Consider the following 49,511-nt stretch of genomic DNA (forward strand, 5'->3'; position numbering starts at 1 on the left):
CCGATCCCCCACCCACCCCGGCCCGCGTCCTTCAGCCCGTCCGGCGTTTGAGGACGAGGCCGTTCAGGCCGATCGGGGGTCTGGGGGCGGAGCCCCCAGGTTGAGGATGGGACGGGTAGGGGCGGCGGGGGCGAGAACCCCCGGTGCCCGCCCCCGCCCACGGCTCACTTCACCGGAAACGCCACGTCACACACCGCGTCCTGCGGCCCCGCCGCATCCCAGTCCGCGAAGTACACCTCCCGGCAGGGACCGTCGTACGACAGCCCCCGCTCCCCGATCCACGCCTCGACCGCCTCGAACGCGGCGATGATCTGCGGATGAGCCACCTGCGCCTTGGTGATCCGCGCGTACGCGAGCCGCCGCGCCGGCTCCACCCGCACCCCGATCCCCGACGCCCGCCCCCGCTTCTCGGCCCACGCCCGCGCAGCCTCCTCGTCGGCGACCGGCACGCACGACTCGGCGGGCCCGTCGCTCTCCATGCTGACCTCGGCGTAATAGACGACGAAGGGCGAGCCGGTCGTCCCGCCGCACTCCCGCGCCCCGTCCTCCAGTCGCCCCAGCGAGGCCGGAATCCAGACCGGCAGCTCATCCGCCAGCGTGTGCCGCTTCTCCGTCAGCACCACCCGCTCCGGCACATCCACCGTCTCGACCACGAACTTCCCGTACATGTCGGTATTCCTCCCTGACAGCCGTCCACGGAGGTACTCGGCGAGCGTCCGCTGCGAAGCGAACCGGGCCTCGGCATCCGCCCAGTACGTGGCGAGGAGCACCGCGCCCTGCGCCGCCCCGGCCTCCACCACCTCGGCGATCCGCGCGAGCGGCATGTCGAGCTGCCGCAGCAGCGCGACCAGGCGGGCGCGCTCGACCTGGTCGGCGCGGTAGTAGCGGTATCCGCTGACCTCGTCGACGTGGGCCGGAGCGAGCAGTCCGAGCCGGTCGTACAGCCGAAGCGCCTTCGGCGAGAGCCGCGCGCGGGCGGCGAACGCGCCGATCGTGAGCAGTTCCTGTTGCACGAGCCCATCCTCCGTCACCGGGAGCCTTCGGCCCGGTGACAAAGGACGCTGCTCCCTGCCCCAGGGGCAAGGTCAACCAACCGCTCTCAAGAGCGGGAACCCGCAGTTACGCGAGCGCCTTCTCCACCGCCGCCACGACCTCCGCCGACTCCGGCTCGGTCTGCGGCGAGAACCGCGCCACGACGTCTCCACCCGGCCCGATCAGGAACTTCTCGAAGTTCCAGCGGATGTCTCCGCTGTGGCCCTCGCCGTCGGCGGTGTCCACAAGACGCTGGTACAGCTCGTGCCGCGCGTCCCCGTTGACGTCGACCTTCTCGGTCATCGGGAAGGTGACGCCGTAGGTCGCGGAGCAGAACTCGGCGATCTCCTCGGAGGTGCCGGGCTCCTGCCCCATGAACTGGTTGCAGGGCACACCGAGCACGGTGAAGCCCTGCCCCGCGTACTGCTCGTGCAGCCGCTCCAGCCCCGCGTACTGCGGGGTCAGCCCGCACTTGGAGGCCACGTTCACGACGAGCACGGTCTTGCCGCGGTACTGCCCGAGGTCCGCGGAGCCGCCCTGGAGGGAATCGATCTGGACGTCGAGCACGGAACTGCTTGAACTGTCAGTAGTCATAAACGGATGCTAACTCCGCTTGATGTCGCCCCGGCCGCCGCCCGTCGTCCGCCCCGCATCCGCTCAGCGTCCGCCCGGCCGGGTCCCGCTCCGCTCGGTAAGGTCGCGAACGTGACCACAGCGAACACGATCAAGGGCATCTACGAGGTACTCGACGACCGCTTCGTCACCGGCCGCTGCACGAACGGCGACGGCAGGCTGGAGGTCCTCCACGACGGCTCCCGCTGGGCCGAGGGCCCGCTGTACGTGCCCGCCTGGCGCCAGCTGATCTGGAGCGACATCCCCAACGACCGCATCCTGCGCTGGGACGAGCCCACCGGCACGGTCGGCGTCCTGCGCACCCCCGCGGGCAACAGCAACGGCAACACCCTGGACCGCGAGGGCCGCCTGATCAGCTGTGAGCAGGGCAACCGCCGGGTGACCCGGACGGAGCACGACGGATCGGTCACGGTGCTCGCCGACCGTTACGACGGCAAGCGGCTCAACAGCCCGAACGACGCGGTCGTACGGTCGGACGGTTCGGTCTGGTTCTCCGACCCGGACTTCGGGATCCTGAGCGACTACGAGGGCCACCGGGCCGAGTCGGAGATCGGCGCGTGCCACGTCTACCGCCTGGACCCGGGGACCGGCGAGGTACGGCTCGCCGCGGACGGCTTCGACGGGCCGAACGGCCTCGTCTTCTCGCCCGACGAACGGCAGCTGTACGTCTCCGACTCCCGCGCCGCCCGCATCCGGGTCTTCGACGTCCGCGACGACGGCACCCTCACGAACGGGAAAACGTTCGCGGAAGCAAAGAGTGGTGTCCACTTCGACAACATCCGCTTCGACGACGAGGGCAGGCTGTGGGCGGCCGCCCTGGACGACGGGGTGCACTGCTACGACCCCGACGGCACCCTCATCGGCCGGCTCCTGGTCCCCGAGAGGGTCTCCAACATCACCTTCGGCGGCTCCAAGAACAACCGCCTCTTCATCACGGCGTCCACGTCCTTGTACTCGCTGATGATGTCGGTGACCGGCGCCCCCCGCATCCAGCGGCACCGGTAGATCGGCACACCGCCGCCCCGCGGCACTCGCTCCGTCCGTCCTCCACCCGTCCTACTCCCGCTGGGCCTTCACGAGTACCTCCCCGGCGGGCGTACGGGAGTACAGCACCGACCGCCCGGCCCGCCCCCTTTGCACCAGCCGCGCGTCCAGCAGCACCTTCAGATGGCGTCCGACCGAGCCGAGACCCTGCCCGGTCAGGGCCACCAACTGGGTCGTGCTCATGGGGGAGTCGAGGAGGACGAGGACCCCGGCGCGGGCGGGTCCGAGCAGCGCGCCCAGACTCTCCGGCACGACCTCGGGACCGGTGTCGGCGAGCACGCCCGAGCAGGGGTAGACGACGGCGTACCGGTCCGGCTCCTCCCATGACACCCAGCCGTGCCGCTGCGGTGTGATCGGTACGAACACCAGCTCGGCGCCGGAGATCTCGCGTGGCGGGTACTCGTGGAGATTGACCTGCAGCCGGTTGTCGCCGAGCCAGCGCGTACCCGGCCGCAGCGCGTCGAGGGCCGCCGCCCAGCCGCCCTGGCTCAACTGCGCGGTCCGGGCGACGACATCGGCCTCCAGGACGCGCCGCCGCCGGTCCCAGTAGGGGCGTACGGCCTCGGTCCAGACGTGGGTGAGCAGGTCCGCGGCGCGCTCCGGGAGGTCGTCGCGGTGCAGGGCGGCGGGCAGCGGCCCTGCAAGGGAGACGCCGAGATGGGCCCGCGCGTCCGCGGCCGACGCCTCCCGCACCCGGGCGACCTCCTCCTCGAAGTCGGCCTCGCCGCGCGGCGTCGGTGTCAGGAAGTCGGCGATCCAGTTCCGCCCGAGCCCGGACCGTATGAGCAGCGCGGTGACGGGGTCACCGGACAGCCGTCTTCTGTACGCGGGCAGATGGGCGTCGAGCCAGGCCCGCTCCCCAGGGTGCGCTGCGGTCCCCGCGTGCAGCAGCTCGACGGCGGCGAAGGTCTCGGCGAGCGGGGAGAGCACGAAACGGGTGCGGGCGAGGGTGTCGGCGTTGATCTGCCACCAGCCCATCCGCATCTCCCGCCGCTTCTCTCTCGCCGTCCATGGCCCTGTGTGGTTTCGCTCCTGCGCGAAACAATAACGACCACGCCGGGCGCCATCCGAGACTCCGCGCATGCGCAGCTACTCCGACCTTTTCCGCACCCGGGAGTTCACCCCTCTCTTCCTGTCCTCCGCGCTCAACTCGGCGGCCTCGACGATCGGCGGCCTGGCCGTCGGGACGCTGGTGTACAGGGCGACGGACTCGCCACTGCTGTCGGCGGTGAGCATGTTCGGGCCGCAGCTCGCCCAGGTGGTCGGCGCGACCACCCTGCTGTCGGCGGCGGACCGGCTGGCGCCGCGCGCCACGATGACGGGCATCGCCCTGTCCTTCGCCGTCGGTACGGCGGTGGTGGCGACGCCGGGGCTTCCGGTCCGGGCGCTGTTCCTCCTGATCTTCGTCCTGGGGCTGGTCTCGTCCCTCGGCGGCGGTGTCCGCTGGGGTCTGCTGAACGAGATCCTGCCCAAGGACGGCTATCTGCTGGGCCGTTCGGTCTTCAACATGGCGAACGGCCTCACCCAGATCACGGGTTACGCGACGGGCGGCGTCCTGGTGGCGGTGCTCTCGCCGAGGATCACACTGGCGGGCGCGGCGGCCCTGTATCTCGCGGCGGCGCTGGTCACCCGCCTCGGCATGACCCGGCGGGCGCCGAGGGCCACCGGCCGCCCCTCGATCGCGCAGACCTGGCGCACCAACGCGCTGCTGTGGTCCTCGCCCCCGCGCCGGACGACGTATCTGCTCCTGTGGATCCCGAACGGTCTGATCGTCGGCTGCGAGTCCCTGTACGTGTCGTACGCCCCGGACCGGGCGGGTCTGCTCTTCGCCTTCGCGGCGTTCGGCATGTTCGTCGGCGATGTGACGACGGGCCGTTTCATCCCGCCCGCGGTCCGCGGCCGCCTGGGCATCCCGTTCCTGCTGCTCCTGGCGACGCCCTACCTGCTGTTCGCGCTGCGGCCGGGGGTGGCGGTGGCGGCGGGCGCGGTCGCCCTCGCCTCGGTCGGCTTCGGAGCGAGTCTGATCCAGCAGGAACGCCTGATGGCCCTGACCCCGGACGAGCTGAGCGGGCACGCCCTGGGACTGCACTCCTCGGGCATGCTCACGATGCAGGGGGTGAGCGCGACACTGGCGGGAACGGTCGCCCAACTCACCTCGCCCGGAACGGCGATGACGGTGATGGCGATCACATCGGTCGCGGCGACGCTGCTGATCTCGGGCCCCCGCCAACGCCCGGAAGTATCCACACCACAACAGAAGCAACCAGAAGTGAACTCCCTCTGAACCCCAAAAGGTTGTGCGACGGCAGCCACAACTCCCCCTCGGAGGACGTCGTCGAACGGGGTGACCACACGCGCACAGACATACACACAGACATACGCGCGGACCTCATCGGCCCCCAGGGCCCCGTTGGGCCCATCGGGCCCCGTGGAGGAGAACCGACCATGTTCAGTCGCCGCATCACCGCTCTGCCGAGGGCGCTGGCGCTCGCCACCGCCGCCGTGGCCGTAACCGTCGCCGCCCCCGCGGCACACGCCGCGCCCGCCAAGAGCGCGGCCGCGGTCGTCGTCGGCCAGAAGCTGTACTACACGGCGGCCGCCGGTCAGACGAACCATCTGTCCATCTCCTGGGCGCTCGGCGCGACCGACCCGGATTCCCAGCTGAGCGACTTCATCTACACCTTCGACGACACCGTCAAGATCTCCCTGGGCGCGGGCTGCGTCCGCCCGGCCGGCGGCGACGACACCAAGGCGGTCTGCACGGTGACCGAGCCCAACACCTCGGCGTCCGACCTCGACTCCCTGATCGTCGACCTCGGAGACGGCAACGACACCGCGACGACCAGCAACACCAGCGGCGGGTACACGAGGATCTACGGCGGGCCGGGCAACGACACCCTGACCGGCCACGGCGTCGACGTCCTCTACGGCCAGGGCGGCAACGACCGGCTCTCCGGCGGCGGCGGGGTCTACGACGAGGGCGCGAACGGCGGCGCGGGCAACGACACCCTCGTCAACTGCAGCGCCGAGTGCCATGGCGGCGCGGGCGACGACAGCCTGTCGGGGACGAGCGGCGACAACTCCCTGTTCGGCGACGACGGCAACGACAAGCTGTACGGCAACGCGGGCCGCGACCTCCTCCAGGGCGGCCGCGGCAACGACACCCTGTACGGCGGCGCGGGCGACGACAAGCTGTACGGCAACAGCGGCGACGACGTCCTGCACGGAGGCGCCGGCAAGGACTTCCTGTCCGGCGGTGCCGGCCGCAACAAGACGTACCAGAACTGACCCGTTCGCGGGGTGGTCGGGCGGGCGTGAGGAACGCCGGCCCGACAGGCTCTCGGTCTCCCCCGGGGCCGAGAGCCTGATCGTCCCGCTGAGGTCAGGCCTTGCCCGTCCCGGACCCCTCGACGGCGCGCAGGGCCTCGATGACGCTGGCCACATGAGCGCGGGCGGCCGCCTCGGCGCGCTGCGGATCACGCGCGGCGATGGCCTCGACGAGGGCGAGGTGTTCGCCCAGGGAGACCTGGGGGCGCCCGGACTGCAGGGCCAGCCGGAACTGGTGGCGGACGATCTGCGCGTTCAGGCGGGTGAGGAGTTCGGCGGCGGTGTCCTGGCCGGAGATGTCCCTGACGAAGTCGTGCAGTTGGCGGTTGAGGTCGGAGTACTTCAGGGGCTCGGCGGCCTGGACGGCGGCGCGCAACTGCTCCCCGAGCGCGAGGAGTTGTGTGCTCTGCGCATCGGTGACCCGTTCGGCGGCCTTGGCCGCGCACAGCCCTTCGAGCACCATGCGGCACTCGTAGATCTCCACCGCCTCGCTCACGGACACGGTACGGACCCGGGCACCGCGGTTGCGGATCCGCTCCACGAGACCGTCGGCGGCGAGATCGACCAGCGCGGCCCGCACACTGGCCCGCGTGACATCGAACTGCTCGGCCAACTCGGCCTCGACCAGGCGCTGTCCCGGCACCATGTCACCGGCGAGGATGGCCCTGCGCAGCGCGACGAGGGCCTGCTCCTTGGCCGCGGCGCCGCTGCCTTTGGCACTGCCGGTAGCTGGGGACACGTACGTACTCCTTCGGTCTCGAACTCCTGGAGCGCCTCGGGCTTCCTCGAGCTCTCCGCTCTCCTGGGAGATGGTTACCGACCGTAGGATGGGTACACAAAATCGTCAACAATCTGGCCCCGGCAGTTGGGATCCGGGCCTGGTGGCTGCTGGCATTCTGGGGGTGTGGTCGTGGAGCGGATGCGGATCCGCCGGGGAGGGGAGCGTGCCATGGGCGGGGCGGAGCGGGATCGGGTCGGTACGGGGCCGATGGGTCCCGAGCGGATGATCGCGGAGGCGCGGAAGGCGTTCTTCGTGATGTTCGGGTTCCTCGCGCTCGTCTGGCTGGCGCAGCTCGCGAACTTCGCCGACCACTACGCACTCTCGCGGGACTACGGAGTGGTGTCCGGCGACATCGGCACGCTGCCCAACATCCTCACCGCACCCTTCCTGCACTGGAACTGGGCACACATCGAGAGCAACTCGGGACCGCTGTTCGTCTTCGGATTCCTGGCCGCCTACCGAGGAGTGGTCCGCTTCCTCGGGCTGAGCCTGCTCATCGTGGTGACCAGCGGTCTCACGGTCTGGTTCCTCGAGCAGGGCAACGTGGACACGGTCGGCGCCAGCGGCCTGATCTTCGGGTACTTCGGCTATGTCGTGGTACGCGGGCTCTTCGACCGGCACCTGATCGACACGCTGATCGGTGTCGTCATGGCGGCCTCCTTCGCCTACATGCTCACCGTGGCGGTGCCCGGGACGCCGGGGGTGAGCTGGCTGGGACACCTCGGCGGCCTGGTCGGCGGCCTGGTCGGGGCCTGGCTCTTCCGGGACCGACGCCCCCGGCCCGCCAAGGACACCCACTCCGGCGGCGGCACCGGCCCGACCACCCGCGGCGCCCTTCAGCCCCGCGCCGACAACCCGCGCGCCGACCTCCACAAGGAACTCGGCGACCTGGGCCTGCTCTAGGCCCTGTCGTCAAATTCCCGGCGCAGAGCCCCGCCCTCGCCTGTCTGTCTGCCCGCTGATCCGCGAGACACACATCCGTGGGCCTCGGCGGCGCCGTCATCCACCCTGAAGCGCACAAATCCGGCAACCTTGTCATTTGGCCGTCGGGCACGTGATCGGGGGCTTCTGCGGCCTGTCCGCAAAAGAAGGACGACCCTGGAACGGGGGACGCATGACCCAGGCGGATGATCGCAGGGGACTGGCCGGCGTGGCCACGAGACAGGGGCTCGAGGCGGCGGTCGTGGAGGAGGCGCCGTTGCCGCAGGCGGCCCCCGCGCCACGGGTGATCCCGGTCAGGCCGGGCGCCCGCAAGGACCGGCTCGCCGCGTTGGACGGGCTGCGATTCCTGGCGGCGCTGTCGGTGGTCCTCTTCCACTTCGTCGGCCAGACCCCCGGGGCGATGGTCGTCGTCTGGGGTCTCCCGTACCGGAGCACCTTCCCGGAGGCGCACGGCTACTTCGCCTTCGGACGGCTCGGCGTCGACCTGTTCTTCCTGATCAGCGGCTTTGTCATCTGCATGAGCGCATGGGGGCGCACCCCGCGTGACTTCTTCATCTCACGCGTCACCCGTCTCTACCCGATGTACTGGATCGCGATCGTGGTGTCGGCGTGCGTCATCTACTTCGCCGACACCCCGTTCGGGCACCCCAACCCGCGGGCGCTGTTCGCGAACTTCACGATGTTGCAGACTCCGCTCGGTGTGGCCAACCTGGATCCGGTCTACTGGACGCTCTGGCCGGAACTCTGCTTCTACCTCACGTTCGCGGTCGTGGTGTGGAAGGGCCTCACCCACCAGCGGGTGGTGATCTTCTGTGGGTTGTGGACGGTCGCCGCGGTGCTGGCGCCCAGCGCTCACATCCCGCTGCTCACGCTGATCGTGAACCCGACGTCCGCCCCGTACTTCATCGCGGGCATGGCCTTCTACCTCATGCACCGCTACCGGCCGACGCCGCTGCTGTGGGGGATCGTCGCCATGTCGTGGCTGCTGGCGCTGCACTTCCTGCTGGCGCCCCACGGCGGCCGCGTCAACTGGGCCACCTGGTCGCCGTGGCGCGGCTGGCTGATCCTCGTGACCACGGTGTTCTTCCTGCTGATGGGCGCCATCGCGCTCGGCGGGACCCGCCGGATCCGCTGGCGCGGGCTGACCGTCGCGGGCGCGATGACCTTCCCGCTGTACCTGTTGCACGACACGATCGGAATGACCGTCACCCACCACTACGGCCACCGGATCGACCCCTCGGCGCTGGTCGTGGCCACGGTGACCGCTTTGATCGTCCTGTCGTACCTCGTGCACCGCTTCGTCGAGCGCCCGATCGCGCTGGCCATGCGGCGCTCGCTGAACACCGCCGCGTTCGGCCCGCAGCCGCCGACGCCGCGCTCTTGACGGGTAGAGTTCGTCTCTTCGCCGGGTCCCCCCTGGTGGAGTCCCCGCGGTAGGTCGTGCCATGGCCGTTTCTCCTGACCTCGATCCGTACGCACGGTGGCGGCACGCGCTCGCCGAGGTCGACCGGGTCTTCGCGTCACCTCCCGGACTCGACAGCCCGGTGGACGGCTGCACTTACTGCACTCCGGAGTCGGAGCTGCGCATTCTCGGTGGCGATCCCGCCGACGTATCGGACGATCTCCTCGGACACTTCATGCGTGAGGTCGCCAGCCACTGGGACGCGGACCAGTACGTCGTCCTGTGGCGTCGTCTCATGCCGCGTGCGCTGCGCTGTTGGGGGCCGGAGGGCCACGGCACCGATCCGTCCGCGGAAATCGGCCATCTCGGCCGGGACGGGGCCGGGTTCGTCGACTGGCCGGCGCCCGAACGTGCCGTGGTGGAGGAGGCCTTCCGCGCGCTGTTGGCCATGGCTCTGGTCGACGGTCGGTCTCCCTCGGACATCTCCGACCTCTTGGTGGGAATCGCACAGGCGACGGGCGAACTGGAGCCGTGGCTGGAGCACATGGCCGAGCTCTCCGGTTCCGAGGCGGACGCCGGGCTCGTCCGCCTCGGCCTCGACTGGGCGACCGAACTCCTCTGGGAGGAGTTCCGGTTCACGTGGTGGTACGACGGCGACCCCCAGGTGATCGCCGCCTGGCTGCCCATCCAGCGAGGCCGCATCGCCGCCTTCGCCACGCGGCATCCGCGCTGCAAGACCGCGGCGGACGCGTTGATCGCGCTCGACCGACTCGAAGCCGGTGACCACAGCCCGTGGCTGTACCCGTACGGCATGAAGGAGCTCCTCAGGCAGGCCCCATGAGCAGCCTGTGAGAGCCGTACGGGCGTCGGCTTCGTCCGCGCGCCACGAATGTGCTGGCCAGGCAGGAAGTTCGCACCGGAGGTGCTGTTTGGGTAAAGGGTTCGGCATCGACAGTTCAATGGTCTTGTCCTGTGCATGTCTCACTCGATGAGATGCACGGAGACCACTCCGTGCAACTCAGGACCACCCAGGGGGATTCATGTACATATCCCGTACCGGGCGCGGTGTCGCGGCTTCCACGGCCGCCACCGCCGCCCTCGCCGTCGCCGCGCTGGCGACCGCTCCGCTGGCCGGCGTCACCACCGCCGCACCCGCCGCCGTACCGCACACCAAGGCTGTCCCGGCCATCGCCGGGCACACCCTGGTCCGCGACGTGGCGAGCCCGCTCTCCAGTGAGCAGTGCCAGGCCAAGTGGCACATCGCCTGTTACAACCCGCTCCAGTACCGCACCGCGTACGACCTCAACGCGCTGTACCGGAAGGGCATCACGGGCAAGGGGCGCACCATCGTCATCGTCGACTCGTTCGGCTCCCCGACGATCCAGCACGACCTCGACGTCTACAGCAAGCAGTTCGGTCTGCGCAGCACCAAGGTCAACGTGGTCAAGTGGGGCAAGGTCCCCGTGTTCGACCCCAAGAACTCGGACATGACCGGCTGGGCCGGCGAGACCACCCTCGACGTCGAGATGGCCCACGCCGTGGCGCCCGACGCCAAGATTGTCCTGGTGGAGACGGCGGTCGCCGAGACCGAGGGCGTCACCGGTCTGCCGGAGATGATGGACGCCGAGAAGCACATGATCGACCACGGCGTCGGCGACGTCATCAGCCAGAGCTTCGGCGCCACCGAGGACACCTTCCCCGGTTTCGACAAGGGCGACTTCTCCAGCATCAAGAAGCTGCGCTACGCCTTCCAGGACGCGAACCGCAAGCACGTGACCGTCCTCGCCTCCTCCGGCGACGGTGGCGCCACCGACCTGAAGGCGGACGGCAAGACCTACTACAACAAGCGCGTCAACTCCTGGCCCTCGTCGGACCCGTTGGTCACCTCCATCGGCGGCACCCAGCTCCACCTGGACGACAAGGGCCGGCGCGTCAAGCCCGACAGCGTCTACAACGACTACGGCTCGGGCGGCGGCGGTCAGTCCCACGTCTTCACCCGCCCGGCCTTCCAGAACGGTGTGAAGAACGTCGTCGGCGCCCGCCGCGGCACCCCGGACGTGTCGCTGGCCGCCGCGGTCAACGGCGGCGCCTGGATCTACTCCAGCTACGACCCGACCGCCATCGGCTGGGACGTCACCGGCGGCACCAGCGAGGCCAGCCCGCTCTTCTCGGGCATCATCGCCCTCGCCGACCAGGCGGCCGGCCACCGGGTGGGCAACATCAACGAGGCGCTGTACGCCCTCTCCCAGCGCGCCGCCCACCACGACAAGAGCACCGGCATCGTCGACGTGAACGACGGCACGAACAACAGCTACGAAGGCGTCACCGGCTACAAGGCCGTCAACGGCTACGACATGGCCACCGGCGTCGGCACCGTCGACGCCCTCCGCTTCGTGCCCGCCCTCGCCCGGGCGAGCCACCGCGGCTGAGTTGCCCCTGAGAATTGCCCCTGAGACGGCCCGGGTTCCACACCCGGGCCGTCCGTCTTTTCATCTGTAGAAATTAAGTCGGTGGATTCAGGCTGAGAGGATCGAAATACTCGAAATTGGCGGCAGACTGATTCATGCCCGCTTGCACATATCTTCCTTCGGAATACCGCCATCTTCCTCGATTAGCGTGTCGGGCAAAACGGCCATGGTCGCCCTTGTTACTGTGCGGACCCCAAGGGCTTTCCATACAAGGGATACAGACCATGCACGATTATTCTCGTCGCGGCCTGCTCAAAGCGACGGCGGCTGCAGGCGCAGGCGCGGTGGTTCTCCCGGGCATCGCGGCCGCGGAAGCCCCGGGCGCGAGCGCCGCGACCGAAGGGGCCGAAGGCGCGAAATGCAGGCCGGCGACTCTGACCGGCCGCATCGTCCGTCCCGAGAACCCCGGGTACGCGAGTGCGAGCCTGGGTTGGGACGAGTACTTCGCTCACTATCCGCTGGTCATCGTCTTCGCCCAGAACACCCAGGACGTGGTCAACGCCCTGACGTGGGCGCGGCAGAATGACGTCGCGCTGCGGGTGCGGAGCGGCCGCCACAGCCTCGAGGGCTGGTCGAACGTGGACAGCGGCATCGTGATCGACGTCAGCGAGTTGAAGTCGGTCCACATCGACACCGCCTCCCGTATCGCGACGGTGGGGGCCGGGCTCAACCAGTTGGAGGCCGTGACCGCGCTCGCGAAGAAGGACCTCGCGGTGACGACGGGGACAGAGGGCAGCGTGGGCCTGTCCGGTGCGACGCTCGGCGGCGGTTTCGGCTTCCTCACCCGCTACCTCGGCATGGCCTGCGACAGCCTTGTGGGGGCCGAGGTCGTCGTCGCGTCGGGCGCCGAGTGCGCCAAGGTGGTCAAGGCGGACCTGAACAACAACCCGGACCTGCTCTGGGCGCTGCGCGGGGCGGGGAACGGCAACTTCGGGATCGTCACGTCACTCACCTACAAAGCGGCTCCGCTGAAGAGCGTCACTTATGTGCAGGCGACGTGGGAGGGAATCGGGGACCTGCACGGGGTCTTCGACGCATGGCAGCGCACGGCACCGACCGCCGACAACCGCCTCGGAACCCAGGTCGAGATCCACAGAAACCAGATCCTGCTGTTCGCGGTCCTCGCTGAAGGATCGCCGGAAGAGGCGAACGAGTTGCTGGCCCCGATTCTGTCGGTCGGCGATCCCCAGGTCTCGGTGCAGGTGGGTAACTGGGGCGACGTGTACGCGGGATTCCAGATTCCGACCGCGGACGAGCCCGCGAACTGGAAGTTCTTCTCGCAGTTCACCAGAAAGCCGTTCCCGAAGGAAGCGATCAGCCTGATCGCCTCATTTATGCAGGACGCCCCCACGGATGACAGCAACTTCTTCACCCAGGCCTTCGGCGGGGCGGTCAGGAAGAGCCCCCGCGGCGGCACCGCGTTCCCGCATCGCGACGCGCTCTTCTACTCCGAACCCGGCGCCGGCTGGGGGACTCGGACAGGACAACCAGGCGTCTGCGACCCTCTCACCCCGCAGGCCCAGGCCTGGATCGCCGCGTTCAGCCAGGCACTGCGGCCCTACGTGAACGGCGCCTACGTCAACGTGCCGAACGTCGGAATGCAGGACTGGGAGACCGCCTACTGGGGATCCAACTTCGACCGGCTGCGCAAGACCAAGGCGAAGTACGACCCCCGCAACGTCTTCCAGTACGAGCAGAGCATCCCGCCCGCGTTCTGCTGACCGGAACAACGGAATGGGCCGGCCCCGGAGGAAACCCCCCTGAGCCGGCCCTTCTCGCCGTCGACGGACGCGGTGCTCGCGCCCGAGGCCGGCCGGTTCGCGCCGGCCGCGCGAGCCGGGTTCCAGCGCCTGGGGACTGCCCTGGCAGGCGTCCCGAACGCCGAGGACGACGAGCCCCGCTTCCTGGTGGACGTCACGGTTCCGCAGGGTGCCCTGTCCGAACGACGCAAGGCCGGACTGGTCGAGGAAGCCACCAGGACCGTGCTGGAGGCCGCCGGGCTGCGACAACTGCGGCCGCGGACCGACCGCGCACTGCACGGCCGTACCGCACATGGCCATGTACGGTGCACCGATCGGCGGCAGCATCGGCCTGTACGTGTGCGACATCGCTTCCGCCGTTGCGGGGCTCCCCGAGCCGTGGAGGGACGGGTCGGCGCGCCACAGCTCCAAAATGCCGACGGAGTGTCGTCGTGCCAGGCTGAGAGGGATCACGCCGCTCCGGGAGTTCGGCTGACCGGATGGCACTGCCACCCAAGGAGGCCGACATGGCCGGTGACGCTGCCCGATCGGGAACGGCCCATGCCAACCCGCGCCCGTGGCATGCGCCCACATCGACCACCACCGTCTTCGCAGCTGCGCTGATGATCTTCGGTGGTGCGATGGCGATCTTCGAAGGAATCGCGGCCATCTCCAAGGACAGCCTGTTCATCGCGACGCGTCACTACGCGTTCGAGTTCAGTCTGGCGGGCTGGGGCTGGGTGCACCTCATTCTGGGCATCGTCATCGTCCTCGCGGGCTGCGCCGTGCTCAGCGGAGCGCTGTGGGCGCGCTTCTTCGGTGTATCCGTGGCAGGGCTCGGCGCGATCGCCAACTTCCTGTGGGTGCCGTATTACCCCCTGTGGGCCCTGACGTTGGTCGCCGTCAACGTCTTCATCGTCTGGGCTCTGTGCACGGGTATGCACAGAGAGGCCGACGAAGGACGGAAGGCCTGAGCAGGTCCAGCGGGGCCGCCCGCCCCCGGGGGCGTGGGGAGACCGTGAGCCACGGCCTGGCGAGATCTCCAGGAATGGCGGGCTCCCCGGTCATGAAGTAGTGGCGCCTGCGGCAAGCCGTCATTGCGCCGGCCAGGTCCCCCTGCCTGCCCACCGCCCGGGCGTACGTCACCGGTGTCCGCCGCCCTTACCGCCGTAGACCCGGGAGATCGCAGACATCGACGGCGTCACCGCACCGCGTGTCATCCGGATGCCGCAACGGAAACCGCATCACCCGTCCGGCCGACCCGGCGTGCCGTCGCCAGCCGCTCCGGGAAGCCTAGGATCCGCCACTAGAGAAAGAGACGTCGCCTACCCCTGTCCGGCAACGGCGGGTCCATCTCATGACTGGAGGAGACGGGATGCTGCACCGCGCCGGCAGGACCTCCTGGAAGCGCTTCGCCGGCATTCTCGTCCCGAGTGCTGTGGCCGCCGCGGCCCTCGGTATCGGCATGGCGCAAGGAGCACTGGCCGCGTCGTTCCTCATCTCCGGCCAGAAGTTCCAGGTGGCCCTGGACACTCTGGACGTCCATGGTCTGAGCATCTACGGCATGGTGGACGTGAGCAGGAAGGGCACCCTGGTGCCGGTCGTGGTCACCGGGGCCGGCCGTGCGGAGATCAGCGGGCTGTGCCAGTCCGTGGTGGTCCCGATCCCGGTCCTGGGCCCGTACACACTGAGGGTCACCGGCGGCGAACGCAGACGGGTCGAGGCGAAGAACTTGTTCCTCGACGCGACATCCCTGTCGAGCAGCCAGGCGAATTTCGACGACCTCGACATCGGTGTGGCGGCGGGAGCGGTCAGCAAGGGCCCGATCAGCCGGGAGGACAGGAAGTCTCGGTTCTTCGATCCCAACGGCTTCGCTCAGCAGGCGGATTCGGCCTTCCTGCGCGACGTGCACTTCACCACGGTCGCGGTCTCGGCCGCCACGTTCAACGTTCCGGACCTCGATGTGCGGCTCAGGCAAGGCCACCACGAGTGCTTCTGAACCGTCGGCACGAAACACGCACCCTTCGCGCCCGCTCGTCGCACACTCCCGCCCGCCGAACATCATGGAAAGACCACGTGTTCTTCGAACGATTCGGCAGACGCAGGAACTTGCGCGTCGCCGCCACCGACGCCCGACGAGGATTCAGGACCTGGCGGGACGCACGTCCCTTCTGGGCAGGACTGTTCACCTTCGCAGCGGGCCTGCCGATTCTCTACTTTCCGTACGCGCACCTGAACTTCGGCGCCATCCCACTGGCACTGTCGACCTCGGCCGGCGCGGGGTCGCTGATCATCGGGGTTCTGCTCGTGGCCCTGGCCATCTCCCTCTGGTTCCACCAGCAGGTGCGCGTATTCGCAGGGATCACGGTCATTCTGCTTGCCCTCATCTCGTTTCCCGTCGCCAATTTCGGGGGCCTCCTCATCGGGCTGGTCTCCGGCCTGATCGGCGGATCCCTGGCCTGTGCCTGGATTCCTCCGACGGGCGCCGCCGATTCGCAGCCCGCGGCGAACCGTGCATCAACCCCCAGCCCCGCGGGTGAGGACCACGGTGGCAAGTGACGCCCTGACCGGCTGTGCGGCGAGCGGGCCGGAGTCCGATACCTGTCATCTGCGCAGTGCGGTGGAGAGCCGCTCGGCCGGCCAACTGCTGCGGCCCCTCGCCTGCGCGCTGGCGGTGGCCGCCCTGTCCCTGGTCCTACAGCTCGCCACACCGGCGGCCTCGAAGGCGTTGTTCGCCCCTGGCGGCATCCACACGTCCAAGGCACCCGCAGGTGCCGGCCCGCCGGTCGCCCGACTGCCGGACCGTCCGGCGAACGTCCCCTGGGTGCTGCGTGCGGACAGACTCGTGCTCCACGGCAGTGCCTTCCGCGGCGTGGTCACCGTCCGGACCGCGGCCGGGTCCCAGCGGGTGTTGAAGTTCACCGCACGGTCGCTGGACTTGGGCGACCTCGACCTGACGGCGGGCCGCGGCCGCGCGGCGGTGCGTCTGCGGGCCAAGCCCGCGACCACGTCCACGGTCAAGGGCAAGGACATGGTGACTCTGTACACCCGGAAGCTGTCCGGCACGCTCGTCGGACTGGGCGGCGATCCGCTTCCGGCGGACCGCAGCGTCACCGTCACGCCCGACACGCTGCCCCCGTGGCTCTCCCACCCCGCTGTTGCCACCCGCACGATCACCTTCGAGAACGTGACCGTTGCACAGGTCGCCCAGCTCAGCGGCGACATGTCCATCACCGGGCCGACCCTCAGCGTCGTGGCCCGGTGACCTGCGGCAGGGCGCAAGGGTCCCAGAACGCGTGGTCCGCCCTCCCCACGTGGGACACGGACTCACCTCGTCGTGGTTGTGGGTGTCGCCGTGTAACGCGGTAGTGAAAGGGAGATGGAGTCGCCGCAGGCATCGATCTGTGCCGCTGCGTGATGTGTGTCCATGACTGGGACGTTCGTGCGCTCACGGTCGGGGTTGTGTGGCGCCGAGACCAGCGCTTCGCCCTCATTGACGCAGTAGTCGCCGGCGCCTTTCGCACCCCGGGGGGTGTATTGAAGGTCGACCGTTACTCCTGCCCCCTTGTGCAGAGTGACCGGCTTGGGGTATCCGTGGCCGACGCCCTCAAGGCTGTTCGCCTTCCCGTTGTGGACGCTGAGACCCGGGTATCCGGCGAACACGCATGTCTTGGGCCCCTTGTTGACAGCGGTCAACAGTGCGTCGCGCCGACTACTGCTTTTCGTGGGGAGCAGGACCAGCGTCCACGTCAAGGAACCGGTTCGGCACTCGGTCGGCTTCGGAGCCTCGGAGGAAGTGGCGGACGGAACGGACGGACTCGCCACGCCACTCGCGGGAGTGGTGGTCCTGCCCTCTCCGGATTCGTGGCCACAGGCCGTCACAGCCAAGCCCACCATGAGCACTCCCAGCCCGGTGGTGAGACGTGTGGTCGCTCGCATCGTTCCCCCCTGAATGCACGGTCTATCCGTTTGACGAACGGTTGGGCGCCGCGGTCGCAGGCAGCGGCCGGAAATTTCTGTGTATCAGTACGCGCGGGCCGCCTCGCCCGACAGCGCTCACCTGGTCGGCGCACGCAACCGGTGCCACGCGAGGCGGCCGCTGGGTCCTGCGGAACCGCTGTGAGTGTCAGGTGCCGGGGTAGACCAGCGTGTTCTCGGTACCGAGGGACGTGGAAGCGGTATCGGCGTACAGGGTGGTCTCGCCGTCGGACCAACGAACGATCAGATCGTCGTCGAAGGCATGGGGCGTGTAGTTGCCTGCCGTCATGACCAGGTCGTGCTTCCACAGGTCGTTGGGGTCGCGCATGCGGGACTCGGCGCCGAGTCCCGCGTGGTGGCTGTGTCCTGGGACGTGGAAACGCGAGACCCCTCACCTACAGCGGCGCGACCCGAGCGGGGAAGGTCCGGTCCCTGTCCGCCGCACGCGTCACAGCCGAAGGGTCATGGTTGACATCCTTGCCACGTCTCCACCATGCTTGTATTAATTCATTAACACAAGCGTGCTGAGCGCACTGTGGTCATGGAAGGTGTTGTGATCGAGTACCGGATCGACCGTGGCAGCGGCGTACCGGCCTACGTGCAGATCGTGGAGCAGACCGAACGGGCGCTTCGGATGGGCACGTTGAGGGTCGGGGACAAGCTGCCCACGGCCAGGGAGGTGGTGGCGGCGACCGCCATCAACCCCAACACCGTGCTGCGGGCCTACCGCGACATGGAGCAGGCCGGTCTGGTCGAACTGCGCCGCGGTCTGGGGACCTTCGTGACCCGGTCGCTCGCGCGGCCCGGTGCGGAGGACGACTCGCCGCTGCGCGCGGACCTCGCCGCCTGGACGGCACGCGCACGGGCGGCAGGACTCGAACGGGCCGACATCCTCGCGCTGGTCACCGCCACTCTGGACGCCTACGACAACGAGCAGGACCCCTGAGAGACCGCACTGGCCAAGGGCTTGATCAAGGCAGTTCCAGGGCTGGGGCCGTTGCCTTCGATGGCGGTGTCCGTCATCTGCATGCTGGGTCTGGCCGTGTTTGTCCACACGTGGGTGGAGCGTCGGCTCGGACGCCTCCTGAGGCAACGTCTGACACTTGACGTGCACCTGCAAGACTTCGCTGCGAAGCCGGGCCTCACCAGCACGCGGTAGCGGGTTCGAGTGGTCCCGCGGTCGCCGCGCTGAGAGCAACCTGAGCGCCGTGAAGGTCGTCCACAACCAATTGCAGCAACAACTCGATCCAGGGAAAGGTCTCGCATGCCCCTGAACGTGCGAATACGAAGGTCTCGCATACTCATCGCCGTCGCAACAGCCGTGGCCGCCGCCCTGGCCGTCGCGCTGATCCTGGCCCTGACGGTCACGACCTACGATCACACCTCGCCGCGAGCCGCCCGCGGCAAGGCATCGGGATCGGTGGCCGGGAACGTCGACTGCCGCAAGGCGAAGTGCGTGGCCCTCACCTTCGACGGCGGCCCCAGTCTGACGACCCCCAAACTGCTGGACATCCTGAAGCGGGAGGATCTGCACGCGACGTTCTTCGTGCAGGGCAAGGGCCACATCGCGAAGTACCCCGAGATCCTGCGCCGCATCTCGCGTGAGGGGCACGAAATCGGCAATCACACGTGGTATCACGAGGTTTTGACGGATATCAACGCGGACGACGCCCGTCAGGAGCTGACCCGGACACAGAGCGCCATCGAGAAGATCACGGGCACCAGGCCCATTCTGATGCGTCCGCCGGAGGGCCGCACCAACCGCGAGGTGGCCAAGATCTGCCGGGACCTGGGACTGGCGCAGGTGCTGTGGAGCGTCACGGCCAAGGACTACGAGACGACCGACTCGGCCCTGATCACCAAGCGGGTGCTCGACCAGACCCACCGCGACGGCATCATCCTGCTGCACGACCTGCACAAAGGGACCGTGCCCGCCGTCCCGGGAATCATCAAGGCGCTCAAGCAGCGCGGCTACACCATCGTCACGGTGTCGCAGCTGCTCGCCCCCGCCAAGCCCCAGCCGGGGATGGTCTACCGGCCCTGAACAACCGCTGCCCCCTGCTAAGTTGCGCTCCTTGATCGTGAAGGTTGTGTGGGGGCCTTTCATGAAGCCGGCGCGATTCTCGCCGGCGACCACCACAGCGCTGCTCCTGGGACTGACGACCGCTACCGGGTCCGCAGCCACTACACGCCACCGGCCAAGGGGGGCGCACAGACCACCGGTGTGTGGAGTCAGTGGACCTACCTCACGGTCCGCCCCGGCAGCCCCTAGTGAGGAACCCGCAGGCGCTGTCTGCCACTGCGGGCAGAGTTGCCGTTGTCTGCCCTCGTTCAGCGGCGTTGGTGCCAACTGGTGATGTCGGCCGGACGATCTGTGCCCGCCGGGACCTGCCCGGTCCCGGCGCGGCGAGTGACCTGGTCGGCTAGCCGTTGACGCAGACGTTGCCCGTCGCCGGGTTGAGCAGTCCGATGACGTTCACGGAGTTGCCGCAAGCGTTGACCGGCATGTCCACCGGTACCTGCACCACATTGCCGGACAGCAGACCGCCCGAGCCCGTCGCGGTGCCCACCGCTGTCGCTCCCGTCTTCTTGACGGTCAGGACTTGATCCGGTGAATCTTATGGGTGTCGGTGCCTTGGATGGCAGCGGATTCGGGTACCCGGTGTTACGCGTACTTCCCTGGCACGCGCACGCGCACCCAGCCGGAGGGCCGAAGACCGCAAGGAACGGTCTTCGGCCCTCCGGCTGGGTGTAGCGGCCGTGCCGGCTATGACGTCGGGTGGCAGAGGGTGTGGGCCTCCGCGTCACAGCACAGCCTCCAAGGCGGGTTAGCGGTGGCCGAGGTAGCGGTCCTGATCCCGGTGCCGGTCGCCGTACCAGCCGTGGCGCCCGCCCCGGTCCTGGTCCCGGTCGTGGCCCCGGTCCCAGTCCCAGCCCCGACCCCGGTCCCGGTCTCGGTCCCGGTCGTGGCCCCGGTCCCAGCCCCAACCCCGGTCCCGGTCCCGGTCGTGGCCCCGGTCCCAGCCCCAACCCCGGTCCCGGTCCCGGTCGCCGAAGTGGCCGTCGTGGTCGTGGTCGCTCCTGTGGCTGTGCGAGTAACCCCGCCCGTTGTCGCGATCGTGGCCGGCTCCGGCGGCCAGGGCCGGCATGGCGGCCGCGCCGACGAGTACGCCCGAAGCCACACAGGTGGCGATCAGGCGGACCGTCGTACGAGAAACAGACATGAATCTGTCACCTCACGTTCGTGCACACCGACCCTGGTCGGAGCCGGGCGTGCAATCCGTAATTCCCGGCTCGGTGCCGAGGCCCACACTGTGGCCCTCCACTGCGACACCAGACCAAGGAAACGATTCGCGTTACAAAGTACAGATATATCCGTAACTCTCCCTTGTATGGGCCATTGATGCTGGGAGGGGCCTGGGTGTCGGCCCTGTCCTGGCTTGGAATCACGCTGAGAGCAGGAAAATGAGCAGCTGACGGTCCGTAACGCTCTTGGCTGTCTCGCTGCCCAACTCCTTCGAACGGCCCAATGGCTTCAGTAACGACGGGGGCCTCTGTTCGGGGGACCGTTGCGGTCCGCGGCGATCCGGTCGATCGGGAGCAGGGTGTCGTCGTGATGAGGAGCGCGCTGCCGACGGTGCCGGGGCACAGGGGCGTGGTGGGGGCGACGTACGCAGGGCTGCGCGTCCCGTTGCGTGTGCACCGAGGCGCCGACCAAGAGGCGACAGCACGAAGCCCCGGGCCTGTGGGCCCGGGACGACGTGCTCAAGGACGTTGCGGTGCCGTCCGGATCTGTCTGCTCGTGCTCAGAGCTCTGCGCGATCCAGCGAAGCCTTGGTCGGCGCGGAGGTCATCCCGCGGCCGGCTGCGTGGTTTGGGTGGGCTCAGGAGGTCGAGGCGACCAGCATGTGTTCGGTTCCCAGCTGGTTGGCGAGGGTATCGGTGTACATGCTGGTCTCGCCGTCGGACCAGCGGATGACGAGATCGTCGGTACGGCCGTTGCCGGTGAAGTCGCCGGTCGTCATGGCCGCGTCGTGCTTCCAGAGCCCGTTGGGGTCCAGGATGCGATGCTCGCTGCCGAGGCCCGAGGTCGTCGTACCGACGTAGTTGTCGAGCTCGCCGTCGGTCCAGCGCACCATGAGGTCCCATTTCTGGTTGCCGGAGAACTCACCGGCCGTCAGGAGCGTGGCGTCCCGCCAGGTGCCGTTCTTCGGCTTCAGCTGGTGCTCCTGGCCGAAGGTGCCGGCGCTGACGTTCGTGTAGAGGGTCAGCTCACCGTTGACCCAGCGCACCATGAGGTCGGTGACGTACGTCGAGGCGGCGAAGCGGCCCGCGGCGATCTGAGTCGCGTTCTTCCAGAGGTCGTTGGGTTTGATCATCTGGGTGCCGGCCCAGTTCAGTCCTTTGGAGCCGACGTCGCCGTACAGTGTCACCTCGCCGTCGACCCAGCGGACCAGCAGGTCGGACTGGTTGGACCCGGTGAAGTCGCCCGCCGTGATGGTCTTGGCGTTCTTCCACGTGGAGTTCTTGGGCAGCAGCTGCCGCTCGGGATCGTAGCCGCCGTGTCCGTTGCCGGGGTAGAGCGTGACCTCACCGTCGGACCAGACCACGATCATGTCGCTGTGGCCGGTCTGGCGGAAGTCGCCCGAGGCCATCAGGTTGGCGTTCTGCCAGGTGGTCGCCGCGCCGGGCAGCCAGGGGTCTCCGGACGGCTGGTACGGCGGCTTGTTGTCATCCACTTTCCGATGCGCGGCCGCGTCGGCGAACAGGTCCTGGGCGTCCTTGCCGTAGATCGGCGAGTAGGTCACCCAGTCGTCGTTGGCGTCGTTGCCACCGCCGTGATATCCGCCGGTGTTGCCGATGACCTTGCCGGTGCCGTTGGTGCTGTTGTAGTCCTCGATCCACGGGCCGCCGGAAACGCCACCGTAGAAGCCGGTGCAGGTCATGCGCATCTGTCGGAAGCCTGGCAGCTGGGAGGTGCTGACGGGGCAGCGGACCGGCACGTGGTCGGGGTTGACACTGACGTCGTCGGGATAGCCGATGACGGTGGCCTTGTGGTTGTAGCCGCTGGTCGGGGCGAAGGTCAAAGCCCCCGTGACGTCCTCCACCTTGCCCCGCGTGTTGGGGTCGACCTGCGCGAAGGCCAGGTCCAAGTCGGAGGTCGGCTTCTTGGTGTTCGCCTCGTAGCGCGGGTCTATGTACAGGCGGGACACCAGGTAGACGCCGGACGGCTGCTCGACGGCGGACCTGCCGATGCGGTACTGCGGAACGAAGATGCGGTGGGTGGCCCTCTCCAGGCCACGGCCGCAGTGTCCGGCGGTCAGGACGATGTCCTTGGCGGCCGTGTGTACGACGCTGCCGGTGCAGTACGTCTTCGGGCCGCCGAGCGGCTTGCCGTCGAAGAAGAACGTGCCCACCATCGGGTGGCCGAGGAAGTGCTCCGGGGTGGGGGTGTCCGATGGCGGCGGCTGGTGCGCGACGGTGGCGCCCGCCGAGATGCCGTGCTTCGACACGGCCGAAGCGGGGGCCGGCGGGGAGTCGATCGGGACCGCGTTGTCCATGCGGTCCGCCGTCCAGTACTTCTCTTCCTCGCTCAGACTCGGCCCGTCCGAGGGGGAGGGAGAGGAGGTCGGCTCGGCGGACTGCGTCGAGGACGCCGAGGGCGTGGCGGAGTCGGTCGGCTCGACGGCCCCCGCGACCGTCGATGGCGCCGAGGGTGCCGACGACTTCGGCGGGACCTGATGCCCGGTGCTGGGAGCCGCCGGTGATGCGGAGGCCGTCGGTGGGGCGGAGGGCGCTGGTGCCGGATGGCCCGTCGCGGCCGATGCCGTCCCGGCGCCGAGAACGCCGACGCCCAGTCCTAGCGCCAGGGCTGGAATCCATCTGTGTCTGGAACGCAACAAGGTGCCTTTCCGTCTTGTAGGGGGCCATACGGTGAGCAAGCCCCGAACTTCCCTTGGTCGTACGCATGTTCGATGAATCAGTACTATCGAGTAAAAACTGACATATCGTCAAATAAGAGATGAGCGAGGCGATGGACCGACTCCGCAAGACCGCGTGGGCGGTACTCCCTCTCCTGCTGCCCTTTCTGGCAGCCGGGTCGGCCTCGGCCTCCCCGCTCGAGTCATCCCTCCCGTTCGGAAGCGTCCGGTCGGTGCAGCCCGGCGACACGCTGACGGTCAATGCCAAGTCCGGCGAGGCCAGTTACGCCGAGACCGTCACTTCATCCGCGTTCATCAGGGCAGGGAAGCTGCGGATGATGGATCCGCTGCTGACCACCACCGTGACCGTCGCCTGCGACACCCGGCCCGGCACCTACCCGGTCCTGCTGCACGGCGCCGGAGACGTGGGCCCGGAGGAGCATCCGTTCCGTTGGGCACGCGTACGCGTTGAAGCCACCGACGAGGCGGCACGCCGCGTCTGCCGGAACAAGGTCCAGAAACTGCCCCCACCCAGCCTGGAGGAACGCTGGGCTCCCGACAGCACGTGGCCCCAGTCGGAATGGGACGTGCGGACCTTCCGGGCCGGCAGCCGCGTCACGATCACTGACAACTATGACGAGGGATCGGACGGTGACATCACCCTCACCTCCCGCGCATTCACCGACCGCTCCGTCCTGCGCGGAGCCAGAGCCGTCCTGACCGCCACCACCACCCTCAGGTGCGACTCCGCACCCGGCCTCTATGTCGTCTACCGGCATGACGCCGACCGGACCGGCCCCGACAAACCATGGGCCCGTCTGCGTATCGCCCCCGCCGCACCCGGAAAAGCCTGCGCTGCTCAGCAAGCTGCAAAGCACTCAGCCGGGACATCCCGCACCGGCACGGTGGCCTGGGCCGCGGGCGGCGTACTCCTCGCCGCCGCAGCCGGCGCCGCACTCTTTCTGCGGGCCAACTCCCGCCGCACACACTCCGCCTGAGGCCCCTCACCGCTCGTTGGCCGGCTTGGATCGCTGCTGCGTAGACGCGATCAGGCGACCCGCGCACCCGCGCACCCACGCATCCACGCTGACCCTCAAGCTCACTGGCGGCACCAGCTGGGAGAAATACTGGAGCGCCCAGATGCGATCGAGTATCAGGGCGCACGGAGGCGCAGTCGCCACGCTGCTGCTGATCACCGCGGTGGGCTGTAGTGGGCGGTCCGACGCGAAGACGCACGGAGGGTTCGCCGGCGCTGGTGTGGTTACGCAGTCGCGGTATCCGACACCACATCGCCCACAAAGGCATCGAGTCCTGCGAGCGGCTGGGACGCCACTGCTGGACCATCGAGCGCACCGAGGCCTGGCGCAACCTCGCCATCGGCGCCTTACGCATCGGCGGCACCCACAACATCGCCGCTGCACTCCGCGCCAACTCCCGCGACCCGAAACGCCCGCTCGCACTATTCGGCCTCGGGTGATCACGAACAGGACATCACACGACCATGCCGAAGCCCTGCGGCTGGACCGGATCGACCTGCGCTGCGTCGCCGTCACTGCCGATGCGATGCACACCCAGCGCGCCCACGCCGAGCACGTCATCGTCGTCGGCGGGCAACTCCCTTCCGTTCACATGTATTTGAGGCTTTCCTGAGCATTTCTCGATCTCTTGCGCCAAGGTCGCGTGGCCGGATATGAATGTCGCGCACACGACATCTGGGGAAGCGCTGCGGAGGCGCTGTGGTGTCGTGGGCTCAGTTTTGCCGACCTTTGAACCACTCGACCAGACTCATCGAAACGGGGATCAATGAAGCGCGCCATAACGCGTACCGCGCTTTCCTTCATGACCGCTGCGGGCGTGCTGCTGGCAGCAACCAATGCCGGCGCTGCCACGTCGGACGACGAACCGGTACCGGCTGACGACACACAGGTTGTTCTGAACGACGGAACCGTCGCGCACGTCAACGACGAAATCGAGTTCACTTTCACCGGAGACAAGACCGCCATCAAGAGGCCGCAGGTCGCCGCGGTTTGCCCTGAGGTGAACGATCCTCCGACGTACAAGGTGAAAGGTGCACCGTACTTCCTGCCGGACAACAAGAAGCCTCAGTCGACGTGGCTCCTGCCTCGCCAAACGGTGTCCTGGACGGTAACGGGAAGTCACACCTTCACTTGGGACTTCGCTGTTGGATACGAGGCCGAGGCCAGCATTATCGTCGAAAAGGCCAAGGTGAAGGTCGACACCAAGATCAGCAACTCGTGGACCTGGACGGGCACGCAGACCGTCACCGACACGAACACCACCAACAAGGGGTACCGGGCCGTCCTGGGGCAGGTGGGCTGGAAGCTCACCGCCGTGAAGACGTGGATCGCCCCTCCCTGCAACGTCAAGACGAAGACCATTGTCGTGAAGGCCCCGCGCAAGGGTGATATGTCGATTGGGCGGCAGAATTCGTGACGCGAACCGGAGCCCGAAGGAACGCGGCGGCGCTGTGCCTCGTGGCCGCGGCGGCGCTCACCGGGGCCTGCGATCCCAGTGAGCCGGCCGGATCATCGTCGCCCACGCCCCGTACGAGTCGGTCTTCGTCCAGTGCGGTTCCGGACGACAAGGCCGCAAAGGCGATCCTGGATCAGGCCTTCGTCGGCAGACAAGAGCTCGGGAGCGGATCAGGCGCCCTGCAGTCGCAGCTCGGAAACACCTTGCCCGCGCCGGACAAGAATGTGTTGAGCGTGACATTCGCCTTCACCTGTACGGGAAACGGCAAGGTTGCCCTCAAGTTCGCCGTCAATGGTAAGAACGTCTCGTCAGCGGCACACAGCAGCACCTGCGACAGGTCGGTCTTCCAGCAAAGCGTAGAAGTCCCCGACCCCGGTCCCATCACCTTCGAGGCCGACGTGACCGGTTCGAACAACGGTGGTTTCGCCTACGCCTACTACACCGAGAAGAAGCAAGTGCCGTAACCGGATTCTTACGGTGGCCAAATGCGAGGGCCCCTTGCCGCTGTGACGGCAGGGGCCCGGTGCATGGACTACCGGGTGTCGATCACCGGGTCTCGACGCGCTCGATAGCGAGCAGTTCGAGGTGCTCGAGATATCGGCATTTCCCCGGCGCACCACGGGAAACGGCTCCGCGGATTGCTGCGCACCGAATGCCTGCCGCGCTGGCCGAGGAGGTCGTCGCTGCGGGACGTCACGCTGTGGGCTTGGCGTCTCCCAGTCGGCAGGTCTCAGCGACACAAGACACCGACATGGGGTCATTCGGCCTCGGGTTCGCTGCTCGCCGCGGTCTGGACCGAGTCGATGGACGACACATGGCTCTCGTTGTACTGGCAGGTCTGGCCCTGGCGGCAGTCTGCACAGCGCTCACGCTCCGCTTGATCGGCACAGCACTGAGCGTGATGCCCAATAGCGGAGGCGGAGCGCCGTGATGTTGAAGCCTTCGGTTCGGAGGCGTCGCTTTCATCCTGGTCAGCAGGTCGCGTGTGCTTGTTGTCCGTGCCCCGGCCACCCGGTCCCGTGCGAGGTCGTCGACACCCGGGTCCGGGCCCGCTTCCACACCGACGAACCGATCGTCACCGCCCTCGGCGACGACGGCCACTCCTGCGCGGCCGCCCAGCGGGGCGACGCGCCGTGAGTCCTGGTCGCCGCGGTCACGTCGGCATTCCCCGCTCGGCCAGGCCGCTCTCGTACGCGATGATGACCAGCTGTGCGCGGTCCCGGGCGTGCAGCTTGGCCAGGAGGCTGCCGACGTGGGTCTTCACGGTCGGCATGCTGATGACCAGGCGTTCGGAGATCTCCGCGTTGGACAGGCCGTTGGCGATCTGGACGAGGACTTCGTGTTCCCGCTTGGTGAGACCGACGAGTCGTGGAGCGGGGCGGGGCGTCTCGCCGCGCCGGGAGAAGTTGGCGATGACGCGCCGGGTGACCGTCGGGGCCAGTACGCCCTCGCCCGTGGCGATGACCCGGATGCCGTCGACCAGGTCGGACGGCGAGGCGTCCTTCAGCATGAAGCCGCTGGCGCCCGCCTGGAGGGCCGGGTAGACGTACTCGTCCATGTCGAACATGGTCAGGGCCAGCACCCGGACACCGGTCAGCGTCTCGTCGGAGCAGATCTCCCGGGTGGCCGCGATGCCGTCGAGAACCGGCATCCGGAGGTCCATCAGGACAACGTCCGGGGCGAGTTCCCGGGCGAGCCGGACCGCCGTGGCGCCGTCGCCCGCCTCGCCGACGACCTCCATGCCGGGTGTGGAGTCGACGAGGACCCGGAAGCTCCCGCGCAGCAGTGCCTGGTCGTCCGCGATCAGGACCCGGACCGACTCGGCCATGCGTGTTCCCCGGTTCCTCGTGCGTTCGTGGCGCTTGGTGACACCGGGCATTTTGCCAGGCACTCCGGTCAACCCGCCCGCTTCGTAGAGCTGTTCACGCCAGGTCCAGCAGCAGCTCCGCCGTGTTGTCGGACCCCGCCCCGACCGTCGTACCGTACGCCTGCGACAGCCGGGTGACATCAGTGAGGATCTCCTTGGCCTCGGCCTGGTCGGCCAGACGGGGGCGGCCCCTGCGGTGCACCGGCAGGGCGAAGCCGAGGTCGACCGGGTGGAGGCGGGCCGTCACGAGGGTGCCGTCGTCGAAGGTGAGGACGGGCACGAGCGACTGCCAGTAGCGGCGGTGCGGGGCGAACAACCGGGTGCCGTGGCCGCTCAGCCGGTCGTAGTAGCGGCCAGGGGTGGGCGGCCGGTCGGTGGTGACCTTGGCGTAGTCCTCGGCGGAGACGCGGTCGGTCAGTTCGATCTGGCTGACGATGTTGCCGAGGCTGTAGAAGATCGGCCTGTTCCGATACAGCTCGACACCGCGAAGGAAGTGCGGGCCGTGCCCGACCACGACGTCCGCGCCCTCGTCGATCATCCGATGGGCGAAGGCACGCAGGAACTCGCCCGGTGTCTCGGGCGTCGGGCCGGGCTCGTGGGAGTGCACGCTCACCACGACGAGGTCCGCGCGCAGGCGGGCCTCACCGACCCAGCGGGACATCTCGTCGAGGTCGCGCGGATCGCACTCGGTGGTGAAGCCTGGTTCGTCCGCCGTCAGGAAACGGGTGCCGAAGAGGGTGAGCCGGTCGGGAGCGAGGATGGCGGGGTCGACCCCGAGCAGGGTGCGGGCCTCGGCCCGGCGGGCGCGCAGTCCCGTCTCGGCGTCGATCGTCCGCAGCACGTCCATCTGCGGGGCCGTCACCCGCAGGGTCGCGGAGTGGCGCAGCGCGTTGAGGCCCGGCCGTCCGGGTAGTTCCGGCGACGGATCGGCCGCCTCCTGGCCGGGCAGGAACGTCGCGGTGCAGGCGAGCAGCGCCAGGCTGCCGCCCGGCCGGTCGACGTAGACGGGCCGGCGCGCCGTGGTGAGGTCGGCGCCTATCCCGGCGAACGGGATCCGCCTCGACCGCAGCAGGTCCACGGTGCCGAGCACGCCCTCCGTGCCCAGGTCCATGGCGTGGTTGTTGGCGCAGCCCAGCACGGTGAACCCGGCCGCCGTGATCTCGTCCAGTACACCGGAGTCCGCGATCAGACAGCCGCCGCCGGCGGCGTTGTGCACCGGGTGTCCGCGTCCGTCGTAGGGGACCACCTCCAGGTTGGTGACGGCGAAGTCGGCGCTGTGGAGGAGGTCGTGGAGCCGTCCGGCGGCCGGGTCGGAGGTGATCAGCGCTCCCCGTGTCGCCATGCAGTCGCCGGACAGGGCCACGGTCAGCCGGGTCATCGTCGGGCCGCCGTGACCGCGCGGGTCAGCGCGCCGCCCGGATCGGAGCCGGTGACGTCGACGCGCCGGCCCTCCACCATCACGGTCGGGGTCAGCGCCACCTTGCGTGAGGCGGCGAGATCGGAGACGTAGCGCACCCAGGGCAGGTACGGGGCGTCCTCGACGCAGCGGGCGAAGGACGCCCCGGTGATGCCGGCGTCCCGGCCGGCCGCGATCAGCTGGGTCTCGCTGAGCCCGGGGCCCTGTTCGGCGGGCTGCTTCGCGAACAGGACCGTGGAGTACTGCTCGAACCGCCCCGCGTCCGCCGCGCAGGCCGCTGCGGAGGCCGCCTGTGTCGAGTAGCCCGCGGGTTCGCTGCGGCCGTCGAGGAAGGCGACCGGGTGGTAGACGACGCTCACCCCACCGTGCGACCTCAGATCGTCCAGGGCGGCGGTCAGCGCCCGTTCGGTACGACGGCATTCGGGGCAGAGGTAGTCGAGGTACACGTCGACGCGTACGGCGCCGGTGGAGGCGGCCACGCCCGACTTGTCGGCGGCGATCTGGGCCGGTACGCGGCTCGGTGCCTTGCCGGGGGCCGTGTTGTTCGCCCGGACCAGGCCCGCGCCGACCAGCGCGGCGGCGACCACCACCAGGACGGCCACCAGCGACACCACCAACGTGCGCCGTCGCCGGTGCCGTTGGTGCACCATCTCACGCACCATGGCGTCCGTTGTCTGTGTGCCCGTCATACCCCTCACTCCTTCGGGTCCAGGACCCAGCTGTCCAGCGCGTATCGGGTGCGCGGATTCCGGATCAGGAGGGCGGCCGCGCCGAGCAGCAACAGGTCGCGCGCGATGTCGAGCGCGTAGCCGCGTGCGGCGCCACCACTGAGCGTGCCTCCACCGCCGAAACAGCCGCAGTCGATGGACATTCCCCGTGCCCACACCGAGGCGATGGCCGCCGCATACGCGACCAGCAGTACGGCCGCGGCCGCCGCCGCCGCCCTGGTGGCCAGCCCGGCCACGAGCAGCAGCGCGAGCGCCACCTCGACGAACGGCAGGACGCCACCCACGAGTTGCGCCGAGTCGTCGGGCACGATGCGGTAGAGCGCGACCGTCCGTCCGGCCTCCGTGAGGTCCCCTATCTTCACCAGGCCGGCGTAGGCCAGGACCGCCGCCAGGAGCAGCCGGGCCGCGAGCCGTGCCGCGCCCGCCCAGTACCCGTTCGTGGCCCGGGTGTTCGCCGTCGTCGTGACATCCGCCGTGCTCGCGTCCACCGTGCCCTGTCCTTCCCGGCTCATGACGTACGGGAGAACCGATAGCCCGAGAGGCCCAGCGCGACCGCGGTGAGGGCGGCCAGGAAACCGAGTTCGGCGGCCACGGATGGGTGCCAGTCGCCGAGCATCAGCCGGGTCTGCTCCGAGGTGAGCACGCTCGGTCCTGGCAGGGTCCGGCGGACCGCGTCGACGCCGTACGTCAGCGGGTTGAGCTTGACGACGGTGGCGAGCCAGCCGGGCAGGCCGCCCGGCGGAAACATCGCGCCGGAGAAGAACATCAGCGGCATCAGGCTCAGGTTCACCACGACCTGGAAGGTGTCGACCTGCCGGATGGTGACGGCGGCGAGCAGCCCGAGCGAGGTGAACATGAGGGAGACCAGCAGGAGTTCGAGCAGGACGACCAGCAGCATCGGCGTGTAGCGGATGCTCGCGATCCCGCCGACGGACAGCACCATGAGGCCGTAGACCGCGCCCGTGGTGGCGCCGCCGAGGGCCAGTCCGAACACGATGGACGCGCGTGGGAACGGCGCCACGAGCATCTGGCGCAGCACCCCCAGCCTGCGGTCCCACACCAGCGAGATGCCCACCGCGATCGCCGGCGCCTGCACGGACATGACCAGCGTGCCGGGGAACAAGTAGGCGCGGTAGTCGTTCAGTTGGGCCTTGCCGAGGCTGGACGACGCCGCGTCGAGGCCGGTACCGAGGACGACGAGGAACAGCAGGGGGGTCACCAGTCCCATGGCCAGGCGCACGGGGTTGTGCCGCAGCCGCGTCATCTCCCGCCGCCAGAGCAGCAGGACAGGGCGGGCCGGGTTGCGGGACCGGTCGGTCGGTGGCGGTGCGGCGGTGACGTCGCCGAGTGCGGCGGGTGCGGTGGCGGTCCGGCTCATCGCAGTCCTTCCCCGAGGTTGCCGAGCATGCGTGGGCCGGTCGTGCTCTCCCGGATGGCGAGACCGGTGTGGTGCAGGAAGACGTCGTCGAGCGTGGGCGGGGCGATGGCGACCTCGCGTACGGTCACGCCGAGTTCGGTGCACAGGCGGGGCACCAGGGCCGCCGCGCGCTCGACCCGGAGCAGCAGACCGTCCGCAGTGGGCTCCGACGGGAGGCCGAATCGGTCGCTGAGGGCGTGGGCGGCGCGCTGGTCGTCCTCGGTGCGCAGGACGACGAGGTCGGCCCCGATGACGGACTTGAGGTCCGCGGGTGTGCCCTCCGTGACCACCTTGCCCCGGTCGATGATCGCGATCCGGTCGCAGTGCTCGGCCTCGTCCAGTTGATGGGTGGTGACGAAGACCGTGATGCCCCGCTCCCGCCGCAGCCGTTCCAGGTGCTCCCAGACGGCGGCGCGGGTCTGGGCGTCCAGTCCGGTCGTCGGCTCGTCGAGGAACAGCACGCTGGGCTCGGCGAGCAGGCCGCGGGCGATCTCCAGGCGGCGGCGCAGTCCGGTGGAGAACTGCCTTACCGGCACCCTGCGGCGCTCGGAAAGGTCCATCAGGTCGAGCATCGAGGCGATCGCGTCGCGGGACGCGCGGCGGGACAGACCGCACAGGTCGGCCTGGAAGCGGAGGTTCTCGGCGGCGGTGAGGTCCAGGTCGAGGGTCGACTCCTGGAACACGATGCCGATACGGCGGCGGACCTCGGCGGGCCGGGCGGCGACGTCGAAGCCGGCCACCTCCGCGCGGCCCGCGGTGGGCCGCAGCAGGGTGGTCAGCATGTTGATGGTGGTGGTCTTGCCCGCGCCGTTCGGCCCGAGGAAGCCGTAGACGCTGCCCGTGGGCACGGTCAGGTCGAGCCCGTTCACGGCCGGTGTGGTGCCGTAGTACGCGTAGAGGCCCTCGGCCCGGATCGCTGTCATGAGCGGCTTCCTTCGGAGGGGCGGGGGCTGCCGTCGGTGGGGTGCGGGTCCTTGTCGGAAGGGCGCGTGCGCTCGTCCGGGCGACGAACCGCCAGGACCGTGCGGAACACGCTGAGTTCGCCGGGTTCGTCCACCGGCCGCCCGTCGGCCTCCACCCAGGCGTGCGCGCCGAACGGTTCGGTTCTGAACCCCGTGCACCAGTCGGCCCACCTGCCGCGTGCCCGGCACAGCAGGACGGTGGCCACGGAACGCTGGAGGCAACCGAGTCCCGCGCAGCGGGTGCTGACCGAGACGACGGACCGGCGGGCCCGCGCCACCTCGGCGTATCCGGCGGGGCGGGACCCCGTGCTGACCACGCCCAGCACGCGGTGCAGTCGGGCCGGCGGCAACCGGACCAGCAGACGTGCCGCCCCGGCGGCGCACCGGGGGGCGAGCTGCCGGTACCAGGGCAGCCGCGGGGCCTGTTCGGCCACGGCGGGGGTGGTCACGAGGCCACCTCCACGAGCTTGGCCGCGCTGAGCGCGTCGATGAGGGCCTGGACGTCCTGCCGAGCCTGGTCGTCGCTGACCGGGGCCGCGGCGCACAGGCCGGCGGCGGCCGCGTCGGGCGCGTTTCCGTCGAGGAGTTGACGCAGGACGCCCGCGCCGGAGTGGTTCAGCTGCCAGTAGCGGCCGCGGCGCCCGTCGAGCAGGACGGCGCCGGTGTCGACGACGGTGAGGGTGACGTCGCGGGCGAGGGTCAGCTTCATCGGAGGTCTCCCGTAGGCGTGTTCCGGGCGGGTGGCAGGGGGTGTGTCTCCGGGTGGGTCCGCAGCCAGCTCTCGCAGGCCACGGTGGTGTCGATCGGCTGAAGGTGATGGGACATCGGCCCCGGGTTCAACACCGCGGACCGGAAGGCCGCCGGGTCGATGAGGCCGAGCCGGGCGAGCTGGGAGTCCTCGCACAGCTCCAGGATCCGGGCCCGGTTGCGGGCCAGGCCCCGGAACGCCTCCGCGCTGAACTCGCCCTTGTCGCGGCGGCCCAGGATGTCCGCGGGGACGAGACCCTGTGCGGCCGAGGTGAGCAGCGGCTTGAACCGCCCGCCGAGCAGGCGCTGGTCGATCCGTGTGGCCAGGGCCGCCTCCACCACCCGGTCGTCGAGGAAGGGCGCGTCCCAGGTGATGCCGGTGTCCCCGAGGGCGGTGTTGACCTGGCGGACGGTGGTTCCCTCGAAGACGAGTGAGGCGAGCGCCTGGTGCCGGGCCCGGTCGGTGTCCAGGGGGCCGGGCCCCTCGGTGGCGGCGTCGTTGAGCAGGGCACGGACCGCGGCCACGGCGTCGGGGGTCGCCCAGGCCGGCATGCGGGGCGCGAACACCCAGCCGAAGTCGGGCTCGTCGACGGGCGGGGGCGGGGCGTCGATGCGGGCGGCGACCCGGCCGAGGTTGCGCGCGAACGTCGACCGGTCGAGCAGCGAGCGTACGGTCGCCCGCCACGGCCAGCGATTGGCCAGCCGGTAGCGGTTGACCAGCCGCAGCCCGCCGACCGGTGTGGCCCGGGCCAGGGACCAGGCGCAGGCGGGCATCCGGCCGAACAGCTCGTCACCGCCGAAGCCGGTCAGGTGCAGCGTGGCGCCCTCCGCCGTGGCCCGCTTGGCCAGGTCCTGGATGTGGGCGAGTCCGGAGGCCCAGGTCGAGGGACCTTCCGGGGCCGCGCCCACGAGGTCGGCGGTGTAGCCGATGTCGAACAGGTTCTCGGCGCGGTCGGCGGACAGCGTGTGGTGCCGGGCCGTCGGCAGGCACTCCGCGGCCCGGTGGGCCCACATCGTGTCCGCGTTGGCGCTGTCGATCGGCATCACGTGGTACGTGACCAGGTCGGCCCCGGCCGCGTGGGCGAGGAAGCACAGTGAGGTGGAGTCCAGGCCGCCGGACAGGTCGGCGCTGAGGGTGCCGCCCGCGGCGACCCGGGTGGTGATCGCGTCGTCCAGCGCCGTACGGACGGCGGCCGCTCCCTCCGTGAGCGTGAGCGACGGCTCCGGGAGTTCCCACCAGCGGATCTGCCGGGCCCGGCCGTCCGGGTCCAGTTCCAGCCAGTGGCCGGTGGTGAGCGCCTCGACGCCCCGGCGTAGGGGGCGTTGGGCGAGCGGCCAGGGGGGTCCGCCCGGCGCCAGCAGGCGGGCGGCGAGCACGGTCTCGTCGAGGCCGGCGCCGGTCAGCCGCAGCAGGGATTCCACCCCGCTCGCGGCGACGGTCACCCCGTCGACGACGGCCGTGAAGATCTGTCGTACGCCGACGGCCGAACCCTGCACCCTGGTCCTGCCGTCCAGTGACACCGCCAGGTGGACGGCGCCCGGCAGCCGGGACGCGATCGCGTCCACGTCGTGCAGCGAGCGCAGCCGGCCGAGTGCGGCCGTCGCGGCGGTCTCGTCGAGCCGGGTGTGGCCCAGTACGACCATCCGCCGTGGGCCCGCCTCGACGACGACGGCCTCGGCCTCGGGCCAGTCGCCGACGATCCAGGGCCGCCCCGACGCGTGGTCGACGCGCCGCGTTGCCGGCAGCCGGCCGGCCGCCGCGGCACCGGCCGGGCAGTCCGGAAGAACCACGAATTCCATGTCGTCTCGTTCCCCGTCTCCTCGTTGCCCCGGGTGGTGCCGGTGCGTGTGAACGCACCGGCACCGGACGTGATCACCAGAAGCAGACGATCGCGTAGCCGCAGCCGGCGAAGTCGTTGCAGCTTCCGACGCCGAGGCACTTCGTGAGCTCCTCGAAGTCGCCGACTTCCTGGAGCATGGGGGGTTCGTAGATCGCGGACATGGGTGTCCTCCCGTATCGGATCGGTCAGGCCGACCTTGTTCGGCCTGTGATCTGCCACGGAAGTTACGGGGCGGAATGTCCCACCGGCATGGGGCAGTTGTCCCACGCCCGTCCTGTCAGCTGTCCCAACGGTGCTGGCGCACCCAGCCCCATCCGAGGGCGGCGACGGTCCAGGCGAGCAGCACCGTGAAGCCGAAGGCCGTGTGCGGGGAGCGGACGGTGAGCAGTTCGTTTCCCGCCTGGTCGGGGAAGTACCGGGCCATCTCCTTGGTCGCCCCGATGAGGGACAGGATGTGTGTCCCGGCGAGCACCATAGGCAGCAGAACGGCCAGCGGTACGACGGCGTTGCGGGCGATCGCCGCGATACCGGCCGCGAACAGGCACATCAGGGTCAGATAGACGACCGCCCCGGCCAGGGCGCGCGGGACACCGCTCGCACCGAGCGAGGAACCGTGGGACCCGAGGGCCGCCTGCGTGGCAAGATAGCCGAGGACGGTGACGGGGACGGAGACGACCACTGCCGCCAGGGCGGTGACGACCGTCTTCGCCGCGTAGAGCCGTCCGCGCCGGGGTACGGCGAGCAGGGAGACACGGATCATGCCGGACGTGTACTCGCTGGTGACGACGAGCACGCCGAACACGATCAGCGCCAACTGGCCGTAGAGGATGCCGTCGAGACCGGCCTGCTCCGGGGTGAAGTCGGAACGCAGGCTCGGGTTGTCGGACTCCAGCGCGTTCTTCGCGGACCAGCCGTCGAGGGCGGCGATGAGGACGCTGACCGCGGCGAACAGCAGCAACGAGATCTGGGTGCCGCGAATGCCGCGCAGCTTGGTGGTCTCGGCGCGGACGGCCGCGAGGGTCTCAGACATGGGTGTTCCTGCCTTCCTCACCCAGGGCGTGGCGGCCTTCTCCGATGACGTCGAGGAAGGTCTCCTCCAACGACCCGGCGTGGGTGGCGAGTTCGTCGAGCGGGAAGCCGCCCGCCGCGGCGATCCGGCTGACGTCCGCGGCCGCCATGCCCACGACGTCCAGGCCGCCGCCGGGGACGCGGCTCACGGTGGCGCCGCGACCTTCCAACTCCCTGCCGAGCCGGTCGGGTTCGGCGGTGCGGACCCGGACGTACGACCGTCCGTGGCGCTCGATGAAGTCCGACATCCCGGTGTCCGCGAGGAGCCGGCCCCGGCTGATGACGACCAGGTGATCGGCGACCAGGGCCATCTCGCTCATCACATGGCTGGAGATGAGGACGGTACGGCCCTCGGCGGCCATCGAGCGCAGCAGGTCGCGCAGCCAGCGGATGCCCTCGGTGTCCAGGCCGTTGACCGGTTCGTCGAGCACCAGCACGGGCGGGTCGCCGAGGAGCGCGGCGGCCAGGCCCAGCCGCTGGCCCATGCCGAGGGAGAAGGTGCCGGTCCGGCGCCGGGCCGCGTCCGTGAGCCCGACCGCCTCCAGGACCTCGGCGACCCGGCCGCGGGCGAACCGGTTGCTCTGGGCGAGCCAGCGCAGATGGTCGCGCGCGGTCAGGCCGCGGTGCGGGGCCGAGGTCTCCAGCAGGGCGCCGATGTGGCGGAGGGGGTAGGCCAGGTCGCCGTAGGCGTTCCCGTCGATCCGCGCGGTTCCGGCGTCGGGGCGGGTCAGGCCCAGCATCATCCGTAGGGTGGTCGACTTCCCGGCGCCGTTGGGGCCGAGGAAGCCGGTGACGGCTCCGGGCCGCACCGTGAAGGTCAGGCCGTCCACGACGGTGGCCGGCCCGTACCGCTTGGTCAGGTTCTGGACGTCAATCACGCGACGAGTCTGGCCGCGCCGGCCGCACCACACATCGGACCGGGGTCGGGACGGTGCGGGCCGGTTTCGCGGACCGGACCCATACCGGAGTATGAGACCGTTTCAGCCATATGCGGTGGGCGGGATGTATGGCGGTTGGCGTGGCACTAGTACGGCAGTGTTGCGAGGATGCGGAAGCCCGTGCCGGGGCGGGGGCCCGCCGTGAGGGTCCCGCCGTGCGCGACGGCCCGTTCCCTCATCCCGACGAGCCCCATGTCGCCGCCGGGCACGGTCGGCCGGTGCCCGGGTCCGGGGCCGTCGTCGGTGACGCCGATCGTCAGCACGCCGTCCTGCGCGGTGACGCTGACCAGGCAGCGGGTCGGGGCAGCGTGTTTGACGACGTTGGTCAGCGCCTCCTGGACGATCCGGAACGCGGTCAGCGCGACCCCGTCGGGCGGTTCCTCGGCGCAGTCGGAGCGCAGGTCGACACTGACGCCCGCCGCCTCGGCCGTATGGACCAGGGAAGGCAGGTCCGACAGTCCGGGGACCGGCTGGAGGTCCTGCTGCTGGTCGACGTGTTCTCGGCGCAGCACCCTGAGGGTGGCCCGCATGTCGCGCAGCGCCCTGCGGCTGATGTCCTCGATGACGGTGAGGGCCTCTCTGGCCTCCTCGGGGTGGGTGGCGATGACGTGGTTGGCGACCCCGGCCTTGATCGCGATCAGGCCCACGCTGTGGGTGACGACGTCGTGGATGTCCCGGGCGATCCTCATGCGTTCTTCGACCTTGGCCTGCTCGGCCGCCTGCACGATGGTCCGCCGCAGGCTCTCGCGTCGCTCCCGTACGGCCGTCCCCGCGGCCCACGTCGCCCCCAGCACCAAGAGCCCGAACAGCAGTTGCACCGCCAGGGTGCCGCCTGTGTAGTGCTGCCCGCCCGTCACCGTCAGCAGGGCCGCGCCCGCCGTGCTCGCCCCGCCGACGATCACCGCCGACCGCCCCAGCTGCTGTCGCCGTGTCGTCGCGACCAGGTACAGGGCGTAGGCGGCGGCGAGGAAGACGGCAGGGCCGAGACCGGCGGCCAGCGCCACGCAGGACGCGACGAGGACGATCGCGAACACCGGGACGGGCCACAGCCGCCGTACGGCGAGCGGCAGCGCGGTGGCGAACGAGAGCAGCGACACGGCGAGCCCACCGGGCGCACCGCCGCTGTCGGGCCGTACCAGCGTCAGTTGCGGAAGCAGGGCGAACCCGAGGGCCGCCGCCCCGTCGAGGAGGATCAGGCTTCGGCGCGAGACATCTCCCATGTCCCGAACCTATGCGCCTGATCAGCCGGACGTCCAACGCGGCCGGAACAGGACCATGACCGCCTAAGTCGGTGCGGTCCGTCCGTTTCGTCTGCTTAGGCTGTCACCGTCTTTGCAGGCGTTCAACGCTTACCACGGGGGTGCAAAGCTATGCGGATCAACCTGTTCATCCTCAGTGAGGACCCGGTGTCCCTGGCCGGACTCGAGGCGATCGTCGAACAGGACGACAGCGTCAACCTCATCGGCACAGCGGTCGACGAGTCCCACGGCCTTCGATGTCTGGAGAACAACCCGATCCGGCCCGACGTCGTACTCATCGCTGAACCACCGTCAAAACGCGCCATCTGCAGGAACGTTGCCTGGATCGTCTCCCTGTACCGCCAGGAGAAGTCACGCCCACAGATCGTCGTGGTGTCGCAGAACGACTACGACGACGTGATCGTCTCCGCCCTCCGCCTCGGCGTGAACGGCTATCTCGCGCGGATCGCGTCCCCGGAGGAACTGTTCCAGTCCCTGCACATCGTGGCCCGCGGGGGCGCCGCGTTCAGCCCGACGATCGCGGCTCGCTTCAGCAGGTTCTTCGCCACCATGCAAAGACTTCCCGAGCCGCCCGAGTTCTCCCAACTGACCAGCAGGGAGACAGAGATACTGGAACTGCTCGCGGACGGCATGAACAACCGTCAGATCGCCCGGCGCCTCTTCCTCGCAGAGAAGACCGTACGCAACTACGTCTCCCGCATCTTCGCCAAACTGGAGGTGCACGACCGGGCCGCCGCCGTACTGCGCGCACGCGACGCCGGTTTCGGTGACCAGCCCGACACCGTACTGCCCCAACACGCCTGACAACGCCAGGAGATCGGGCGCGCGGCCCCCTGGTCGGCGTGCTCGCGGTGCCGGCGACTTCATCGGCGGCCGGATCGCCGTGGAACCGGCAGCACCGGGCAGCGACCGGATCAGCAGCGTGACCCGGGTCAAGGCGGTCGGCATCGACGTCCCCAGCCATCCGGTTGCCGACACCTTCGGCCCGACGCCCGTCGAACTGTCCCGCCTCTCCTTCCACGATTCCTCGAAGTTCCGCTTCGGCCCCGGCAAGCTCACCCAGGCCATGGACGCCGAGGAGCATGAAGGCAGCCAGCCGGACGGCCTCCGTCAACAGGTTCTTCCGCTGCGCGACGTAAGGCTGACCGCCGACACCTACGCCTCGGTGTTGCCTGCACGGGGATTCCCGGCTTCATGTGTGCTGAATGCGGCCCTTCAGTGGGCAGTCGCGGAGGATCTTCCAGCTCTTCATGCGGGCGAAGGTGTGCTCGACGCGGGCACGGACCTTGCGGTGTGAGCGGTTGTGCTCCTCTTTCCAGGCCGGGAGTTCGGCCTGGCCTGGTGCACGGCGGTGCGGGATCACCATGTTGATCGTCGGGAGCCGGCTCGGCCGCCGCTTGCCGTGCAGCGGATTTCGAGCCGTGGGATCGGGCGTATTCGGCGTACGGCATGTCTGGTGCTCCACGGACGCCGAGCGCGATAGATCGGCGCCTTCGACACGTATTCGGCAGGGGGGCGCCAACGTCCACTGGCTACGGCCGCTCCTGCCGGGTATCTGGCTGAGCATGCTTGCTCTGATCCATACCTCGCGCAGCGCAGCAACCACGGTGTGGGCCTGTGTGGGAGCCATTCCCATCGTGCTGGCGGTGGGTTGGTACATCCGGATGAATCTCATCTGAGGCGCGATCCAGATTTTTCGGAGTCCGGCGGTCTGGGGATGTCGAGAACGTGCCACCGGCTCCGTCCCAGGGACATCAGCGGCCACCACCGGCCGCAGGAGGAAGAGGGAGAAACCAGCATGGCGATTCAGCGGATGGACAACGTCGGCATCGTCGTCGAGGACATGGATGCCGCCATCGCGTTCTTCGTGGAACTCGGTATGGAGCTGGAGGGCAGGGCGGAGGTCGAGGGCCTCGTCGCCGACCAGTGCACCGGACTCGACGGCGTCCGCTGTGACATCGCGATGGTCCGGACCCCGGACGGTCACAGCCGGCTCGAGCTGGCGAAGTACCGCAGCCCCGCGGTGATCAGCGCCGGGCCGCGCAACCGGCCGCACAACATTCTGGGCACGCACCGCGTCATGTTCGCCGTCGACGACATCGAGGACACCGTTGCCCGCCTGCGCCCTCATGGCGCCGAACTCGTCGGCGAGATCGCCCGGTTCGAGGACAGCTATCTGCTCTGCTACCTCCGCGGCCCGGAGGGCATCATCGTCGGACTGGCCGAGCAACTGCGCTGAGAAGGAGGAACCGAACCACTTCCATCCCGTCCGCCGTCGACCCGCACGTCTGTGGAGCGGGCGTGGTTCATGGCGTCCAGGTGGAGCGCGCCACGGCACGAACGACCTGGACGCCATGGCGGTGATCGACTCATGGCCATGACCGCTTCCAGCCGCATGTTCGGCGTGCGCTGATCTTCGGCGATCGGAGTCATGTGCAACGTGGCGGCCGGGTCGGTATCCAGGAAGACGACCTGGGCGGTCTCGGAGATCCAGGGTGGTGACGGCGCTGGCGACAAGATCGACTGGACCGCGCCCCAACTGTCAACGTTCCCACGCTCCTTCACCGCCCGGACCACCGTGGACCAGGGCTACCCGAGCCTCGACCAGATCGCCCTGGCGCAGGGTATGCAGGCCACCGTCTACGAAGCCCCCGGCCAAGGTGCCGCGCTGCGATACCAGCTCGACAGCCAGGAGAACAAGTCCGGCGTGTACGGCGGAACGGTTGTGGTCACCGGTTCGGGCGGCCGCACGGCCCGCGGATCGTTCGCCATCGTCCGGGACGCGAGCGAGGGCTACCAGGGCTGCGGCAACATCGACTGGATGCAGCGGCAGGTACTCGACTGCGCCGTGACCGTGTCGCTGCCGGCCGGCTTGCCGGAGGGCGATGGGAAGGTCACCGAGGTGGACCTGACCAGCAATGCCGGAGTCACTCACGCCTACACCGGGCTGTCCGAAGCCCCGGTGCACGTGACCTCTGACAGCGTGCTGTCGGCGACCGGCTTCGCGTTCACCCCGAGCCAAATCGACAGCTGGCACTCGCCCGTCCCGACCGTACAGCTCTCCCTGCGGGCTTCTGGCGCCGTGGGCGGGGTCAGCTCCGTACAGCTGACGAACTGGGGAAACAACGCCACCCAGTGCCAGCAGCTGTCCACCACTCCGACCGTGCAGGCGGACGGTACGGTCACCGTGCCGGTACGCGGGCTGCGGGGTCAGTTCAGCTGCCAGCTCACCGGTTTGATCATCACCGACGGTCACGGCGACCAGGCCGTCTACGGTTCATCGCTGGGCGCCCCGGACATTGATGCGACACTGACCAACATCCCTGACACCGTGTTGCCCACGGTGGACGCGGTCACAGTCACCCCGGGTACGGTCGCGGCCAACGACACCCAGACATGGATCAAGCTGACGATCGACCTGTCCGCCTCCACCGCCGGGGTGAACGGCCTCGACCTGTATCTGGTCGACGCCTCCGGGCACGCCGACTCGATTCAGTCCGGTGGTGTGTCCACCACCTTCTCAGGTCCGTTGGACGAGTACTTCACGCTGCCGCAGGGCACCGCACCCGGCACGTACACCATCGGTTTCACGCTCCAGGACCAGGGCTACAAGACCGTGAGCTACGGCCTGCCCGGCAGCGGCAGCCAGCCGATGCCCGGCGGACCGGTCACCCTCAGAGTCACCGACCCGGCAACCGCCAGGTGACTGTTCGGGACAGGCTCCGCGGCTTCACCTCTTCCGTCACGTCAGCGTGAGGGACAGGAGGGGCGATCCTGAGCAATCACGCAACAAAGTCCCGAAGTCCGCTGAGTCGCAGCAGTTCACAGCGCAGATCCGTCAGTACATGACGGGCGACCGTGACCGTGCGATCGCTGGTCGGCTGGGGGCTGCGATCCGCGAGGGCGGGGGAGGCTTGGACTGAGGGGGCCGACTCGGGAGGAAACCCCTCCTGAGTCGCCCCTTCCTGCTGTGCCCCCGGCAGGATTCGAACCTGCGACACCCGCTTGAGGAGCTTTCTCTGGGCCGGGCTGTGACCTGTGGAAACGCCAACCTTGTGGTGTCTGGCTCGGGGCAATACCCCGCCGTGGTTCTCAGGTGTTCGCGGTGTCTCCCGTGCTCATGTGTGCTGAATCCGTTCTGGCAGGGGGCTGCTGACAGCGGGGTCAGGGCGGGGCGATGCCGCCCAGCTTCCCCGACTTGGCTTCGTCGATCAGTGAGGAGAACTGGTCGGTGTTCATCTGGAGGCGCCGGCCGAAGTCGTCGGTGAGGACGATCCGGCGGTCGGCCAGGGCGCTCCCGTCGACGAAGAGCCGGGAGCAGCCGCAGTCGCGGTTCCCGCAGAACGTCGCGACGGGCTCCAGTCCGCTGATGTGACTACTTGGGAGATACCCGGCGAAGCGCGAAAGGACGCGCGCCCCGGCAGCATGCCGGGGGCGTGGCGACCGGCCTGTGTGCCGACGTGCTCCGTCGTCCGCTTCCGTTGCTTCCATTTTGAGAGAGGAGCCGGGAACCGGACAGATGTGGCATCCGACTGCGTGGAGGGAGGCCGGTGGGCGCTATGCGGCGTTGTTCCAGTCCTATGGCCCACCGTGCCACACGCCGCCCTCGGGAGGACGCGGCTTCTGCTGGGAGAGCGCGGCCCAGACGCGTTCGCCGACGCGGCGGATGGGGCGTGGTCCTCCCTGGAGTCGCACAGGCGCCGAGACCGAACAGTTGTACCGAGTTCGCCCCTCAGAGGGAAAGATCGACGTCTGTTGCCTCTACACTGCAGCTTGCGCGTCCCGGGGGGGACGGCCAGCCGTCATGACGACTGGCACCGTGACCAAGTGCGCATCACACACGCCATCTCATCTCGTGCTCGAGCATGCCAGCAGACGTCGGCGCCTATGCCTGACGGCTGTCCCGAGGCTGCTCGCAAGGGTCCGGATCGGCGCGTTCCCCCGGCTCCACACGGTCATCAGAAGGCAGAGAACGTCATGGCAGAACGGCAGTACCTCGGTCAGGGCACCAACACCTCCTGGGAGAAGTTTTGGTACGTCCTGGGCTGCGTCTACTTCGGCGCCGCCTACTTCCAGAAGGTCCCGGTGAAGAAGGCGCTGAGCGAGTACGGGCTGGTCGAGATGACCGGTGCCGAGAAGTTCTGGTACGTCATCCAGTGCATCCTCTTCGGCTCCGGCTACTTCGCGAAGGTCAGCATCAAGAAGGCGCTGTCCGAGGTACGGAACACCGGCGTAGTCCCGACGGTCTGACGACGCCCCGGGCAGCGCACGGACACGCGGGTCTCGGCCCTGGATCGCCCATAGCGGTCCTGGGCGGGGACCCGCCGTCCGCGACGAGCCCCGGCTGCTGGACAGCGCCCGTGGCGCTCCTTTCGGTTGCGCCTTAGAACAGTCACTGGCGAAGCCTTGGGCGCGCTGTCGCATCTTCGAGTTCTACAGCGGGCGGATGCGCTGTTCGAGTTCAGTAGCTGTTGTCGTTCCGATCTTGAGGGGTGTGCGTCGAACGGGATCTTGATCGGGTGATCGCAGCTGGCCAGAGCGTGAGAACAGGGCCTCTTGGCAGCTCGGGGTTGCGAAGCCAACCGAGACTCAGGAGACGCTGTTGCCGCAGTTGTACGCGCTCGCGCCGGTGGAGTTCAACCGGGCGCACTGGCGGTATCCCTCGGACATGACGGACGCGGAATGGGCCGTGGTCCGGCCGCGCCCACCTGATGCGCACCCGCCGCCTGGCCCGCGACTACGAGCGCCGCACCACCAGCGCCGAAGCGATGATCTACTGGTCGATGCTCCTGCTCCTGACCCGCCGCCCGGCCCGGCCGCGCCCGCGGCGAGAGTGAACCGGCCCGACTGAGGTTCGGCCAGCCAGCCGCCCGCGACCAGCCGTTTCGCCTTCGACCGCAGTGCCTCCACCTTGGCCGGCACCGCGTCCAGGCCGAACAAGGCGGCCATCTCCTGGCAGATCAGGGGTCCTTGGCCGAGCCGGTGCCGGTCCATGAGCGCCTCCAGGACGCGCTGGTAGTCCACCGACAGCACCGACCAGGCCGACCCCTCACGCCACATGGGCACCTGCGACTTGGGCTTGGTAGCTTTCGGCACTGCCGATCTCTCCTCAGCCTGTCCCGCGGACGGCATCGACCGCTCGGTCAGGACGTGAGCTTCGGTCTCGCCCGCCGGGGCCAGCACCTCACCGACCCGCGAGCGGGCGATGGCCCACTCCTGCCATTCCCGCTCGGCCACGGCCAGTTCGGCCCGGACGCGATCGGCTTCCTCCCGCAGCTCGTCGTCACATCGATCCCGCAGACGACCTCGCCAACGTTGTCCTACACAGCGATCGAGTCGCGTATCCCCATGAGCGGTCGAGTCGTCGCGGGGCTCCGGGTGGCCAAGTTCTCTGAGCCATCCAACGGCGACAAGCTCACAGCCATGCCCAGAACCCCTGGGTCCGCCGATCTTACGAATGACCAGCTCAGACCCGCGCTTGGAAGGTAGGACAAGCTCAGTACCCGTTCTCCGACCGCAGGCGGGACCCAGCCTGCGGACGGACCGCCTGGAGGGCACGGGACTCCGGCGCGACCAGCCCGGAGGCGCGGACCTCCGGCACGGCACCGCAAGGACACGCGGTGCGGGCCAGTGCGCAAGGGGCGGGTGGCCGACTCGTCCCGTTCAGATGACTCCGAGGAGTCCGTTGCCACCGAGGAGGGTGCTGTCCTTCTGCGGGAAGCCGACGGACGGGGCGGTGATCACGCTGCTGCCCTTGCTGGTGGGGCCGTTGGTGCCGCCCGGGAGGACCCAGACGGCGCCGGTGGCGTTGTTCTTCTCCGCGGCGCTGATGAAGAGTTCCGGTTTGCCGTCCTTGTTGATGTCGCCGACGGCCACGGTCGTGCCGAATGCGTCCTCGGTCCCGCCTGCTCCGGGGATGCCGGCGGTGTCCTGGGTGAAGGCGTAGGCGCCGCCGCCCAGGGCTCCGGTGCGGCGGCCGGGGATGACCGTCACCTGCCCGGCGTTCCTCTTGCCCGTGTCCTCCAGCGGCGAGCCGACCACGATGTCCGCCAGCCCGTCACGATTCAGGTCGGCCACCGCGAGGGCGCCGCCGAAGTTGTCCTCCTTCTCGCTGGCACCAGGAACACCGGTGGTGTTCTGGGTCAGCTGCACCGGTTTCACGTCCCGCGCGATGCCGTGCGCCGAGCCGTACCAGAGGAGCACCCGGCCGCCGGGCGCCCCGTCGGCTCCGGCGTTGTCCGGTTCGTCCGGGTCTCCGACCACGAGATCGGCGTATCCGTCGCCGTTGATGTCCCCGGTGGCCGCGATCAGGCCGTTGCCCAACTGCTGTGCGCCGCCGTAGACAGGGTCGACATACACCTCGCCGCCGCTCAGCCCGCTCAGCCGGACGGTGACGGCCACCTCGTCCGGGAAGCCGTCGTGGCCGAAATCGCCCAGCGCGACGCTTCCCACGGAAGCGGTGTCCCGGTTTTCCACGGCCTGGCCGTAGGTGCCGCGGCGGCTGAAGGGCCCCGTGAAGCGCATCGCCCCCTCGTACCCGGCGACGAGCACCTCAGTCTTCGCACCGGGGCCGGTGCTGAGCGCCGCGACGTCGAGGCCGTAGTACCTGCCGGGTGTGGTCGCCGGCAGGTCGGTGCCGGATGTCAGCCCCTTCTTGCTGCCCCACAGGACCGTCACCGTGCCGGCGTCCTCGCCCTGCGCGGTGTCCTCGTACGGGGCGGAGACCACCAGGTCCGCATAGCCGTCCCGGTTCAGGTCCGCCGTCGCGGTGGCGCCGCCGAAGCCGTCGTCCGGCTCGGCCGTACCCGGCACTCCCGCGGTGTTCTGCGTGATGGTCGCCCGTCGGGACGTCGACAGCCCCGACTTCGATCCGTAGAGCACGACCACGGCACCGGCTCCCCGCTTGCCGGCCACGTTCGCCCCCGGCGCGGGCAGCACGGCGTCGCGGTACCCGTCGCCGTTGAAGTCGCCGGGCACCGCCCCGTGCACGGCCGCCGCGGGCGTGGCCGACAGCAGCGGAGCGCCCATGACGACGGCGATCAGAAGCGCTCCCGTTCTCCAACCGCCGTGCAGGCCATGTCTGTTCACCATGAGCTGGATCCCCCTCCCCCTCGACGCACCTGGCGTGCGCCGCAGTCAGGGCATCGTACGAGGAGCCCACGAAGCGCCCCATCCTGGGCGGTCCGTGCCGGTGCCGAAGTCGCCCGTGAACCCACCGACTACGCGGCCGCCGATGAGTGGAACGAGCGGGCGCTGCTCCTTGCACAGGAACAGCGCTTCCCGGTTCGCCCACGACCTCCGCCACGGTGCCGTGACCCTCGCTCACGCGGCGCCGACCTGACGGACATCCAGGAGATGCTCGGCCACTCCTCGATCACCATCACCTCGGACACCTACACAAGCCGGCTCCCCGAGGCGGACATCCGTTCCGGCGAGGCGGGAGAGACCGTGGTGGATGGTGCTGATCCGTCACGGGAAATACCGGGGCCCAGCGGCCCGTCGGCTCACGCACCGCTCACGCATCGCTCACGCACACGGCCCCGGACGAGGAGTCCGAGGCCGAACAGAACGCCTCCCTATCGGATAAACACCAGGTCAGCGGCGTAATCCGCTGTACCCCCGGCAGGATTCGAACCTGCGACACCCGCTTTAGGAGTTCGATCACTCTGCGTTATGGCCCCAGAAGCACCGCTCTGGGATTCCGGCCATAGTCGTCGTTGCGTGCCACCGTTCAGGGTCGTTGATGTCAGCTGGTGATGTCAGCAACAGCTCGATCACGTCCCCTCGCGCTGGCTCGGGGCCAACTGAGTAGCTAGGTTCTGGTGTGGCCGTCGACTTCGGTGAGTGGGGGCGTTGGGTGCAGATCGCAGGCGTTGAGGTGTACGTGAATCACCCGGTGTTGCACCTGGGCGCGACGGACTGGGTTCCGGTCTCCCTCGATCTGGGAGACGCAGACGCCGCGAGTTGCGACACCCATGTTGCAGTCCGCGTCCGGCCTCAGACGGATCTCATCCGAGTGCGGGTCTTCCGGGAGGCCAACGGCCCCTCAGGTGCCAATCCGATGTTTGCGACTGTGTTCGACGGCCAACTCCTCCTGCCGGACGGTCGCTTGGCCGTGGGCGATGTTGAAGGACTCACCCGATTCGTGCGCCTGGTCGGGGACCGAGGAACGTGGAACGTCCGTGTGGCGGTGGATAACCCGGGTTGGGGCGCTCGTGCCATCGATGTGACCATCGGATGGCCCGGTGCCTAGCTTGACCAGCTGCCGGCGGTTGAGGCCCTGAGCGACGGCTGCAGTGCCGCGACCTCAGCTTGGGAAGCTGAGGTGATCTAGCGGCGGGAGCTCTACTGACTTGCGGCGGAGTGAAGACAGCGCTTGGTGGGCGGGCCGACTGGTTCCCCGGTGTTCCCCGTGGTTCCCCGCACGATCTGGCACGGCTCCGGCACGACCTCTTCGTCCCGAACTCTCGGCCGGTAGGTCACCGATGGTTCTCGGGCGCTCACCCTTCTGCCGGGGCGCTGTAGAGACGGCTCAACATGAGCGAGAGAGCGTTGACCGCGTCGCTACGATTCCCCACCTGCGTGCCGTAGCGCGAGACGTACGACTGCATTACGAACGCATCTTTGCGCCCCACGAGAAAAGTGTAGTAAACGTCTACCTTCCGGCCCTTCTCGTCGGTAACCTGACGACCCTCTTCCGCCACCACATCATCAAAGCCTTTCGGTGTCGGCATGTCCACGGTGTGGACGTCCTCCCATCGCACTTTAGTTTCGGCATCGCGTTCCGTTTTGCACCGTTGCGCGTCCTCGCGGGTGCGGACCATGTCGGACTGAGCGAAGATCGCCCCCTGATAGACGGTGAAGGTCGAGGAGTCGTATACCACCTCATCCGTCGATTTGACATTGCGCGCCAACACCGCAAGCGCGCCAACGGTCGGCTCGCGCACATATTTGCAATTATGATCAGCTACCCCTTCGTTCATATCCTGATCTTCGTAAGGGTTGTCCTCCGCAAAACCAGGACCCCAATCAGATGGAGTCAGCGTGACACGGCTTGCCAGATCGCGAGCCAAGAGGGACGACCCAACGCGTGGCAGGTGTTTTCCCTTCCCGCCGAACAGAGCAATCGCCAGCACGACCGTAAGCGCACCCACGGCGACGGCAACGACGATGAACACCGGAACAGCGCGCCACCGACGGCGCCGAGGCGGCAGGCTTGGCGTCGGCACTCCGTACAGGGGGCCAGGAGGCGGCCCGGGCGGTGGTTGACTGCTCACCCGCCTGATCTTCCACTCGTGTCCATCCGCCACACCGTCATGGCGACGGATCACCTGAACGACCGGAAGGACATGGTCTGCCCGCATGCACAACCGCTCGCCGCTTTAGTGCACATGCCAACAACTCGGTTCCGGCTGCGTCATCACGGCCTTCTGCAAGGCGCTTTAGTGAGCGTCTCTCAGGGCCTTTCGTGCGACATCCGGTTCCGGAGGACGAAACTAGTTCTGCTGCCCTTGGCCGAACCAATAGCCGATGATGGCGAGGGTGAGGCGGAGCGTCGATCCGTCCGCATTGCCCCGATAGTGATATCGCGCGCGCTTGCGCAGGTTCTGTGTACTGGTCCGGTTCGCCATGTGTCGCGGGGCTATTCCGACGTAGAGCAGGCGCCCGGCAGCGAGGTCTGCGAATGGAGCCTGTTCGAAGTACCACCCGTAGACCCCGGCCGCCGCCGGCACCGGGCCGGGACGCGACAAGACTTCCTGCGTCGACCGCAGCCGATCCGGTTCGGTGAGAGCAGCATGGACCACAGAGCCTCCAAGGTCGACAAAGGCTGTTGGCCGCAGGCCACTTGGCTGTCGTCCATGGGCGTCCGCGCTCGTCCGCCGCTGTTCGTCGACGTTGTCACGCAGTTGGACACACAGCGGGGGCCAACCTCTCCGCTCGCGCCGTAGATCAACCTCGCCCTTCGAGCTGGGCCATCCATGCGAAGGCGCCCGCAGTGAGAGCAGCCCGTGATCCGGTCCGCCAGCGGTCAGTGATATCGGTCCAGCCGTGAAGCACCGCGCTCTGGGCACCGTCCTCGGATGCCTGGTCGTAGAAGAGGCTGAACTTGAAGACCCTGCCGTCGGCGGAGATGACCTGCCCGTCCTCGTGGTCTGGGCCCTCTTGCAGGAGATCGACGACAACCGTCCGGTCTGGGTCGAGCTCCTGGCCCTTCAACAGCTCTCGCAACCTGCGCCAGAGGTCGTACTCGCTGGTCCGTAGGAGATCGGTGTACTGAACGACGATGCTTGACACCATGAACCTCACGATCGGTCCCGGCGTCGACGAAGGGAAGTAGCGGGCGGCATCGGTAACTGCTGGCGCCCACCTGGCCCCCGGTTCTGGTCGCAGGCGGGCCAACGGCCGTGACGGCTAGGGGGTGTCCGATGGGTCGTGTGACGCCGTGCCCAGAAGCTCGTTCCCTGAGACATGGGGCGGGGGGACCTTTCGGATGAAGAGTGGGCTCG

General features: G+C 69.0%; 51 protein-coding genes and 4 pseudogenes. 25 read left to right on the forward strand and 30 right to left on the reverse strand.

Translation table 11 applies throughout. The features are described 5' to 3' along the window. Positions 1-164: 164 nt before the first annotated feature. On the reverse strand, positions 165-1,013 hold the full coding sequence (locus tag ACFZDJ_RS52820) for a MerR family transcriptional regulator (RefSeq protein ID WP_390930424.1): 849 nt from the start codon (positions 1,011-1,013) through the stop codon (positions 165-167). A 106-nt stretch (positions 1,014-1,119) separates the two neighbouring features. Next, on the reverse strand, positions 1,120-1,626 hold the full coding sequence (locus ACFZDJ_RS52825) for a glutathione peroxidase (RefSeq protein WP_101404487.1): 507 nt from the start codon (positions 1,624-1,626) through the stop codon (positions 1,120-1,122). Between the two features lie 111 nt (positions 1,627-1,737). Here ACFZDJ_RS52825 and ACFZDJ_RS52830 point away from each other — a divergent pair, with 111 nt between their 5' ends. After that, entirely contained in the window at positions 1,738-2,670 is a 933-nt protein-coding gene (locus ACFZDJ_RS52830; protein ID WP_391070295.1) for an SMP-30/gluconolactonase/LRE family protein, read from the forward strand. Between the two features lie 51 nt (positions 2,671-2,721). Here ACFZDJ_RS52830 and ACFZDJ_RS52835 read toward each other — a convergent pair whose 3' ends face one another. Continuing rightward, on the reverse strand, positions 2,722-3,687 hold the full coding sequence (locus ACFZDJ_RS52835) for an ArsR family transcriptional regulator (RefSeq protein ID WP_390930420.1): 966 nt from the start codon (positions 3,685-3,687) through the stop codon (positions 2,722-2,724). A 103-nt stretch (positions 3,688-3,790) separates the two neighbouring features. Here ACFZDJ_RS52835 and ACFZDJ_RS52840 point away from each other — a divergent pair, with 103 nt between their 5' ends. Further along, positions 3,791-4,993 carry an MFS transporter gene (locus ACFZDJ_RS52840; RefSeq protein ID WP_391070297.1) on the forward strand — a complete coding sequence of 401 codons (1,203 nt, stop codon included), beginning with the start codon at positions 3,791-3,793 and terminating at the stop codon, positions 4,991-4,993. Between the two features lie 161 nt (positions 4,994-5,154). Then, positions 5,155-5,997, forward strand: a complete 843-nt coding sequence (locus ACFZDJ_RS52845) for a calcium-binding protein (protein ID WP_391070299.1) — start codon at positions 5,155-5,157, stop codon at positions 5,995-5,997. A gap of 94 nt (positions 5,998-6,091) precedes the next feature. Here ACFZDJ_RS52845 and ACFZDJ_RS52850 read toward each other — a convergent pair whose 3' ends face one another. Then, complete coding sequence (locus ACFZDJ_RS52850; protein ID WP_248296746.1) at positions 6,092-6,775, reverse strand: GntR family transcriptional regulator; 684 nt, start codon at positions 6,773-6,775, stop codon at positions 6,092-6,094. 210 nt (positions 6,776-6,985) lie between these two features. On the opposite strand from ACFZDJ_RS52850, the gene ACFZDJ_RS52855 reads away from it, so the two are divergent. From ACFZDJ_RS52855 to ACFZDJ_RS52900, 10 genes and pseudogenes are all read left to right on the forward strand, one after another. Beyond that, positions 6,986-7,720: a rhomboid family intramembrane serine protease gene (locus ACFZDJ_RS52855; RefSeq protein WP_391070301.1), complete on the forward strand. Its 735-nt coding sequence runs from the start codon at positions 6,986-6,988 to the stop codon at positions 7,718-7,720. Between the two features lie 247 nt (positions 7,721-7,967). Continuing rightward, on the forward strand, positions 7,968-9,143 hold the full coding sequence (locus ACFZDJ_RS52860; protein WP_390930411.1) for an acyltransferase family protein: 1,176 nt from the start codon (positions 7,968-7,970) through the stop codon (positions 9,141-9,143). Between the two features lie 61 nt (positions 9,144-9,204). Beyond that, positions 9,205-10,002 (forward strand): hypothetical protein, encoded by a 798-nt coding sequence (locus ACFZDJ_RS52865; protein WP_391070302.1) that lies wholly within the window; start codon positions 9,205-9,207, stop codon positions 10,000-10,002. 199 nt (positions 10,003-10,201) lie between these two features. Further along, positions 10,202-11,590, forward strand: a complete 1,389-nt coding sequence (locus tag ACFZDJ_RS52870) for a S8 family serine peptidase (protein ID WP_384907989.1) — start codon at positions 10,202-10,204, stop codon at positions 11,588-11,590. 263 nt (positions 11,591-11,853) lie between these two features. Continuing rightward, positions 11,854-13,350, forward strand: a complete 1,497-nt coding sequence (locus ACFZDJ_RS52875; RefSeq protein ID WP_390930407.1) for an FAD-binding protein — start codon at positions 11,854-11,856, stop codon at positions 13,348-13,350. Positions 13,351-13,509: 159 nt separating this feature from the next. Then, a pseudogene (locus ACFZDJ_RS52880) lies at positions 13,510-13,632 on the forward strand (4-oxalocrotonate tautomerase); the annotation flags it as partial. 263 nt (positions 13,633-13,895) lie between these two features. Beyond that, entirely contained in the window at positions 13,896-14,342 is a 447-nt protein-coding gene (locus ACFZDJ_RS52885; protein ID WP_390930405.1) for a hypothetical protein, read from the forward strand. A 401-nt stretch (positions 14,343-14,743) separates the two neighbouring features. Beyond that, a complete protein-coding gene (locus tag ACFZDJ_RS52890) occupies positions 14,744-15,367 on the forward strand; it encodes a DUF6230 family protein (RefSeq protein WP_390930403.1) in 624 nt (207 codons plus the stop codon). Between the two features lie 110 nt (positions 15,368-15,477). Beyond that, positions 15,478-15,927: a DUF6114 domain-containing protein gene (locus tag ACFZDJ_RS52895; RefSeq protein ID WP_390930401.1), complete on the forward strand. Its 450-nt coding sequence runs from the start codon at positions 15,478-15,480 to the stop codon at positions 15,925-15,927. Next, positions 15,917-16,633 (forward strand): hypothetical protein, encoded by a 717-nt coding sequence (locus ACFZDJ_RS52900; protein WP_390930399.1) that lies wholly within the window; start codon positions 15,917-15,919, stop codon positions 16,631-16,633. Before ACFZDJ_RS52895 ends, ACFZDJ_RS52900 begins: the two co-directional genes overlap by 11 nt. 62 nt (positions 16,634-16,695) lie before the next feature. Here ACFZDJ_RS52900 and ACFZDJ_RS52905 read toward each other — a convergent pair whose 3' ends face one another. Together ACFZDJ_RS52905 and ACFZDJ_RS52910 are read right to left on the reverse strand one after the other, a co-directional pair. Then, positions 16,696-17,307: a DUF4232 domain-containing protein gene (locus ACFZDJ_RS52905; protein ID WP_391070304.1), complete on the reverse strand. Its 612-nt coding sequence runs from the start codon at positions 17,305-17,307 to the stop codon at positions 16,696-16,698. A gap of 187 nt (positions 17,308-17,494) precedes the next feature. Continuing rightward, entirely contained in the window at positions 17,495-17,674 is a 180-nt protein-coding gene (locus ACFZDJ_RS52910; RefSeq protein WP_391070306.1) for a hypothetical protein, read from the reverse strand. A gap of 213 nt (positions 17,675-17,887) precedes the next feature. Here ACFZDJ_RS52910 and ACFZDJ_RS52915 point away from each other — a divergent pair, with 213 nt between their 5' ends. Further along, the gene (locus ACFZDJ_RS52915) at positions 17,888-18,292 is read left to right on the forward strand and encodes a GntR family transcriptional regulator (protein ID WP_391070307.1); all 405 of its coding nucleotides are present in this window, start codon (positions 17,888-17,890) and stop codon (positions 18,290-18,292) included. Between the two features lie 318 nt (positions 18,293-18,610). After that, complete coding sequence (locus tag ACFZDJ_RS52920; protein ID WP_391070309.1) at positions 18,611-19,390, forward strand: polysaccharide deacetylase family protein; 780 nt, start codon at positions 18,611-18,613, stop codon at positions 19,388-19,390. Between the two features lie 379 nt (positions 19,391-19,769). On the opposite strand, the gene ACFZDJ_RS52925 is transcribed toward ACFZDJ_RS52920, so the two are convergent. The 3 genes from ACFZDJ_RS52925 to ACFZDJ_RS52935 all read right to left on the reverse strand — a co-directional run bounded on the left by ACFZDJ_RS52925 (position 19,770) and on the right by ACFZDJ_RS52935 (position 22,907). Continuing rightward, positions 19,770-19,946: a chaplin family protein gene (locus ACFZDJ_RS52925; RefSeq protein WP_390930917.1), complete on the reverse strand. Its 177-nt coding sequence runs from the start codon at positions 19,944-19,946 to the stop codon at positions 19,770-19,772. Positions 19,947-20,174: 228 nt separating this feature from the next. Then, a complete protein-coding gene (locus ACFZDJ_RS52930; protein ID WP_391070311.1) occupies positions 20,175-20,570 on the reverse strand; it encodes a hypothetical protein in 396 nt (131 codons plus the stop codon). 660 nt (positions 20,571-21,230) lie between these two features. Beyond that, on the reverse strand, positions 21,231-22,907 hold the full coding sequence (locus ACFZDJ_RS52935) for a trypsin-like serine protease (protein ID WP_391070312.1): 1,677 nt from the start codon (positions 22,905-22,907) through the stop codon (positions 21,231-21,233). On the opposite strand from ACFZDJ_RS52935, the gene ACFZDJ_RS52940 reads away from it, so the two are divergent. From ACFZDJ_RS52940 to ACFZDJ_RS52950, 3 genes are all read left to right on the forward strand, one after another. Then, positions 22,906-23,088 carry a hypothetical protein gene (locus tag ACFZDJ_RS52940; RefSeq protein ID WP_168509225.1) on the forward strand — a complete coding sequence of 61 codons (183 nt, stop codon included), beginning with the start codon at positions 22,906-22,908 and terminating at the stop codon, positions 23,086-23,088. The genes ACFZDJ_RS52935 and ACFZDJ_RS52940 overlap by 2 nt on opposite strands. A gap of 280 nt (positions 23,089-23,368) precedes the next feature. Next, entirely contained in the window at positions 23,369-24,265 is an 897-nt protein-coding gene (locus ACFZDJ_RS52945; RefSeq protein WP_391070314.1) for a hypothetical protein, read from the forward strand. A 257-nt stretch (positions 24,266-24,522) separates the two neighbouring features. Then, the gene (locus tag ACFZDJ_RS52950) at positions 24,523-24,744 is read left to right on the forward strand and encodes a hypothetical protein (RefSeq protein ID WP_391070315.1); all 222 of its coding nucleotides are present in this window, start codon (positions 24,523-24,525) and stop codon (positions 24,742-24,744) included. A gap of 14 nt (positions 24,745-24,758) precedes the next feature. Here ACFZDJ_RS52950 and ACFZDJ_RS52955 read toward each other — a convergent pair whose 3' ends face one another. After that, positions 24,759-24,881, reverse strand: coding sequence for a hypothetical protein (locus ACFZDJ_RS52955; protein ID WP_391070316.1), 123 nt, complete (start codon positions 24,879-24,881; stop codon positions 24,759-24,761). Between the two features lie 189 nt (positions 24,882-25,070). Between ACFZDJ_RS52955 and ACFZDJ_RS52960 the strand changes: the two genes are divergently transcribed. After that, positions 25,071-25,721 carry a hypothetical protein gene (locus ACFZDJ_RS52960; RefSeq protein WP_391070318.1) on the forward strand — a complete coding sequence of 217 codons (651 nt, stop codon included), beginning with the start codon at positions 25,071-25,073 and terminating at the stop codon, positions 25,719-25,721. Positions 25,722-25,762: 41 nt separating this feature from the next. Beyond that, complete coding sequence (locus ACFZDJ_RS52965) at positions 25,763-26,224, forward strand: hypothetical protein (RefSeq protein WP_391070320.1); 462 nt, start codon at positions 25,763-25,765, stop codon at positions 26,222-26,224. Between the two features lie 689 nt (positions 26,225-26,913). Here the strand turns inward: ACFZDJ_RS52965 and ACFZDJ_RS52970 are convergent. The 13 genes from ACFZDJ_RS52970 to ACFZDJ_RS53030 all read right to left on the reverse strand — a co-directional run bounded on the left by ACFZDJ_RS52970 (position 26,914) and on the right by ACFZDJ_RS53030 (position 37,965). Further along, complete coding sequence (locus tag ACFZDJ_RS52970) at positions 26,914-27,588, reverse strand: response regulator transcription factor (RefSeq protein WP_095851500.1); 675 nt, start codon at positions 27,586-27,588, stop codon at positions 26,914-26,916. 94 nt (positions 27,589-27,682) lie between these two features. Continuing rightward, positions 27,683-29,005 carry a lasso peptide C-terminal Trp epimerase gene (gene mslH, locus ACFZDJ_RS52975; RefSeq protein ID WP_391070322.1) on the reverse strand — a complete coding sequence of 441 codons (1,323 nt, stop codon included), beginning with the start codon at positions 29,003-29,005 and terminating at the stop codon, positions 27,683-27,685. After that, positions 29,002-29,733, reverse strand: a complete 732-nt coding sequence (locus ACFZDJ_RS52980) for a thioredoxin domain-containing protein (RefSeq protein ID WP_391070323.1) — start codon at positions 29,731-29,733, stop codon at positions 29,002-29,004. Before ACFZDJ_RS52980 ends, mslH begins: the two co-directional genes overlap by 4 nt. A gap of 5 nt (positions 29,734-29,738) precedes the next feature. Beyond that, positions 29,739-30,284: a MauE/DoxX family redox-associated membrane protein gene (locus tag ACFZDJ_RS52985; RefSeq protein WP_391070325.1), complete on the reverse strand. Its 546-nt coding sequence runs from the start codon at positions 30,282-30,284 to the stop codon at positions 29,739-29,741. Next, on the reverse strand, positions 30,281-31,150 hold the full coding sequence (locus tag ACFZDJ_RS52990) for an ABC transporter permease (RefSeq protein ID WP_391070327.1): 870 nt from the start codon (positions 31,148-31,150) through the stop codon (positions 30,281-30,283). Before ACFZDJ_RS52990 ends, ACFZDJ_RS52985 begins: the two co-directional genes overlap by 4 nt. Then, positions 31,147-32,112, reverse strand: a complete 966-nt coding sequence (locus ACFZDJ_RS52995) for an ATP-binding cassette domain-containing protein (RefSeq protein WP_391070329.1) — start codon at positions 32,110-32,112, stop codon at positions 31,147-31,149. The genes ACFZDJ_RS52990 and ACFZDJ_RS52995 overlap by 4 nt, the downstream gene beginning before the upstream one ends. Continuing rightward, the gene (locus tag ACFZDJ_RS53000) at positions 32,109-32,600 is read right to left on the reverse strand and encodes a lasso peptide biosynthesis B2 protein (RefSeq protein WP_390930369.1); all 492 of its coding nucleotides are present in this window, start codon (positions 32,598-32,600) and stop codon (positions 32,109-32,111) included. Before ACFZDJ_RS53000 ends, ACFZDJ_RS52995 begins: the two co-directional genes overlap by 4 nt. Continuing rightward, a complete protein-coding gene (locus tag ACFZDJ_RS53005; protein ID WP_168509214.1) occupies positions 32,597-32,860 on the reverse strand; it encodes a lasso peptide biosynthesis PqqD family chaperone in 264 nt (87 codons plus the stop codon). The genes ACFZDJ_RS53000 and ACFZDJ_RS53005 overlap by 4 nt, the downstream gene beginning before the upstream one ends. Continuing rightward, on the reverse strand, positions 32,857-34,698 hold the full coding sequence (locus ACFZDJ_RS53010) for a lasso peptide isopeptide bond-forming cyclase (protein WP_391070331.1): 1,842 nt from the start codon (positions 34,696-34,698) through the stop codon (positions 32,857-32,859). The genes ACFZDJ_RS53005 and ACFZDJ_RS53010 overlap by 4 nt, the downstream gene beginning before the upstream one ends. 73 nt (positions 34,699-34,771) lie before the next feature. Continuing rightward, the gene (locus ACFZDJ_RS53015) at positions 34,772-34,900 is read right to left on the reverse strand and encodes an aborycin family tricyclic lasso peptide (RefSeq protein ID WP_103079660.1); all 129 of its coding nucleotides are present in this window, start codon (positions 34,898-34,900) and stop codon (positions 34,772-34,774) included. Between the two features lie 116 nt (positions 34,901-35,016). After that, positions 35,017-35,769, reverse strand: coding sequence for an ABC transporter permease (locus ACFZDJ_RS53020; protein WP_391070333.1), 753 nt, complete (start codon positions 35,767-35,769; stop codon positions 35,017-35,019). Continuing rightward, positions 35,762-36,685: an ATP-binding cassette domain-containing protein gene (locus ACFZDJ_RS53025; protein ID WP_391070335.1), complete on the reverse strand. Its 924-nt coding sequence runs from the start codon at positions 36,683-36,685 to the stop codon at positions 35,762-35,764. Before ACFZDJ_RS53025 ends, ACFZDJ_RS53020 begins: the two co-directional genes overlap by 8 nt. 146 nt (positions 36,686-36,831) lie before the next feature. Then, complete coding sequence (locus tag ACFZDJ_RS53030) at positions 36,832-37,965, reverse strand: histidine kinase (RefSeq protein WP_391070337.1); 1,134 nt, start codon at positions 37,963-37,965, stop codon at positions 36,832-36,834. A 150-nt stretch (positions 37,966-38,115) separates the two neighbouring features. Between ACFZDJ_RS53030 and ACFZDJ_RS53035 the strand changes: the two genes are divergently transcribed. Beyond that, positions 38,116-38,808 (forward strand): LuxR C-terminal-related transcriptional regulator, encoded by a 693-nt coding sequence (locus tag ACFZDJ_RS53035; protein ID WP_390930360.1) that lies wholly within the window; start codon positions 38,116-38,118, stop codon positions 38,806-38,808. Positions 38,809-39,196: 388 nt separating this feature from the next. Here the strand turns inward: ACFZDJ_RS53035 and ACFZDJ_RS53040 are convergent. Continuing rightward, positions 39,197-39,382, reverse strand: a pseudogene (locus tag ACFZDJ_RS53040) (transposase family protein); the annotation flags it as partial. 420 nt (positions 39,383-39,802) lie between these two features. Between ACFZDJ_RS53040 and ACFZDJ_RS53045 the strand changes: the two are divergent. Together ACFZDJ_RS53045 and ACFZDJ_RS53050 are read left to right on the forward strand one after the other, a co-directional pair. Further along, complete coding sequence (locus tag ACFZDJ_RS53045; RefSeq protein WP_078644858.1) at positions 39,803-40,243, forward strand: VOC family protein; 441 nt, start codon at positions 39,803-39,805, stop codon at positions 40,241-40,243. A gap of 192 nt (positions 40,244-40,435) precedes the next feature. Continuing rightward, on the forward strand, positions 40,436-41,710 hold the full coding sequence (locus ACFZDJ_RS53050) for a hypothetical protein (protein WP_391070339.1): 1,275 nt from the start codon (positions 40,436-40,438) through the stop codon (positions 41,708-41,710). Between the two features lie 458 nt (positions 41,711-42,168). Here the strand turns inward: ACFZDJ_RS53050 and ACFZDJ_RS53055 are convergent, their stop codons facing one another. Beyond that, positions 42,169-42,375, reverse strand: coding sequence for a hypothetical protein (locus ACFZDJ_RS53055; protein ID WP_391070347.1), 207 nt, complete (start codon positions 42,373-42,375; stop codon positions 42,169-42,171). A 606-nt stretch (positions 42,376-42,981) separates the two neighbouring features. On the opposite strand from ACFZDJ_RS53055, the gene ACFZDJ_RS53060 reads away from it, so the two are divergent. Beyond that, positions 42,982-43,254: a hypothetical protein gene (locus ACFZDJ_RS53060; RefSeq protein ID WP_168503954.1), complete on the forward strand. Its 273-nt coding sequence runs from the start codon at positions 42,982-42,984 to the stop codon at positions 43,252-43,254. 458 nt (positions 43,255-43,712) lie between these two features. Next, a pseudogene (locus tag ACFZDJ_RS53065) lies at positions 43,713-43,841 on the forward strand (IS5/IS1182 family transposase); the annotation flags it as partial. Here the strand turns inward: ACFZDJ_RS53065 and ACFZDJ_RS53070 are convergent. The 5 genes and pseudogenes from ACFZDJ_RS53070 to ACFZDJ_RS53090 all read right to left on the reverse strand — a co-directional run. Beyond that, positions 43,801-44,304 (reverse strand): annotated as a pseudogene (locus tag ACFZDJ_RS53070) (hypothetical protein); the annotation flags it as partial. The pseudogenes ACFZDJ_RS53065 and ACFZDJ_RS53070 sit on opposite strands and share 41 nt — an antisense overlap. A gap of 363 nt (positions 44,305-44,667) precedes the next feature. Next, on the reverse strand, positions 44,668-46,095 hold the full coding sequence (locus tag ACFZDJ_RS53075) for a VCBS repeat-containing protein (RefSeq protein ID WP_391070341.1): 1,428 nt from the start codon (positions 46,093-46,095) through the stop codon (positions 44,668-44,670). A gap of 1,409 nt (positions 46,096-47,504) precedes the next feature. After that, a complete protein-coding gene (locus ACFZDJ_RS53080) occupies positions 47,505-48,182 on the reverse strand; it encodes a hypothetical protein (protein WP_390930350.1) in 678 nt (225 codons plus the stop codon). 318 nt (positions 48,183-48,500) lie between these two features. After that, positions 48,501-48,809 carry a GIY-YIG nuclease family protein gene (locus tag ACFZDJ_RS53085; RefSeq protein WP_391070343.1) on the reverse strand — a complete coding sequence of 103 codons (309 nt, stop codon included), beginning with the start codon at positions 48,807-48,809 and terminating at the stop codon, positions 48,501-48,503. A 145-nt stretch (positions 48,810-48,954) separates the two neighbouring features. Then, positions 48,955-49,302, reverse strand: coding sequence for a hypothetical protein (locus tag ACFZDJ_RS53090; RefSeq protein WP_391070345.1), 348 nt, complete (start codon positions 49,300-49,302; stop codon positions 48,955-48,957). Positions 49,303-49,511 lie beyond the last annotated feature (209 nt).

The organism is Streptomyces sp. NPDC007896 (assembly GCF_042959425.1).
In the GTDB taxonomy this organism is placed as follows: Bacteria; Actinomycetota; Actinomycetes; order Streptomycetales; family Streptomycetaceae; genus Streptomyces.

Excerpts from the sequence above, each read along its gene's own strand:
- ACFZDJ_RS52875 (WP_390930407.1), top strand. The coding sequence starts at position 11,854 with ATGCACGATTATTCTCGTCGCGGCCTGCTCAAAGCGACGGCGGCTGCA.
- ACFZDJ_RS52910 (WP_391070306.1), bottom strand. The coding sequence starts at position 17,674 with ATGCGCGACCCCAACGACCTGTGGAAGCACGACCTGGTCATGACGGCA.
- ACFZDJ_RS52935 (WP_391070312.1), bottom strand. The coding sequence starts at position 22,907 with ATGGACAACGCGGTCCCGATCGACTCCCCGCCGGCCCCCGCTTCGGCC.
- ACFZDJ_RS52825 (WP_101404487.1), bottom strand. The coding sequence starts at position 1,626 with ATGACTACTGACAGTTCAAGCAGTTCCGTGCTCGACGTCCAGATCGAT.
- ACFZDJ_RS53030 (WP_391070337.1), bottom strand. The coding sequence starts at position 37,965 with ATGGGAGATGTCTCGCGCCGAAGCCTGATCCTCCTCGACGGGGCGGCG.
- ACFZDJ_RS53060 (WP_168503954.1), top strand. The coding sequence starts at position 42,982 with ATGGCAGAACGGCAGTACCTCGGTCAGGGCACCAACACCTCCTGGGAG.
- ACFZDJ_RS52995 (WP_391070329.1), bottom strand. The coding sequence starts at position 32,112 with ATGACAGCGATCCGGGCCGAGGGCCTCTACGCGTACTACGGCACCACA.
- ACFZDJ_RS53050 (WP_391070339.1), top strand. The coding sequence starts at position 40,436 with ATGTGCAACGTGGCGGCCGGGTCGGTATCCAGGAAGACGACCTGGGCG.
- ACFZDJ_RS53005 (WP_168509214.1), bottom strand. The coding sequence starts at position 32,860 with ATGAAGCTGACCCTCGCCCGCGACGTCACCCTCACCGTCGTCGACACC.
- ACFZDJ_RS52865 (WP_391070302.1), top strand. The coding sequence starts at position 9,205 with ATGGCCGTTTCTCCTGACCTCGATCCGTACGCACGGTGGCGGCACGCG.
- ACFZDJ_RS52855 (WP_391070301.1), top strand. The coding sequence starts at position 6,986 with ATGGGCGGGGCGGAGCGGGATCGGGTCGGTACGGGGCCGATGGGTCCC.
- ACFZDJ_RS52930 (WP_391070311.1), bottom strand. The coding sequence starts at position 20,570 with ATGTCTGTTTCTCGTACGACGGTCCGCCTGATCGCCACCTGTGTGGCT.
- ACFZDJ_RS53090 (WP_391070345.1), bottom strand. The coding sequence starts at position 49,302 with ATGGTGTCAAGCATCGTCGTTCAGTACACCGATCTCCTACGGACCAGC.
- ACFZDJ_RS53045 (WP_078644858.1), top strand. The coding sequence starts at position 39,803 with ATGGCGATTCAGCGGATGGACAACGTCGGCATCGTCGTCGAGGACATG.
- ACFZDJ_RS52945 (WP_391070314.1), top strand. The coding sequence starts at position 23,369 with ATGAGCGAGGCGATGGACCGACTCCGCAAGACCGCGTGGGCGGTACTC.
- ACFZDJ_RS53015 (WP_103079660.1), bottom strand. The coding sequence starts at position 34,900 with ATGTCCGCGATCTACGAACCCCCCATGCTCCAGGAAGTCGGCGACTTC.
- ACFZDJ_RS52920 (WP_391070309.1), top strand. The coding sequence starts at position 18,611 with ATGCCCCTGAACGTGCGAATACGAAGGTCTCGCATACTCATCGCCGTC.
- ACFZDJ_RS53035 (WP_390930360.1), top strand. The coding sequence starts at position 38,116 with ATGCGGATCAACCTGTTCATCCTCAGTGAGGACCCGGTGTCCCTGGCC.
- ACFZDJ_RS52890 (WP_390930403.1), top strand. The coding sequence starts at position 14,744 with ATGCTGCACCGCGCCGGCAGGACCTCCTGGAAGCGCTTCGCCGGCATT.
- ACFZDJ_RS52940 (WP_168509225.1), top strand. The coding sequence starts at position 22,906 with ATGCGGTCCGCCGTCCAGTACTTCTCTTCCTCGCTCAGACTCGGCCCG.
- ACFZDJ_RS52885 (WP_390930405.1), top strand. The coding sequence starts at position 13,896 with ATGGCCGGTGACGCTGCCCGATCGGGAACGGCCCATGCCAACCCGCGC.
- ACFZDJ_RS52840 (WP_391070297.1), top strand. The coding sequence starts at position 3,791 with ATGCGCAGCTACTCCGACCTTTTCCGCACCCGGGAGTTCACCCCTCTC.
- mslH (WP_391070322.1), bottom strand. The coding sequence starts at position 29,005 with ATGACCCGGCTGACCGTGGCCCTGTCCGGCGACTGCATGGCGACACGG.
- ACFZDJ_RS52845 (WP_391070299.1), top strand. The coding sequence starts at position 5,155 with ATGTTCAGTCGCCGCATCACCGCTCTGCCGAGGGCGCTGGCGCTCGCC.
- ACFZDJ_RS53075 (WP_391070341.1), bottom strand. The coding sequence starts at position 46,095 with ATGGTGAACAGACATGGCCTGCACGGCGGTTGGAGAACGGGAGCGCTT.
- ACFZDJ_RS52980 (WP_391070323.1), bottom strand. The coding sequence starts at position 29,733 with ATGACGGGCACACAGACAACGGACGCCATGGTGCGTGAGATGGTGCAC.
- ACFZDJ_RS52990 (WP_391070327.1), bottom strand. The coding sequence starts at position 31,150 with ATGAGCCGGACCGCCACCGCACCCGCCGCACTCGGCGACGTCACCGCC.
- ACFZDJ_RS52835 (WP_390930420.1), bottom strand. The coding sequence starts at position 3,687 with ATGGGCTGGTGGCAGATCAACGCCGACACCCTCGCCCGCACCCGTTTC.
- ACFZDJ_RS52970 (WP_095851500.1), bottom strand. The coding sequence starts at position 27,588 with ATGGCCGAGTCGGTCCGGGTCCTGATCGCGGACGACCAGGCACTGCTG.
- ACFZDJ_RS52915 (WP_391070307.1), top strand. The coding sequence starts at position 17,888 with ATGGAAGGTGTTGTGATCGAGTACCGGATCGACCGTGGCAGCGGCGTA.
- ACFZDJ_RS52985 (WP_391070325.1), bottom strand. The coding sequence starts at position 30,284 with ATGAGCCGGGAAGGACAGGGCACGGTGGACGCGAGCACGGCGGATGTC.
- ACFZDJ_RS52870 (WP_384907989.1), top strand. The coding sequence starts at position 10,202 with ATGTACATATCCCGTACCGGGCGCGGTGTCGCGGCTTCCACGGCCGCC.
- ACFZDJ_RS52905 (WP_391070304.1), bottom strand. The coding sequence starts at position 17,307 with ATGCGAGCGACCACACGTCTCACCACCGGGCTGGGAGTGCTCATGGTG.
- ACFZDJ_RS53020 (WP_391070333.1), bottom strand. The coding sequence starts at position 35,769 with ATGTCTGAGACCCTCGCGGCCGTCCGCGCCGAGACCACCAAGCTGCGC.
- ACFZDJ_RS52960 (WP_391070318.1), top strand. The coding sequence starts at position 25,071 with ATGAAGCGCGCCATAACGCGTACCGCGCTTTCCTTCATGACCGCTGCG.
- ACFZDJ_RS53010 (WP_391070331.1), bottom strand. The coding sequence starts at position 34,698 with ATGGAATTCGTGGTTCTTCCGGACTGCCCGGCCGGTGCCGCGGCGGCC.